Here is a 56636-nt window from a genome sequence, read left to right on the forward strand (position 1 = left end):
AGCGATAGCATCACCTCGGTCCTGTTGACTACCGAGGTGGCCGCATCGCTGGCAGGCCAGCTCCCACATTGGTTTCCAGGTGTTGCTGAAATCTGCGTGTTTATTGCGACAAATTGACCCGATAGACAAAAGGCTGACCTGCAACCGTGCCTTTTGCGTCGCGCTCTGAGAAAATGCCCGCACTTTTTTTCCGGATGCCGACATGACTGCCCTGAAGAACGACCGTTTCCTTCGCGCCCTGCTCAAGCAACCCGTAGACGTCACCCCTGTGTGGATGATGCGTCAGGCCGGTCGCTACCTGCCGGAATACCGCGCCAGCCGTGCCAAGGCCGGTGATTTCATGAGCCTGTGCATGAACCCGGAGTTCGCTTGCGAAGTCACGATGCAACCGCTCGACCGCTACCCGCAACTGGACGCGGCCATCCTCTTCTCCGACATCCTGACCATCCCGGACGCCATGGGCCAAGGCCTGTACTTCGAAACCGGTGAAGGTCCGCGCTTCAAGAAAGTCGTCAGCACCCTGGCCGACATCGAAGCCCTGCCGATCCCTGATCCGCACAAAGACCTCGGCTATGTGATGGACGCGGTCAGCACCATCCGCCGCGAACTGAATGGTCGTGTGCCGTTGATCGGTTTCTCCGGCAGCCCGTGGACCCTGGCCACCTACATGGTCGAAGGCGGCTCGTCGAAAGACTACCGCAAGACCAAAACCATGCTCTACGACAACCCGCAAGCCCTGCACTTGTTGCTGGACAAGCTGGCTCAGTCGGTCACCAGCTACCTCAACGGCCAGATCATGGCCGGTGCCCAAGCGGTGCAGATCTTCGATAGCTGGGGCGGCAACCTCTCGGCGGCGGCGTACCAGGAATTCTCCCTGGCCTACATGCGCAAGATCGTCAGCGGCCTGATCCGCGAACACGAAGGCCGCAAGGTGCCGGTCATCCTGTTCACCAAGGGCGGGGGACTCTGGCTGGAAAGCATCGCCGACGCCGGCGCTGACGCGTTGGGCCTGGACTGGACCTGCGACATCGGCAATGCCCGCGACCGCGTCGGCAGCAAAGTCGCCTTGCAAGGCAACATGGACCCGACCGTGCTCTACGCCAAACCGGAAGCCATCCGCACCGAAGTCGGACGGATCCTCGCCAGTTATGGCAAGGGCAGTGGCCACGTGTTCAACCTCGGCCATGGCATCACCCCGGAAGTCGATCCGGAACATGCGGGTGCATTCCTGCGCGCGGTGCATGAGCTGTCGGCGCAGTATCACGAGTAATACTTGCCGGTTCCATCAAGCCTGTTCGGCCGACGCCGGGCAGGCTTTTTTTTGTCTGAAAAAACGCAGGCCTGGCAAATACGTTGCTCCTTGTAAGAATGTTTTCTTTCTTTGTCAGATAAGTGAAGAGAGAGATCAATCCTCACGTCAGCGGTGACTTGTCCTACATAGAATTCTCTTTCATCTCGGTAAGGTTTCAGACCTTCGTTCGGTGTAGTTCCGAACGAGATTACGAACAGCGGCGCCCTTACGGCGCCTTAATTTTCGATAAGTAGTCTGGAACACAATCATGAAAAGAACCTTCTTCAAGGGAAGTGCGCTCACCGCATGCTCCTCTTCAATGATCCTGTTATCGGCAATGTTGGCATCTCAAACCGTATCAGCCCATGGCTATATGGAAGTGCCGCCTTCGCGCGCGCTGCTGTGCCAGAAAGGTGTGAATACCAACTGTGGCGCCGCGCAATACGAACCTCAAAGTGTTGGCGAAACGTTCAAAGGCTTTCCGGCCGGTGTTGGCGGTGCTCCTTTGCAAGGGCCGATCGACGGCAAGATTCCGAGCGGCGGTCATCCATCGTTCTCCGCCATGGATGCCCAGTCTGCTTCCCGTTGGCAATTGACCGAAATCAAAGACCGCAATATCGATTTCCAGTGGCGCTACACCCAGTCCCACCCCGCGACCAAGCATGAATACTTCATCACTCGCAACGGCTGGAACGTTAACGAGTCCCTCAAGCGCGCTTCGTTCGAAAGCACGCCGTTCTGCGTCGTCGACGGTGGGCATCAACTGCCGGTGTCCGGCGCCAAGCACAATTGCAACATTCCTGAAGACAAATCCGGCCAGCACGTCATCCTCGGGATCTGGACTGTCGGCGATACCGACGCGGCCTTCTACAACGCCGTCGATGTGAATATCCTCGGCGAACCGTCGTTGCCAGGTGGCTGGACTTCGGTAGGCGGCATCGCGCCATCGGCCCAATTGCTGGTCGGCGACAAGGTCAAGGCCCGTGCATTCTCTGCCAACGGTGTCAGCCCGGATTACGACGTCGAAATCTCCATCGACACGGCCGAGGAAGGCTCGCCGAATAACTGGGCGTTCAAACTGGCAGAAAAAATCAACAGCACTCACTCGCTGATCCGCGCCGGTATTCGTCATGAGAACGGCAACATCGAACCGGTCCGGGGTAACAACACCCTCTACGCCCAGAAAGAAAGCGGCGTAACTCGTTACGAAGTCCAACTGGACATGAAGGAAGACACTGCAGCGCGCATGTCGGTGGCCTCCCAGCAAGCCGAATACGTTCTGGAAAAAGGCCTGGCCAGCGTCCAGTTCAGCATGATCTCCAATCGCCCGATGAACGTCGAAGCGACCTTGTTCGACGAGAACAACAAGCCGGTCGGTTCCGTTGCGAAGCAGGTGGAGAGCGGTTCGACCTCGCTGACCATGGATGTTCGCAGTAATCCTGGCCAACACACCCTGACGCTGGTCGGCACCACGCTGGATGGCCGCACCACTCGCCAGGACACCCAACCCACCCAGATGACCGGTGAAGGCGCGGGCGTCGAGCATGACTTCGTATTCCCCGAAGGCATCAGCGATTACACCGCCGGTACCAAAGTGCTGCAACCCAAGACCAATGAAGTCTTCGAATGCAAGCCATTCCCCGAGTCCGGTTACTGCAAGCAATACAGCCCGACGGCCAACGGCTTTGAGCCCGGTGTAGGGGCGCACTGGCACATGGCGTGGGACAAAATCTAAGTCTCTCGTAACACTTCAGGCAATCCGGAACCGGGTTGCCTGAAGGCTCATCTTCCTGTTGAAAGTCGAGTTGAAAAATGACGGTTTTGGGTTACTCCACCCAACGCGTATGGCTGCACTGGTTGTCGGCGGCGGTGATCATCTGGACGCTGGCGTCGGGATTCTATGTGGCCTATGTGGACGTGCCAGCCCGTGTCGGTGAACGGGTTGCCTTTATCAATGTGTCGCTGACCACGCTGTTCATCCCGTTTTTTGTCTGGCGGCTGTTTATTTTTTTTGTTCACGCCCGGCAGACGAGCGTGAACACGTTGTCGTCCATGGAAAAACTGGCGCTGTTTGCCCACACGCTGATCTACCTGATGGTGGCTGTCGTGCTGGTGACCGGTGTGTTGATGATGGACCGCCCGATCGATGTATTCGGGTGGTTCGATATTGCGCAGCCGTTGAGTGATCCAGCGCTTATCACGCGGTTCTCCACGGTACACATTGGGGCGTGCCTGGTGCTTGCACTGCTGATCGCGATGCATGTCGGTGCGGTGATTTTCCATGAGCTGTGCGGTCACCGCGTACTGCGACGTATGTCCTTGTGCCGCCGTGTTCGCAGTGACAGCGCCAAGTGAGCGGACGACTCTGCACCCTCTGCCTGCTGCTGGTGACAGTCGGGTACGGATCGTTTCTGGTGTGGCAAGAGTGGGGGTTTCGCCAAAGCCGTGTCGTCCCGGTGCCCGTCGTTTCAACGATGGCGACCTCACCGTCCCGTGCACCCCTGGATACCACTGCGGTGGCGACGGTGCTCGGCCTGACCGCTGGAACCCCATTGCTTCCCAGTGCCGAACCGCTGACCCTGCAGGCCAGTTTTGTCCTTGCCACAGGGTTGTCCAGAGCGCTGCTGGCAGACGCTCGAGGCTCGCGGATTTATCAGGTGGGCGAACCGTTGCCGGGCGGCAGCGTCCTGCGCCGCGTCGAGGCGAATCGGGCAGTGTTGTGGAACAAGGGGCGAGAAGAAGTGCTGACGCTGCAGACGTCTGCCACGCACCTCTTGCGTCGATTCGACCCGCAAGCCGAGGTGTCGGCCCCCGCGACTTCTGCGCCTTTTCTAAGCCCGCTCTCCGGGCCGTCAGAGTGATCAACCCATGAACCGTCCCATCAGTGCGCAGGCGTTGCGCACGCTGCTTATTCTCGCCGCGTTGGCGCTGTCACTCTTTCCGGGCGCGACGCAGGCCGAGGAAGAAAAATGGCAACTGGCGATGAACAATGCCGAGCTGCGCGACATCGTCGAGGAAATCTCGACCATTCTCGGGACCACGGTGGTGCTTGATCCCAGAGTCTCCGGGCGCATCACCGTCATGTCCCGTCAGGCCCTCGACCGCGAAGGTGTTCGCCGATTGTTTTATTCGGTGCTGGATGCCCACAACTTCACGGTGATCGACGAGGGGGAGCGGATCCTGATTACGCCGGTCACTGAGGCGAAAACCCGCGCTGGCCAAGGTATTGCAAACAATGCCACGGCTTCGCAATTCATCACCCGGGTCGTCGAGCTGAATACCAGCAGCGCTTCCGACATCGCCGGCCTGGTTCGGCCGCTGGTGTCGGCCGCCGGTTATGTCGGCCCGTCGGTGTCGGCCAATGCGCTGGTGGTTACCGATACCACGGCCAATGTGAACCGTATCTCGCAGGTGGTCCGGCAACTGGATTCCGGGCAGAACAACCAGCATGCCGTGGTGCAAATGCAGCACGCACAGGCTGCTGATGTGGCGACTGTCATGGAGTCCTCGCTGGGCAAACGCAGCGCTGATACGGCGATCCAGGTACTGGCCGACAGCAGAACCAATCGGCTGATCCTCATTGGTCCACCGTCGGTTCGCCAGCGCCTGATCGACCTCGCACGCCGTCTCGATACCCCCGCTACCGCCACACTCGACAATGCGCGGGTGATTCGCCTGCGTTACAGCGATGCCAGGCAATTGGCCGAAGTCCTCGAATCGATGGGGCAGGGCCGAAAGCCGGCAACGGTCGTCGGTGGCACCCGGGATAACTCATCCGGCAACACCTTCATGATCAAGGCCGACGAGAGCCAGAATGCGCTGGTGTTGATCGCCGAGCCGGCGCAAATCCGCACCATCGAGAACATCGTGCGTCAGTTGGACCAGCCCAGGGCTCAGGTGCTGATCCATGCCGCCATCGTGGAGATTTCCGGGGACATTGCCGAGGCCGTGGGTGTTCAGTGGAGCGTCAGCGGGGGCGATGCCAAAGGCTTCATCAACTTCCCCGGCACCGACATCCCGATCATCGGCGGGCTGAACTTTGACGAGAAAAAATCCGCACCGGAAGGGGCCATCCTGCAACTGGGCAATGACCGCTTCGGCGCGTTGATTTCGGCGCTGGCCAGCAACACCCGCAGCAACCTGCTGTCCACGCCGAGCCTGTTGACCCTGGACAATCAGGAGGCAGAAATCATCGTCGGCCAGAACGTCCCGTTCAAGACCGGCTCCTACGCCACCAACAGCAACGGCGCGGACAATCCGTTTACCACCGTCGAGCGCAAGGACGTGGGCATCAGCCTGAAGATCAAGCCGTACATCAACGAAGGCTCGACGCTGCGTCTGGAGGTCGCACAGGAAGTGTCGGACATCGCGCCTTCGGTATCGGGCATCGATTCTTCGGACCTGATCACCAACAAACGTGCGCTCAAGAGCACTATCCTGGCTGACGATGGCGAAATCATCGTGATCGGCGGGCTGATCAGAGACAGCGTCCGCACCCAGCAGAGCGGGGTGCCGTTGTTGCGCGATATTCCCTACCTCGGTGCGTTGTTTCGCTGGACTCGCGACACCCAGACCAAAAGCAACCTCATGGTGTTTTTGCGACCGACCATCGTGCGCAGCAAGGAAGACCTGTCTGACGTCAGCCTGCAGCGTTACAACGCGCTGCGTGAATTGAGCAAGCCCGGCGCGCGAGGGAACAACTCCTTGCTGTTGCCAGCCGAGTCGCGTCAGTTGTTCGACCCTGTGCCCGACGCCCCTGTGTTCGATTTGCGTAAGCCAGCGGCGGAATCGCCATGAGCGTATTGCGCGAAACCCACCCACCATTGCCCTTCGGTTTCGCCCGGCGTTTCGGCCTACTGCTGGAGCACGACGGGCCAGGCTCAAGCCTTGTCCTGCGCGCCAATACGCCGCTCACGGCCCTGTCGGAAGCCCGACGGGCAAGCGCTCTGGATCTGCCGATGCAGGTGCTGGACGCCGATGCGTTCGCCGCCCGCCTGGCCGCCGCCTATCGCGAAGGTCAGAGCGCCGCCGAGCAAGTTGCCCAAGGGCTGGACGAAGAACTGGACTTGCTCAGCCTGGTCGACCAAGTCCCGCAAACCGCCGACCTGCTGGAGCAGCAGGGCGACGCGCCGATCATCCGGCTGATCAACGCACTGCTCAGCGAAGCGGTGCGCGAGCACGCATCGGACGTGCACCTGGAAACCTTCGAGCAGTACCTCTCGGTGCGCATGCGCGTCGACGGGCAATTACGCGAAATGCTCAGGCCCCGCCGTGAACTCGCCACCTTGCTGGTGTCGCGGATCAAGGTCATGGCGCGCCTGGACATTGCTGAAAAACGGGTCCCGCAGGATGGTCGAATGGCCCTGCGACTGGCCGGGCACGAAGTCGATGTGCGGGTTTCCACGCTGCCTTCGGCCCACGGCGAACGAGTGGTACTGCGCCTGCTCGACAAGCAGGCCGGGCGCCTGGAATTGCCGCGACTCGGCATGCCTGCCGATACCCTCGCTGCGCTGCGCGAGTTGCTCGGAAAACCTCACGGCATTCTTCTGGTGACCGGCCCTACCGGTTCCGGCAAAACCACCAGCCTGTACGCCGCGCTGAGCAGCCTGAACGATCAGACACGCAACATTCTCACGGTCGAAGACCCCATCGAATATCACCTGCCGGGTGTCGGTCAGATGCCGGTCAATCCGAAAGTGGACATGACATTTGCCCGTGGCTTGCGGGCGATTTTGCGGCAGGACCCGGACGTGGTGATGGTCGGCGAAATCCGTGATCGCGAGACGGCGGAAATCGCCGTCCAGGCATCGCTGACCGGTCACCTGGTGCTCTCGACGTTGCACACCAACAGTGCGGTCGGTGCCGTGACGCGGCTGGTGGACATGGGCGTTGATGCCTACCTGCTGGCGTCGTCGCTGGTGGGCATTCTGGCTCAGCGTCTACTGCGCACGTTGTGCCCCCATTGCAAGGCGGCATACCGCGCCGATGAGGCCACAAGTGAGCGCCTCGGGCTCGATTCCGCAGCGTCACCGCAACTGTTCAGGGCGGTGGGGTGTGACCAGTGTCAGCACGGTTATCGCGGACGGATCGGGATCTACGAGTTAGTCAGCGTGACGCCCGCTGTCTCGGCTCTGATTCATCAAGGTGCAAGTGAACAGGCGTTGATAGAGGAGACGCGCAAGGTCTCCCGCAGCCTGTTTCAGGACGGTCGCCAGCGGGTGCTGGAGGGCGCGACCAGCCTCGACGAATTATTGCGCGTCACGCAGGAGGACTAGCGAGTGCCGACGTTCGATTACCGCGCTGACGACGCCCAAGGCCGACGCTGCAAAGGCCGACTGGAAGCCGACGGCCCGCGTCATGCCCGGCAACTGATGCGTGAACGCGGCTTGTGGCCGCGTGAGTTGAATGAGGTCAGGGCAGGTGGCGACACGGGGACGCATCCTCGTAGCGCACGTCTGAGCGCGGCGGATCTGGCGCTGTTGACCTTGCAGCTGTCCACCCTCGTTCAGGCGGGGCTGCCACTGGAGGAAGCCCTTGAAGCGGTGACGAAGCAGAGTGCGAAGCGCAAGGTTGCCGGTCTGCTGTCGGTGGTCAGAAGTCGGGTGATGGAAGGTCATGCCCTGTCGACGGCGTTGGCGCAGTTTCCCAAGGCATTCCCCGAATTATTCCGCGCTACCGTCGCGGCCGGTGAACGTTCCGGTCACTTGGGTCATGTGCTGGAACAACTGGCGGCTTACACCCAGGCCCGCCAGGCGTCGCGGCAGAAAATTCAGATGGCCCTGGTGTACCCGTTGATCCTGATGGTGGCCAGCGTCGCGATTGTTGGTTTTCTGCTCGGCTTCGTGGTGCCCGATGTGGTGAAGATCTTCGTCGACAGCGGCCAGCCGTTGCCCTGGCTGACGCAGGCACTGATCGGCCTGAGCAATGGGCTGCGCAATAACTTTTTGCTGTTGATGGGCGTGCTGGCGACGTTGCTGGGCCTCTGGCGCTGGAGTTTGCGTCAATCGGTCTGGCGCCTGCGCTGGCACCGTCTTGCGTTGAAATTACCGGTCATGGGCGAGGTGTTGCGGGCGATGGAAGCTGCGCGGTTCGCCAGCACACTGGCGATCCTCGGCAAAAGTGCGGTGCCATTGGTGGACGCGCTGGAGATCGCAGCGGCTGTCATCGGCAACCTGACCATCCGCGCTCGCATGGCCGATGTCGCGCGCTCGGTCCGTGAGGGTGGAACGCTGACCCACGGTCTGGAATTGAGCGGCGACATTCCGCCGATGATGCTGCACATGATCGCCAGCGGCGAACGCGCCGGTGAGCTCGATCACATGCTGGTACGGGCCGCCGAGCAACAGGAAAGCAGCCTGGCGGCGCGTATCGCATTGGTCGTGAGCCTTTTCGAACCGGCCATGCTGGTGCTGATGGGCGGCGTGGTGCTGCTGATCGTCATGGCCATCCTCCTACCGATTCTCAGCCTCAACCAATTGGTGAATTGACCCATGAATGCTGCACAAAAAAACAGCCCTCGCGCTCAACGCGGTTTTACCCTGATCGAAATCATGGTGGTGGTGGTCATCATCGGTGTGCTGGGGGCCATCGTGGTGCCGCAGTTCATGAGTCGTCCCGATCAGGCCAAAGTCACCGCCAGCAAAATTGATCTCCAGGCCATCGCCACCGCCCTCGAAATGTATCGCCTCGACAACTTCAACTACCCCTCGACGCAGCAGGGGCTGGAAGCCTTGAGTAAACAACCTTCTGGCCTGCCGGCGGCGAAGAACTGGAACCCTCAGGGTTATCTGAAAAGCTTGCCGGTCGATCCGTGGAACACGCCCTATCAGTACGTCAATCCCGGAGTGCAATCGGTGGACGGCAGCTATGACTTGTATTCCCTCGGTTCCGATGGCGTGAAGGGCGGCGAAGGGCATGCAGCCGATATCGGTAACTGGGGCGACTGAAACATGCGCCAGCGTTGTCGGGGATTCACCTTGCTCGAACTTATGATCGTGATCGTTTTGATCGGCGTGCTGTTGGGCATGGTGAGTTTTGCCGCCGGGCCGAATCCGGCGCGGCAGGCCCGGCAGGAGGCGCACGGGATCGTGGGCGTTATTCAACAGTTGCGTGAACGTGCAGTGCTCGATGGTCAGGAGTTCGGCCTGCGGCTGAGTGTGGAGGGTTACCGGGTGATGAGGCTCGATGTTCAGGGTTGGAAACCGATGGCGGCTCTTTATCGATGGCCCGAAAACGTACGGCTACGACTTGAACAGGAGGGTCATTGGGTCACCCTTGGCGCCGACGAAGGCGCTCCGCAGTTGTTGATGTTCAGCAACGATGAAACCAGTGTTTTTACCCTGATGTTTGGCAGTGACAAAAAGACTTGGCTCAGCCTGTCCAGCGATGGCCTTGGCCAGGTGGTGATCGATGGCTAGCCGGCCGTTTGTTTCGCGCATGGGGGGCTTCACCTTGCTGGAAATCATGGTGGCCCTGGCGGTCTTTTCGACGCTGGCGGCCGCCGTGCTGTCGGCGAGCCAATATGTGGTCAGGCAAACCGGCGCGGTCGAAGAGCGACTGTTCGCCGCGTGGCTGGCAGACAACCATCTGAATGAACTACGCCTGCAAACCGGATTGACCCTCGGCCAGCTACAACGGGTCGTGCCGATGGATCGCCGCAACTGGCTGCTGCGCCAACACGTCAGCGCTTCGCCTGACCCGCGGCTGCTCAAGGTCGATGTTCACGTCAGCCTTTCCGGGCGCGAGCAAACCGTCCACCGCGCCAGTGGCTGGATACTTCATCGTGATGAATAAGCAGCTCGGTTTCACCTTGCTGGAACTGGTCATCGCCATGGCAATTTTCGCGTTGCTGGGCCTTGCCAGTTGGGGGCTGTTCGATGGCGTGGTGCGGGTGCAACGAGGGACGACGGAGCATGAGCGTGAGTTCAGAAGCCTGCAACGGGCGGTGGCGGTGATCGAGCGGGATGTGTTGCACGTCACCGATCAACCGGTGGTGCTCCAGCAATCGGTGTTGCAGTTGCAACGCAGCCATTGGCGCAACCCTTTGGATCAACCGCGCAGCGAGCTTCAGGCGCTGACCTATCGACTCGATAACGGCACGCTGTGGCGTGAAAGTCAGGGGGAGGGCACGCCGTTCGTGCAACGGCAAAAACTGCTGGGCGATGTTCGAGACTTGAGCTGGCGGTTGTTCGACGCACGTCCTGGTTGGCGCAGCGACTGGCCATCCGGGCGGGACGTGAAACCGCCGTTGGCGGTGGAAGTGCAATTCTCTACGGGCCGTTTCGAGGCGATTCGTCGAGTATTGCTGTTGCCCGGCGCGTTTCCATGAAGGCTGATCAACGCGGCATTGCGTTGATCAGCGTGTTGCTGGTCATGAGTCTGGCGCTGTTGATCACCAGCGGCTTACTGCGCAGCCATCGCCTGTCGCTGCACAGTAGCGGCCAGACCCTGCAGCACATTCAAATGCGCCAACTCGCAGTCGCCGGGGAACACTGGGCACTTTTGCGCTTGCAGGAAGCGGCGCAGCTCTCGCCGAAAACCGTCGACCTGACCCAGGACTGGGCGCGGATGACACCTGACTTCGACCTTGAAGACGCGCAGATCCGCGTTGATATCGAGGACCTCGCCGGGCGGTTCAATCTCAACTCATTGTTGAGCCAGGGGCAGATCGATCAGGTCACCCTTAAGCGTTGGGCGCGCTTGCTCGACGTGCTGGATCTTGCACCGCTGCAACTTGATCAGGTGGGGGCTTTACGAGAGCTGAGCCAACTGCGCCTGCTGCCGGGGGTTGACGCTCAGGTGCTGCGTCAACTTGAACCTTGGGTGGCAATGTTGCCCGGCCATGCAACGTTGAACGTCAACACCGCACCGTCGCTGGTGCTGAGGACGCTCGATGGCGTGGACGCGACCACGGCTGCGGCATTGGCCCGTCAGGCCTCCACGGCTGGATGGGCCAGCGTCCAGGCCTTTACGCAAGACCCGCTGCTCTCCGGTGTGGGCCTGAGCAGTCATGGCCTTGGCACCGCCAGCCGCTGGTTCCGTATCACCGTGCAGGTCACTCAGGGACAGCGCCGTTTGCGGCTGGCCACGGAGGTCGAACGTGACGCCGCCACGCACCAATTCAACGTCCTGCAACGACGTCTTCTTCCTTCGAGTGCCCACGAGATGCCGCGATGAATACCTGGCTTTACCTGACCGCCGAAGGCCTGGACGAACCGTCGACAGACTGGCCTTGCTACGTCTGGTCCCCGACTCGGCAGCGTCAGCCCATGCCCATGAATCAAGCGGCGCAGGTGCTGAACGGGCAGGCGGTCGACCTGCTGTTGCCCATGGAATTGTGCAGTTGGGTGCGCAGTGATCCATGGCCTTCCAAGCGCCAACCCAACGCGCAAGCCATCGCGTTTGCCGTGGAGGATCAGTTGAGCGAAGCGCTGGACAAGCTGCACCTGAGCATCGGCGCTTGCGATAAGGATGGGCGTTATCCGGTCATGGTGATCGACCGCCAGCGGTTTACCGCCATGCTCACGTTACTGGCAGAAGAAGGAATCGAGGTGCGCTCGGTGTTCGTCGATGCCGATGTTTTACCCTTGGATCAGGCACTCGGTGTGTGGTGGTTCGGTCGATGGTTGCTCGGCGGAGGGCTACCGGCCCGCCTGGCATTGACGGACGACGGATTGACGTTGCTGAGACCGGCCTTGCCTTCGGGTATTCAATGGATCGACGGGCGTCAGGGCGCGACCGATGTCGATCAATACCTGACCCACCGCCCCGCGCAGGCCATCAATCTGCTGCAAGGCGAATTCGCCCTGCGCAACAAACGACTGCCCTGGCGCCGCGGCGGTTTGACGATCCTGGCGCTGCTGTTGCTGACCTGGGGCGCGAGTGCCGCGCGAATCCATTTTATCGAGCGTGAAACACGTATGCTCTACAGCCAGAACGAGCAGCGGTTCAAGACGCTTTACCCTGAGCAGAGCCGCATCGTCGACCTGGCAGCGCAGCTCGACGCACTTCAAAAGCACACCGCCGAGCCTCAGCGCACGCGCGTCGCCGATCTGGTGAAGCTCGTCGAGCAGGTGATCGGCGCAAGCAATGTCGAGGTCCGGCGCATCGAGTTTCGCGCCGGCGATGGCTGGAGAATCCAGCTGAGCGCCAACAGCTTTGCCGAGCTGGAGCAGCTGCGCGAACGCGGGCGAGAACAAGGCGTGCCGCTCAGAATCGACAGTGCGAGTAAAGAGCGCAACCGCGTGCAGGCGACCCTGACAGTGGAGGATCGAGCATGAAAGCTGCCTGGCAACGGCTGTCCATTCGAGAGCAACGACTGTTGCTGGCCATGGGCGCATTTTTATTGGCTGTCATCGTGTTCAGCCTGATCTGGCAACCGACGCGTCAGCGCCTGCAAACCATGGAGCGCCAGTACCAACAGCAACTGGCCGTGTCAGCGCAGCTGCAACGAGCACAGCCGCGACCCTCCACGCCCGTCGTCACCCATCAGCCGTTGTCGCTGCGCGTCAGCGAAAGCGCCACAGCGGCGGGGCTTGAAATCCAGCAGATGGAAACCGACAGCGACGTATTGCGCCTGACCCTCAGCGGCGACGCGAAGACGTTGCTGCAATGGCTGGACCGCGCCGAACGTGACGACGTCGCCTTGCAATCGCTGACGTTGGAAAAGCGCGATGCGGTGCTTGAGGCGCGGGTGGTGCTCAAGTAATCGAGCCATTCCCCGGCAGCAGCGGCAAGCGGGCCAGTTTCAACGCAATCAGCAAGGCGACCACCAGCAGCGCACCAATGAACAAGCCAATCCCGTTCCATCCGCCGAGGTGCCAGAACACACCGCCCGCCGTACCGGCAATGCTCGATCCGGCGTAGTAACTGAACAAGTACAACGAAGATGCCTGACCCTTGGCCTTGGTGGCGCGACGACCGATCCAGCTACTCGCCACCGAGTGCGCGCCGAAGAAGCCGAAGGTGAAAATCAGCATGCCGATGATCACGACGGGCAGCGCGGTGAGCATGGTCAGGGCGAGGCCGGCGAGCATCAACACGATGGTCGACCAGAGCACTTTGCGCCGACCGAGCTTGTCGGCCAGAGAACCGATTTTCGCCGAGCTGTAGATGCCCGACAGGTACACCACCGAGAGCAGCCCGACGAACGCCTGGTCCATGTGGTACGGCTCGGCCAGCAGGCGATAACCGATGTAGTTGAACAGCGTGACGAACGCGCCCATCAGCACAAAGGCTTCGAGAAACAACAACGGCAGGCCGGCGTCGCGAAAGTGCATGGTGAAGCCGTCGAGCAGGCTGCGCGGGTGCAGCGAGCGGGCGCGGAAGTTGCGCGATTCGGGGAGGATTTTCCAGAACACCGCTGCCGCGATCAGCGCCAGGCCGCCGATCACCAACATCGCCGTGTGCCAGCTGACGAAGTCGATCAACACCCCGGTAATCAGGCGCCCGCACATCCCGCCAATCGCGTTGCCGCCGATGTACAGGCCCATCGCCAGGCCAATGTGTTGTGGGTGGATCTCTTCGCTCAGGTACGTCATCGCGACCGCCGCCAGGCCGCTCAACGACAACCCGATCAACGCACGCATCACCAGTACGCCGTGCCAGCTCGGCATCATCGAACTGGCGATGGTGCACAGCGCCGCGGCAAACAGCGCCGCCACCATCACCGGTTTGCGCCCTACACGGTCGGAGATCGGCCCCGTGATCAGCAGACCGATGGCAAGCATGCCCGTGGCCACCGACAGAATCAGGCTGCTCTGCGCCGCGTTGATCGAATACTCGTGTGACAGCAGCGGCATCATCGGTTGCACGCAGTACAGCAGCGCGAAGGTGGCGAAGCCGCCGGAGAACAGCGCCAACACCGTGCGCATGAACATCGGCGTGCCTTTTTCGATGTAGATTTCCTTCAGCTCGGCGACGGCATCGTCCAGCGCGGCGGGCGGAACTTCATGGGCGAGTGCGGCGACAGCAGTTTTCACTTCAGACCTCGGGGCAGCGCAGCCGGTCAGGCAATGAAAAAAGCATATAGCTGCCTAATGATTCAATCCAATATATTATTCGACCTGTTTAAGAGGTTTTGCGACCTAATGGGGTTTTCATGGAATTGCGTCACCTGCGCTACTTCATCGCCGTCGCCGAAGAACTGCACTTCGGCCGCGCCGCCCAAGTGCTGGGCATCTCGCAACCGCCGCTGAGCCAACAGATTCAAGCGCTGGAACAGGAAGTCGGCGCACGATTGTTCGAGCGAACCAATCGTCGGGTGGAACTGAGTGAAGCCGGGCGATTGTTTCTGGAAGAGGCGCGGTTGGTGCTGGCGCAGGTCGACAAAGCCGCGGATGTGGCGCGGCGGGCGCAGCTCGGTGAGTTGGGTGAACTCAAAATCGGTTTCACCTCGTCGGCACCGTTCAACTCGACCATCCCCCAGGCGATCTTTTCGTTTCGCCAGCGTTTTCCGGCGGTGCACCTGAACCTGCGGGAAATGAGCAGCACCCAAGTGGCCGAGGCACTGGTGGATGAGTCGATCGAAGTCGGGATCATGCGGCCGTTGGGTTTGCCGGACTCGCTCAGCGTGGTGGAGCTGATGCGTGAGCCGCTGGTGGCGGTGCTCAGTTCCAAGCATCCGTTGGTGCAGGACAGCGAAGAGGGATTGTTCCTGTCGGCATTGGCGCTCGAACCATTCGTATTTTTCCCACGCAGTTATGGCAGTGGTCTGTATGCGCAGTTGCTCAGCCTGGCGCGGGACGCCGGTTTCAGCCCGCACTTTGCGCAAGAGGCGGGGGAGGCGATGACCATCATTGGCCTGGTGGCGGCGGGGCTCGGCGTGTCGGTGCTGCCGGCGTCTTATCAGCGGATGCGGATTGATGGCGTGGTCTATCGGCCGCTGCTCGACCCGGAAGCGGTGTCGGCGGTGTGGCTGGTGCAGCGCAAGGATCAGAAGTCGCCGATGGCCAAGGCGTTTGTGGAGTTGTTGACGCGCAAGGTCGAACCACAGAAAGCGTGACTGCTTCGCAGTCAATCGCGGGCAAGCCCGCTCCCACAGTTTCTGCGGTGTTAGCACAATCTCCAGCAGACTACCGACCTCTGTGGGAGCGGGCTTGCCCGCGAAAGCGTCCGCAAGTTCACCAAAAAGGTGTGCAGCTACCGATGCCATAGCGGGCGCCTCGGTGAAGGGTGTAGGACATTTCTGAACTGTCTCGGAAAGACCACAGCGCCTTGCGGCAATGCCTACAACTACTCCAGAATCCGCCGGCTTGTGCGCTTTGGGGGGCATCGGTAACTTGGTTCGCATCACTGATTTCCAGTGATCGGGTTTAGTAGCCCGTGTTCACACGATGCGCATTTGCATGCCGAACAGTCAGGTAATTTCATGCCTGCACTTTGATGGTAGCTGTGCGTAGGGCGCTCTCGGGCGCGCCGGTTCGTGTTTCCCGGTCTACTAACCTGCGTACGGCTGCCACCCTTTTGATTAGTAGCGACTCGGTGGCTCCACTTTGTAGGTAGCCGAAACATGACGAATACAACAGCAACTCCTCCGGACGTCGATCCGGACGCCCCACGCCAACCAAGCAAAATATTCCTCATCGCCCCCGACATCGACAACCAGACCCTGCTCGAATACGCCTGTGAATCCCTGGCATCAGCCAACGTCATGGCGAGTGATTTCGCGAGGTATCTGGAAGGATCGCAAAGCAACACACTGCTGGGCATTCAACAGTCGATCATGCTCGGGGAGCTGGCGGTGAACCGGGTACTGGATAACCTTGATCCGCCCTAGCTCAGCACTCGATTGATCGTTCCGAAAGGTGATTGTGAGGAGGCCATCGCCGAAAACTCAAGGTTGCTCACTGAGTGCTTCACACTCGGGGATCGGCGATGGCTTGGGACTGCCAAGGCACAGCGAGTACACCTGCTCCCAGTCGGCTTCAATTTCATCGAAGGGTACCCACGGCTTAGCCACCGAAAGAGTAATGAGATAGCGTTCTTCGGCCGGATTTCTGGAATCTTTGAAACGGCCTAGTAGCAGCATTGCCTGATACTTTTCGCCTGCCTGCCAAAAAGATCGTCCATGCCGGATCCCTTTCCGAAGCCAGGCCCGCCATTCGGGTGTATCGGCAATGGTGGGGTTGTTCCGCAGGCCCCTCGCCACCCAGCCTTTTTCGCGCCATTGGTCCTGTAAGTCGAGAACGACCTTGAGGGCATCATCAATCAGCAACGGTTCTATTTGTGGTGACATGCGGATGTCGTCAATGACGTTGTCGTCGAATCCAACCGTGAAAAAGCGAGCCAGAGGCGTGACGAACCCGAACTGCGGGTCGATGAATCGCATTCGTGCATCCACCATAGGAACTCCGAGCCACAGGTGCCCACGGATTAACGGGCTAAAAGAGGCGGAAGAGCGATTACGCATCTCTTCATACGTTCCGCCTATCTCCACGGCGACTTCCGGTTCATCCCACAAAGGCTGTCTCAGTTGGTGTATGGCGGCCAGCGCCAAAACAGCCAGAAGCAACCAGCCTGCTCCTCGGCGCCAGCTGCGTAAGTTCATGCCTCGCCACCGGAGGCGATTTCTCGAATCGACTGCTCCAATGCCCCTCGGTTGCTGTCGTTTAGCATCTCATCGAACCTCGCCGCCGCCCGGAGTACGAAAGGCATGCGCTGCTTGATGTTCGACAAGTCCGCCAGCGGGTTGGAACTAAAGCCGATGGTGCGTTCGTCCTTAACGCTTTGGCATTGGCTCGTGAGGGTCAACTCGATAGCCTGAGCCACGCCAGAGGGAAAACCGGTCACGTAGGCAGCATGATTGGTACGCAGCAAGGCCACCAATTGCTGGTCCTCGTAAATGGCTGGCTGGAGGATATTGCGCTGCTCATGCCATGCTAGAAACTCCACGCTTTGGGCAGTATCCCCTTCATCAATCAATTCGAAAGCACGAATGATTTCCTGATGAAATTGTCCGAAAGCAAGCGTTTCCTGCCCTGCCGGCCAAAGCACTGGAAACTTTGGATGACCATAAATCCTCCCTCGCACTTCCAGGCACTTCTTCAACTCCTTCAAGCCTCGCTTCGCATAGAACTCGTGCAGCGGGAAAATATCCAGAAACAGCGTGGTGTTCCCCAGTGCCATCATGTCGTGGACATGCCGGAACTGTTGCTGCACCAACGACAAGTCATTTCCCTTGAAGCGGAGATCTACGGACGGAACCGGGTTACGCGCATCGGCTTCTTTGTAGTCACGCAGCGCTTCGGCCTGTTCGGCCATCCTGTCAGGTGTAAACAACCCGAATTCACTACGGCTATCTCGCACGCGCTGTCGGGATTGATGTTCCGCGCCAATACGTCCAATGCTGTCCGCCGCATGCAGCAGTCCGCAGCCAACCTGCTTGGAAGCAAATGCAGCAAGCCCGGCCCACTGAAACCGCGAATCATGCAACCACAGCCGGGCATAGGCTGCGTTGATCACTCGGTTGCGTTCCACCGGATCAGCAATCAGCACGCCGCCAGGGGCAACGATGTCTTCGGCTTGGCGTTGGTAGATGCGCCAAAGGCATTCGCACGTGAGGATGGGGACCTTGGTCACCATGGTCTTGACGCCGTAAAGCAGTTGTTCTTTGCATTCACAGTCAGCAACGGGCGTGCTGTTGTGGTTCAGGCGCTGATTATCGCTGGGGTGTTCTTTGAAGCATTGGGTCATGGCTGGAGGGTCGCTTGTCAGGAAATGCCTGAACCCTAACAGCCATAAATCCTGCCCAGATCACGCGGACTCAAAATCAGACGTCACTGGCAGGCGAGATGCGCAAAGTGCGAGGAAATTACGATGAAGCGGGTAGGAAATATCCTCAAGTGCCTCGTTCATCGTAGGAAATCCATGTTTCTTGCTGTGGTGAATCAAACGATCGCTGCAGGCGGCGATCGTTTGATTTTGCTTAGGCCCACCGCCGAAAAATCAACGACGTATTAACCCCGCCAAACGCAAAATTATTGTTCATCACATACTGATGACTCATCTGCCGAAACTCGCCACGCAGGTAATCGAGCTTGCCGCAATTCGGATCAACTTCATCAAGGTTGAAGGTGTGCACGTACAAATCGCGGTTCATCATTTCGATGCTGAACCAGGATTCCAACGCACCGCAGGCGCCGAGGGTGTGGCCGAGGAAACTCTTCTGCGAACTGATCGGCATGTGTTCGCCGAACAGGCTGCTGGTGGCGAGTGTTTCGGCAATGTCGCCCTGTTCGGTCGCGGTGCCGTGACCATTGACGTAGCCGATGTCCGATGGCTGCAAACCGGCGTCTTCCAGGGCCAGTTCCATGGCGCGGCGCATGGTGGACTGCTCTGGACGCGTGGTGTGCTGGCCGTCGGCGTTGCTGCCGAAACCGACCAGTTCGGCATGGATGTGCGCGCCGCGCGCCAACGCATGTTCGAGCTCTTCAAGCACCAGCATGCCGCCGCCTTCACCGATCACCAGGCCATCGCGACCGCTGTCGTAAGGGCGTGGGGAGGTCTGCGGCGCATCGTTTTTCAGGCTGGTGGCGTACAGCGCGTCGAAGACCATGGCTTCGGTGGGGCACAGTTCTTCGGCGCCGCCGGCAAGCATCAGCGGCAAGCGGCCGAACTTGATCGATTCGTACGCATAACCGATGCCCTGGCTGCCGCTGGTGCAGGCGCTGGAGGTCGGGATCAATCGACCGGTGAGGCCGAAGAAGATGCTGATGTTCGCCGCCGTGGTGTGCGGCATCATGCGCACGTAAGAGTTGGCGTTCAGGCCTTCGGCCACGGAGTTGAGGAGCATGTTGCCAAACGCCTTGATCTCGTCGGTGCTGCCCGTTGAGGAGCCGCACGCCACACCCATGCGTCCGTCCTTGATGATCGGGTTACCCAACAGTCCGGCGTCGGCCAGCGCCTGTTCCGACGCACCGACTGCCAGGCGCGAAACCCGGCCCATGCTGCGCAGTTGCTTGCGGGTCCAGTGGCTCGGCACTTTGAAGTCGTCGATAGGCCCGGCCAGGCGCGTGTTGAGTTCGGTAAAGCGATCCCACTCGTCCATCCGGCGGATGCCGCTGCGGTTGGCTGCGAAGTTGGCGGCGATGGTTGCCCAATCGCTGCCCAGTGAGGTGATGCCGGCCATGCCGGTGACGACGACGCGCTTCATCAGCACAGGCCTCCGTTGACGGCCAGAACCTGCCGGGTGATGTACGACGCTTCCGCCGACATCAGGAAATTCACCGCGCCGGCCACCTCTTCCGGGGTGCCCATGCGTTGTGCGGGGATCATTTTCATCAGTTCTTCCACGGGCACGTTTTCGTCGAGCATGGCGGTGTCGATCAGGCCGGGTGCGACGCAATTGACGGTGATTTTGCGCTTGCCCAGTTCAATCGCCAACGCTTTTGCCGCGCCGATCAAACCGGCCTTGGAGGCACTGTAATTGACCTGCCCGCGATTGCCGATCAAACCGGAAACCGAGGTGATGCAAACAATTCGCCCGGCGGCGCGACGACGGATCATCGGCATCATCACCGGGTGCAGCACGTTGTAGAAACCGTCGAGGTTGGTGCGCATCACCACATCCCAATCATCCTCGCTCAGCGCTGGAAAAGCACCGTCGCGTGTCAGGCCAGCGTTGAGCACCACGCCGTAATAGGCGCCGTGGCTTTCCACGTCGGCTTCGAGAATGGCTTTGCAGCTGGCGCGGTCGGACACGTCGAATTGCAGGACGCGGGCGTTGCGGCCCAAGGCTTCGACTTCGATTTTCACGGCCTCGGCGTCCGCAAGCCCGCTGCGGCAATGCAGCACGATGTCATGCCCGGCCTGGGCCAGACGCAAGGCGATGGCGCGGCCGATGCCACGGCTGGAGCCGGTGACCAGTACGGATTCAGTCATGACCGGACTCCTGGGGTTTCATTAAGGTATTGGGCGGCTTGCGGTGGACGAAACACGTTCAGACGGGCGGTTGCGTGAATGCCGGGGGCGTTGATGTGGCATTCGAACACGCCCATGCCGTTGTCGTCTTCCAGCGAACGCACGCCGTGGATGGTCAGCTCGGTGCCGGCGGGAAAGTGATCGACATTGCATTCGAATTTGCGGGTGCCGAGCAGGAAGCCCAGCTCCACCGCATCGCCTCGCTGGCGCGCATGGCAACCGGCGTAGGCCGCCACGCTCTGGGCCATCAGTTCGATGCCGACCCAGGCCGGCAGGCTGCCGTCGGGCCGGTTGAACAGGCCATCGGGTTTGACGGTGAGGCGGGTGTGGATCTGCTCGTCATCGAACGCGAGGATCTGATCGATGAGGATCATGTCGCCAGCGTGCGGCAGCAGTTCGGCGAGCGGCCAGTCAATCATGGGGCGTCTCCGATAATCAGGCTGACGTTATTGCCACCGAAGGCAAAGGAATTGCTCATCAAGTAGCGAGGTGCAATGGACGTCAGGCGATCGGCTGGGGTCACCCAGTCCAGGGCTGGCAGTTCGGGGTCAGGCTGGCCGTCCCAGACATGCGGTGGCAGCGCAAAGTGTTGATTGTCCGCGCTCAGGCTCAGCCAGCAGAACGCGGCCTCCAGCGCACCGGCCGCGCCGAGGGTATGGCCGGTCATCGGTTTGGTCGAGGAACACGGCACACCGGCCGGGAACAACGTCTTCACGGCCAGGCTTTCCATGGCGTCATTGTGTTGGGTGGCGGTGCCGTGCAGGTTCAGATAAGCAATCTGCCCGGGCTGCAGATGCGCTCGGCTCAAGGCTTTGCGCATCGCTTGCAGGGCGCCACGGCCGGTCGGTTCCGGCGCCGAAATGTGGTGCGCATCGGAACTGGCGCCGCTGCCGAGCAGGGCAATCGACGGCTTGTTGTCCGCACTTTTTGTCATCAGAAACAGCACCGCCGCTTCGCCGATGTTGATGCCGTTGCGGTTCACCGAAAACGGGTTGCAACGCTCTTCGGACACCGCTTCCAGCGCCGAGAACCCGTTTAGAGTCAGTTTGCACAAACTATCGACACCGCCGCACAACACCGCGTCGCACAGGCCCAGATCCAGCAGGCGCTGGGCACTCATCAACGCTCGGGCGCTGGAGGTGCAGGCGGTGGAAATCACATACGCCGGGCCGCTGAGTTGCAGCCAGTCGGCAAGGAAATTCGCCGGCGCCCCCAGTTCCTGTTGCTGATAGTCGTAAGCGTCCGGGAACTGATGTTCGCGGATGTAATGGGCCAGGCCGCGACTGGCTTCATCGATGCCGGACGTGCTGGTGCCGAGGATCACGCCGATGCGGTCGCGGCCGTAGGTCTGGATCGCTTGATCGATGTCGTCGCGGATTTGCAGCGCAGCTTCCAGCAACAACTGATTGTTGCGGCTGCTCTGCTTCGCAAGTTCCCTCGGGATCGGCGCCAGTGCACCACGCACCGCGGCCACCGGCAACGAACGTTCCGGCACCCAGCCAGACTCGCTGCGCATGCCGGAGCAATCGCCGGCAAACAGGTTGCGCGCGACTTCGCGCTTGTCGCGGCCCAGGGCGCAGATCACTCCGAGGGCGTTGAGGTAAGCCGTCATGGCGTCTCACCGCTCAGGGGCGTGACTTGATACATCGGACCTTTAGGCAGTTTCAATTCAAAGCTCAGCGGTTGTGAATAACGGACTTCCCAGTGTTCCGGCAAGGATCGCTGTGCGCCATGCTGCCAGGCGTCAGGATAGTTGCCGTGCAATTCATCCTTGGGCGTCAGCGCAAACAGCAGCGCGGCGAAGAGTTCTCGGGCTTCCGGATTGGGCGGCAACAGGCCGTCCGCTTGCCATTGACCGTCGATCAGTTTCTGACGGGCCTGTGGAATGCCCAGCAAGTCCATCATCGACCAGCGAATGCCCGGGCCTTCACGGGCAATCACCAGCACCCAGTCCTGACGCTGGCCGTCCAGCAGACGCTGAATGTGCAATTGCTGCGGCAACGGCAGGTTCGGGGTTTGCTCGGGCAGCGGCGCGTGGCTGGTGCAGGCGGTCAGCAGCAGGACCGCGCCGAGTAGCAGAAACTTCAGAGTTTTCACTACCCCTGTGGGAGCGGGCTTGCCCGCGATAGCGATAGAACATTCAACATCTATGTTGACTGACCCACCGCTATCGCGGGCAAGCCCGCTCCCACAGGGTATGTCTTTTGAGCGACTGACAATGAACATCACACAGCACCTTCAAGCGGTTTGCGCGCCACCACGTTGACCAGGGTTTCTTCCCGTTGGCCGAAGGGTTTTGGCCGGCGCAGACCCCAGCGTTCAAGCAGGCCGAAATCCTTGGCGCGGCTCCACCACAAATACGGATAAGACACGTTGTGCGGGCCGAATTCGAAGCCCTGGCGACGAAGCATGTCGAGGTATTGCGCGGCGCTTTTTTGCACGTGCATTGGATGGCGGAACAACCAGCGAATCACCCAGGTATCAATGTAAGCCTCGGTGGATTCGGCGAACAGCAGATAACCGCCGGGCTTGAGCACGCGGTAGAACTCGGCGAGCGCTTTGTCCTGTTCCACCAGATGATGGAAGGTCTGGTGACAGAGCAGCAGATCGACGCTGGCATCCGGCACGGCCAGCGTGGCGCAGTCGCTGCCGATCAACTCCACGTCCATGCCCTGACGGGTGGCTTCTTCGCCGCTCAAGTCGAGGCTGTGCGGGTCGGCGTCCACACCGATCAGGCGCTGTGGGGCAAAGGTCTGGCGCAGGTACTGGAACGACTTGCCCTGACCGCAGCCGGCATCCAGCAACACCGGAGTGGCTGGCAAAGGTTCGCTGAACAGGCTGCGCAGGTCATTGATCGCGACACGCAGCACATGGTGCTGCCAGGTGTGGCTGCGCAGGAACCAGAACCCGAAGCGGGTTTCCTCGACGTAGTTGTCGCTCAAGTAGCTCAAGAGGCATCACTCGCGCAAATTTCCGACAGCATGCGCAACCGGCGCTTGGCTTCGCTGACGAACGGATTACGCTCGTCCCACGCATAACCGGCCAGGATCGAGCTAATCATGCGGTGAATATCCGCCGAGCCGCCCTCGTGATAAATCACATCCTGGAACGTCCCGGCGTACCAGCCTTCGACATAGCAACGGAAGGTGTCGACGCCGCGCTTGAGCGGTTCGGCGAACTCGGTCTGCCAGTCAACGCTTTCCCCTTGCAACTGACGATGCAGAACCGCGGCGGCCATGCTCGCCGAGCGCATGGCGATGGTCACGCCGGAGGAGAACACCGGGTCGAGGAATTCCGCCGCGTTACCGAGCAGTGCAAAGCCAGGACCGTGCAGGGTTTTGACGTTGGCCGAATACCCGCCGATGGTGCGCGCCGGCGTATCCCACACGGCGTTGCTTAGCACGCCGGAGAGGCTCGGGGTTTCAGCGATGAACCCGCGCAGGCACTCGTCCAGATTGTCCATGCGGCCTTCATAGTGTTCGGCTGCCGCGACAACACCCACCGAGCAACGGCCGTTACTGAACGGAATGGTCCAGAACCAGATATCACGCTGCGTCGGGTGGGTGGTGATGAGGATCTTTTCCCGTTCGAAGGTCGGGCTGTCGATATGGTCTTCGATGTGCGTGAACACGGCTTGTCGCACTGGAAAATTCGACGGTGCTTCAAGGTCGAGCAAGCGCGGCAGGACGCGACCGTAACCGCTGGCGTCGAGCATGAAGTCAGCTTCGATAGCGTACTCGCTGCCGTCTTCACGACGCACGCCAAGCTGCGGTTTCGCCCGATCGACATCGACGCTGACGATGGCTTCGCCGTAACGGATTTCGACGCCCTGCAGCGCGGCCTGATCGGCCAGCAGTTTGTCGAAGTCGGCACGCTGGACCTGGAAGGTGGTCGGCTTGCCGTGGCTGAACGTGTCGCCGAAATCGAAAGCGCTATAGCGCTCGCCCCAGGCAAATGCTGCACCGTTTTTCAACTGGAAGCCGGCGGCGTTGACGGCATCGAGCATGCCGGCTTCTTCGACGAAATCCAGGCAGTGCGACAGCAGGCTTTCGCCGATGGAAAACCGTGGGAAATGCTGGCGTTCGATCACCAGCACGTCATGCCCCTTGCGCTTGAGTAGCGCGGCGGCGATGGCGCCCGATGGGCCGGCGCCGATGATCACTACCTGACGACGTTCCATTTCAACGATTGGCATGGGGGCTCCTTGCCGGGACGGCAGCTTTCAAAGGGATTCGGTGCATGCCGGCCAATGCTGGCAGCAGTGTTGCGATCAGGCCCATCAGCATCAGCGCAAAGTACAGCGGCGGGCTGATGAGGTGTTGTTGCAGCAGCAGGTTGAGAAAGACAATCTCGCTCAAGCCGCGAATATTCAGCAGGACACTTTCGCGCCAGCGGCTGGCGCCGGCAAACGAAGCGCCGGCCCAGCCAAGTCCCAGCCAGTTGCCCAGCAGTTTGCTGGCAATCGGCAACAGCAGCAGTGCGGCCAGTTGTGCCCAGCTCAGGCTGTCCATGGCGCTGTGGACGTTGATCTGCACGATGCCGAACGTCAGGATCAGCGGGATCGCGATGTAGGTCTGCAGGCGATTCATCCACACCGCCGGCATGGGCAGCACCAGCGGCACTTTCAGCGCGGCCATGCACAACAAGTAACCGATGCCGAAAATCAGCGCATTGAGTTTGTAGTGCTCGGCCACCACCAGCAGCGCAAAGAAACACCCGCTGTACAGTCGTGGTTGGCGCAAGCCGAGAACTCGCAGCAGCACGGGCAGGCACGCGCCGGCCAGTGGCAGCAGCAGACTGCTCAAGTGCAGACTGCCCTGGGCAATGGCGAACACGGTCCAGCACGTGAGGTCGATGAGGATCGCGGTTTGTACCAGTCGCCGGGTGGCGGCGACCGGGTAATCGATATGCCGAAGGTACAGGTACAACACCGGAATCGCGGTAATGGCGAACAGCAGGCCGACCGCCAAAGAACTGATCCACGGCTGTGGCGGCAGCCACCAGATCGCCGTGGCCAGGCCGCAGGCAAACGGAAAGCAGAAGCTCGGCAGGGCGATTTTCAGGCTCTGGCGATCAAGGCGCAGATCAATCACGTCGCTGAGGATGTAGCCCAGCAACAGCGCGAAACTCAGGCTGTAGAGGTTTTTCAGCCAGATCGGTGCGACCAGCGTCGCGCCGCTCAAGTGCCACTGAGGTTCGATCCAGAAGTACATCAGCAGCGGCAAACCGACGGTGGCCAGCAACAACTGGCTGACGATCGGGATCAAACCGAAGTGACGCCCGACACGGGTGGCCACGGCGAACAGCGCCAGGGCCATTGCCCAGAACAGCACGACCATCACGCTGCCGACTCCGCGACGGTGGTCGCATGTATCTGCCGTCCGGCCCACGGCGCAAGGATGAAGCTGAACGCCAGGCCGAGGCTCACCGACAACCCGAAATTGCTCACCGCGGGGGTGCTGGACACAGCCAGCAATCCGAACGACAGCCACGTGGTCAACGCCGCCAGCAAGGTGCCCAGCAGGCTGACGGCGGCGCCGCCGACCTGTTCGCGCATGAGGATCGCGTAGTCGACGCTGATCGCCGTCACCAGCAGCAGGCCGAACAGGCTGAACAACGTCAGCGGCTGACCCAGCCAGCCGAGACTGGCGAGGCTGCACAATGCTGCCAACAGCGGCAGGGCGACGATGCGCAGCGCGCCGCCGAGGCCGAACGGCAGAATTAGCACCAGCACGATCAACACGCACGAGGCGAGTTTCAGTTCGGCGGCGCTGATCTGGGTTTTGGCGAAAACGTTGTTCAATTCGCCCAGACGATCCACCAGTTCCACCCCCGGCAGATCCAGCGCCTGCACCCGCAGCAGCGCCGGGTTGTTCAGGCCTTGCAGGCTGACCATCGCCGCTACGCCGTCTTCGGTCGGGCCCAGCCACAAGGCGCGATACGGTTCAGCCAACGGACCGGTCAGTGCGCTGTCGATGTCTTCGACTGGCAACGCCTGCAACTTCGCCAACTCGGTTTTCAGTGCTTCAAGCGGCACGCCGACATCGAGCAACGGTTGCCAGAATTGCGGCAACTTGTTCAGCGCTTCGCGCACTTGCAGTTGCACGTTGGGCTGGCTGACCAGTTGGTTCAGTGACAGATAGCCCTGAAGTTTTTCCAGATTGATCAACTGATCCAGCCGCTCGCTCAACGCGGTTTGGCGTTCGAGCAATTCTTGTTGATTGGACGCTCGCACCAGGAAGAACTGGCTGGTGGGTTGGTAACCGGTGATGCGCGCGATGGTCTGGGCTTCGTCCGTCAATTGCTGCGGTGCGCCGACCCATTGGCGAATATCGTTTTTGCTGTCGAGCTGCAACAGACCGCCCACGCAGAAGGCAATTAGCAGCGTCAGCAGCACGGGTGTACGGACGAATTTCAACAGCTTTTCGCGCAGTGCCAGCAAATAGTCGGCGACGCGCAATGGCCATTGCGCCGGACGCAAATCCGAGCCCTTGAGCAGCGCGGGCAACAGACACACCGCCGACAGGTACGCGCCGAGCAGCCCGGCAGCGGAGAACACGGCGATCTGGGTCAGGGCCGGGAACGGCGTCCAGGCCAGTGCGAGGTAACCGATGCAACTGGTGATCAGGCTCAGCGTCAGCCCCGGCAACGTCAGGCGCAACGCAGGCCAGGCGTGCCAGGGTTTCAGGCTCCAGCTCTTGGACAAATAGTGCAGCGGGTAATCGACCGCGACGCCGATCAGGCTGGAGCCGAGCACCAGCGTCATCACATGCATGCGGCCGAACAGCGCCACACACGCCACCGCGCCGAACAGCATGCCCACCAGTACCGGAACGAACGCCAGCAGCACCCGCCAGCGGCGGAAGGCCAGCAGCAACAGCAACAGAATGCCGACGGTGGCGCCGCCGCCGACCCAGGTCATTTCCCGGGTGGCTTGTTGTTGACCGGCTGCTGCGTAGAGCAAACCGCTGGCCGCCAGCAGTTGCACGTCGCTCTGAGCCGCTTCTTCGCGGCTGTGCTTGAGCAGGTCAGCTACTTGCAGCGGCAGGTTCATGTCGAAGGCATTGCCGGTGGTGCGGGCCCGCAGCATCACCCAGCTCTTGCCATCGGCATCGGCAACCAGTGCGCCGCTGCCGATGTCCAGTTGCACTGAACCGTGTTGCGGCTGGCTGTTCTGGATGCGCCCGGTCAGGCCCAGCCAGTCATCCTGGCTCGGCACCAGGCTGAAACCGGTGAACGGGTCGAACAGCGCCTGCACCCGTTGCTGGATAAAGGCGTCGGGGTGTTCGATCAGTTGCTGGCGATCCATCGCCGAGAGCATCGCCAACCGGCCTTGCAGCAGTTGCGTGCGCAACGCGGGCAAGTCGGCTTGCAGAGTCCACTGGACCTTTTCGAACAGGCCGCTGGCCTGCCACTGCTCGCCCAATTTCTGCGCCATGGTCACGGCCTGCTGGCGATCGGTGTGACCGACCAGCACCAGCATTTCGCGGTTCAGCGGTTCTTGCATGCGTTGTTCGGCGCGCAGCTCCAGTGCGTCCGGCGCGGTGCCCGGCACCAATTCCATCAGGTTGGCCGACAGCGGAGCACCGTCGCGCCATTGCCAGCCGGCGAGCGCGAGCACCGCCAGCAGCAGGATCAGAAACAGCCGTGGAAGCGTACGTTCACTCGGCAAAGTCATGTTGCTCCGCGTCGCTCAACGGTTGGGCGCTGTTGCTGTCCTGCATGCGCAGCAAAGTGCTGTCGCCCTGGGTTTCCAGCAGCTCGATGGTGCTCACCAATTCGCCGCCGGTGATGTTGATCTGATTGAACACCTGCTTGAGCAGCAGCGAGCGCGGGGTCAGCGTCAATTTCCAGTTCTGCGCCTCACCACTCAGCGACAGTTCGAAGTCTCGTTGCAGCCCGCTGCTGTCACCTTGCAGCACGGCGAGGAACAAGCGGTTCTGCTCGGCACCGGCACTCTTGCCCGGCAGCATCTGCCAACCGCTGGCGTCACGTCGCGCGATGCCTTTGTCGGTGATGCGGTAATCCTGTTGCAGCGGGGTTTTCAGCAGCCAGAGCAGGCCGTGGTTTTTCGCGAGGACGAAGGTGCCCTTGCTGGTCAACGGCTGGGGCAGGGCGCGCAGGTGTTTTTCCTGGATGAAGTGGCCGTGGATCACATCGGGTCTGGCCAGTTGATCGCTGAGTTGTTGCAGGTCGAAGGCGTGAGCCAGCCCTGGAATGCCCAGCAACACGCACAATACTGCAGGAGCGAGCTTGCTCGCGAAAAGCTTGAGAGCGCCACGGAGTGTCAGGTGCCCAGCGTTATCGTTAACTACCATCGCGGGCAAGCCCGCTCCCACAGGGGAACGGGGGGGAGAGAAAATCATGGCAGGGCCCTCTCGACGGCGTCGGTGAAGATCTTGGGCGAAGCCATCTGCATTTCGCGGCTGCTCATGTCCACCGCAACCTGCACGGAACTGGCGCGGGTCAAACGTTCACCGGTTTGCAGATCGCTGATCAGGTAATTGATCTTCAGACGGTTTTCCCACTCCACCAGATTCGCCCGCACGTTCAGCTTCTGACCAAACACCGCGCCGCGCACATAGCGCAATTGCAGGTCGATCACTGGCCAGGCGTAACCCGACTCGACCATCGCCGTGTAGTTGTGGCCGATCTTGTCCAGCAGCGCGCAACGAGCGACTTCCAGGTATTTGACGTAGTGGCCGTGCCAGACGACGTTCATGGTGTCGACGTCAAAGAACGGCACGAGGATTTCCGTATCGGTGTGAAGCACTCCTTTGCTACGCATGCAGCCTCCAGTGTTGCTCGGCAATCCGTTTCAGGCACAGGCGCAATTCGCCTTCCAGCGCGCGGTCTTCGATGACCGGCGGGAAGTCCTTGGCCAGCGCTTCGTGCATGGCGGCGAGGGCGGGTGGCAATGGGCGGGCATCTTCAGCTTTGCTGCGTAGCCACACACCTTGATTGGCGGCGAGCAGAGTAGCGGCGGCGACCTGTTCGGTCAGCTCCAGCACACGAATGGCATCGCGGGCGGCGATGGTGCCCATGCTCACCTTGTCCTGGTTGTGGCATTCGGTGGAACGCGAAAACACGCTGGCCGGCATGGTGTTTTTCAGCGCTTCGGCAGTCCAGGCGCTGGTGCCGATCTGCACGGCTTTGAAGCCATGGTTGAGCATCGCGCGATCCGCCGAGGCGCCGGACAAATTGCTCGGCAAACCATGGTTGTAACGTTCGTCCACCAGCAACGCGAGTTGACGGTCGAGCAAGTCGGCAACGTTGGCCACCAGGTTTTTCAGGCTGTCCATGGCAAACGCGATATGGCCGCCGTAGAAGTGCCCACCGTGCAGCACGCGCTCGGCTTCGGCGTCGATGATCGGGTTGTCGTTGGCGCTGTTGAGTTCGATCTCGATGAACGAGCGCAGCCAGTTCAGGCTGTCGGCCAGGACGCCGAGCACGTGGGGCGCGCAGCGCAGGGAATAACGGTCTTGCAGGCGATGCAGCGGCGCGGTCGGCGCGTCGATCGCCAGATCCTTGCGCAGCCACGCGGCGACTTGCATCTGCCCCGGATGCGGTTTGGCGGCGAACAGGCGCTCGTCGAAGTGCTCCGGATTGCCTTGCAGCGCGACCACGTTCAGCGCGGTGATGCGCGTCGCCAGTTGCAGCAGGTAATCGGCGCGGGCGTAGGCCAGGCAGGCGAGGCCGGTCATCACGGCGGTGCCGTTCATCAGCGCGAGGGCTTCTTTGGGGCGCAAAACCAGCGGCTCCCAGCCGAGTTCGCGGTGTACGTCCGAGGCCTGGCGGCGTTCGCCACGGAACATGACTTCGCGTTCGCCGGACAAGGTCGCGGCCACATACGAAAGTGGCGTCAGATCACCGCTGGCGCCCACCGAACCTTCTTCCGGGATCAGCGGCAAAATGTCGTGTTCGAGGAACGCTTGCAGGCGTTCCAACAGTTCCACGCGCACCCCGGACACGCCGTGGCACAGCGACTGCAAACGCGCCGCAAGCACCGCGCGGGTGGCTTGGGCGTCGAGCAGTTTGCCCAGCCCGCAACCGTGGAACGTGTACAGATGACGGGGCAACGCCTCGACGTGATGCAACGGCACCGCGACCACGCAGGAATCGCCGTAACCGGTGGTCACGCCATAGATCACGCCTTCCTTGTCCAGCAGGGAATCGAGGAATCGCGCGCCCTTGGCAATGCGCTCGCGGTACGCAGGATCGTCCTGCAACTGCGTCGGCACCTGACGGTTGGCGAGGGCCAGCACGTCTTCGATGCGCAAAGGGAGTTCGCCGAAGGTTACCGGCTCAAGCGTTGGCGTCGTCATCGGTCTTCCAGAAAGGGTAAAAGTTGAACCATTGTTGAGGCGCTTCAAGGCAATAGTGACCCAGACGCTCGGCGTAGCGGGTCGCCCACTGATGAATGACCTGTTCGCGGTCGCTGCGCTTCCAGGTGATCGCGTCGGCGAACGGTTCCAGGGTCAGCCGGTAATCGCCGTCGGGTTTCTTCAGGCACAGCAGCAGGTTGACCGGGCATTTCAACAGCCCGGCCAGCAGCCACGGCCCTTGCGGAAACTTTGCCGGATGGCCAAGGAAATCCACGGTCACGCTGCGCCCGCCGTGCAACGGCACGCGATCACCGGCAATCGCCAACCACTCGCCGCGCTCCAGGCGCTCGTGCAGTTGCAGCATGATCACCGGGTCCAGTTCGCTGACCTGGATCAGCCGCAGATTGGTCGCCCCGGCTTCGCCCAGCAAACGGTTGAACTGCTCGGCGTGCTTGGTGTGCACCAGCACGTTCATCGTGACCTTTTCGCCGATCTCCGCCAGCGCGCGGCACACCTCGAGATTGCCCAGGTGTGCGCCCACCAGCAGTTGCCCGCGGCTGCCGCGCAGCTGATTGCGCAGCAATGCCGGATCGATGATTTCGATCTGCTCGATGCTCAGCTTGCCGTTCCACACGTCGAGCTTGTCGAGCATCGAATCGGCGAAGGCCATGAACTGACCGAATACGCGCCAGTGGCTGGGGCGCAGTTCGCTGCGACCACTCCAGTCGGCGAGGCGTTGTTGATATTGCCAGGCGCTGTGGCGGGCACTGCGGCCGAACAGGAAAAAGTACAGGACGATACCGTACAACAGCGGGCTCAGCAGTCGGCGGCCGAGTACCTTGGCGCCGAACGCGGTGAGCTTCATCAGCCAGAAACTGCCGCGCTCCTGGCGGTCGGCCCAGTGTTCTTTATCTGCGTTGATGCTCATGCCCGCCACCGTCGCCAAAGGATCACCGGCGCCCGCAGCAACATGCCGAAGAACAGCCGGGTGTGCATGCTCGAAATCAGCACATTGTCGTGGAACATACGGAAATGCGAGACGCCGTCCAGCGGGTAATGCACCTTGGTCGGCAGCCACTGCATCGGCTGATTGCGCCAGGCCAGGCGCACCAGAATGTCCGAGTCGAAGTCCATGCGCTTGCCGATCTTCGCTGACTCGATCACTGCCAGGGTGGCTGGCAACGGATAGACGCGGAAGCCGCACATGGAGTCGCGAATCTGCAGCGACAGGGTGTTGATCCAGACCATCACATGCGTCAGGTAGCGGGCGTACAGACGACCTTTCGGCACGCTGGCATCGTATTGCGGATAGCCGCAGATCACCGCGCGAGGGTGGGCGCGCGACTGTTCGATGAAGGTTGCGACGTCTTGCAGGTCGTGCTGTCCGTCGGCGTCGACCTGCAAGGCGTGGCTGAAGCCCAGGCGCGAGGCTTCGCGCAGACCGGTCATGACCGCGCCGCCCTTGCCTTGATTCGCGGCGAGGCGGATCAGGTAAATCATTTCGCGTTGGGCCAGTTGATCGAGCACCGCCGCGCAGGACGGGTCGCTGGCATCGTCTACCAAAATGCATGGCAAGTTGCTTGCGATCACTGCGTCGACCACGGTAGTGATCGCGGTTTCGTGGTTGTAGACCGGGATGATTGCGCAAGGGTTATGCATTTTGGGTTTCGCCTGTAAGACCGAGGCGCCTGCATCGCGAGCAGGCTCGCGCCCACATAGGATTTGTGCACGACGCCGCCCTCCTGTGGGCGCGAGTCTGCTCGCGATTGAGTGCGCAGCACTCACCCGACTTACTCATCACAAGAAGCCTCCAGCAAAATCCGCCCGCTGGAGCACGTGGCGGTCTCGTTGCGATAGGCGAAATACAACTTGCTGCGTACCGGATCGAAGCGCAGGTGCAACTGGACTTCATCGCCGGGGCGCACCAGTTGCTGGAATTTCAGCACTTCCATGCCGGCGAATTTTTCCGGCAGGTTCATCAGTTGCTGGCCGAGGCTCAGGGCCCAATCCACTTGCACCACGCCCGGCAATACCGGCGCCTGGGGGAAATGGCCGCTGAAGTACGCGAGGTCGGGTGGCACCGCCAGTTGCAGGCTCCACTCACCATCGACTTCGACCTGCTCCAGCACTTGCGGCGTCTTCGGGCGCGGGGCCAGCAGCAAGGCTTCCACGTCGGCCTGAGGCAGTTTGCCTTGAGCGTTGAGCGGCAGTTGTCGCAGCAGGCGCCAGCGTCGCGGCAGTGCAAGGGCTTCACAATGCTGGCTGAGGTGTTGGCGCAGTTCCTGAGTGAGGGTGCGGCGCCCCTGATTGCGCAAGGCATGCAAACCCGATTCGCTCAGCACCAGCAGCGCACCCAGTGAAGCGCGATTTTCCTGAACCACGCCCAGGCGTGCTTCGCAGACCCAGTCGTGGGCCATCAGCGCGTGTTCCAGCATCGGCAGCGAGATGCGTTTTTCTTCCAGTTTGACGATCCGGTCCAGCCGCCCGAGCAATTCGAAGCGGCCGTCGGCGGCGATTCGCGCGGCATCCGCGGTGTGTTCGACGTGACCCGGCGGCAGATACGGCGACGCAATGAGCAGCGCACCGTCACTGTCCTGGCTCAATTCGATGCCGGCAAAGGCTTGCCAGAGGTCGTTGCCCTGACGCCAGGCGATGCCACCGGTTTCCGAACTGCCGAGGATTTCCGTTGGCCACTGGTGCAGGCGTTGCTGCAGGCTTAGCGCCGCTTCGGCCGGCAACGCACCGCCAGAGGAAAACACCCGGCGAACCGCGCTCAGCGCCGGCCAGTCGAGGTTGTCGCCCATGCGCTTGAGCAGTGCCGGGCTGGCGACCCAGGCAAAGGCCGGGTGTTCGCGGCTGGCGCGCTGCAAATCTTCCGGAAAGGCCAGTTGCTTGCGCACGAACGAGCGCCCGGCACACAGCGGCCACAACACCCGAAACAGCAGGCCGTAGATGTGCTGGGTGGCAACGCTGCCGATGATGCAGGCTTCAGCCAGATCGACGCCCCAGAGCTGCTCCAGTGCCTGGACTTCATTGGCCAGTTGGCGCAGGTTTTTGTCGATGCGCTTGGGTTCGCCACTGGAGCCGGAAGTGCACAGGCTCAGTGTGCAGCGGTCCAGGTCCAGCGCTGTGGCACTGAGTGGCGCATGGCGATAGTCGCTCAGTTGCGCATCATCGGCCTGATCCGTCAGCCACAGATCCACTTCGCTCGACCAACGCTGACGCGTTTGTGGTTGCAGATCGGCAGGCAACAGCACGCTGACCCCGGCGCGCCAGCCACCCAGCAACGCAATGGCCAGGTCGGCGGCGTCCTCAAGGTGCACGGCAATGCGCTGCACGCCCTGGGCTTGCAGGCCGGCGGCCAGGCTCAGGGCCTGTTCGCACAACTGTGCGTGATTCAGCGCCGGATCGGCCGTCACGGCGCGCTCCGGTTGAGCCTTGAGCAACAATTGCTCAAGTTTTATCCAATTCATGGGTGGCCTCGTACCCGTTGTCGTATGAGCCATTCAATGGCAAACATCAGGCCGATCAACCCATAGGAGATCAGGCCGGTGTACAACATCCACCAACTCAGCGGCGCCCAGAGAGTCAGGGCGGCGGCGCACAAACCGTTGCAGAGAAAAAACACACACCAGGCAATGGTGACCTGGCGCGTATAGCGAATCGCCTTGGCCGGCAAGCGTGGTTCACGCAAGCGGGCCAGGCGTTCGATCATTGGCGGGCCGTATTTCAGGCTCAACCCGAACAGCACCAGCATGAAGCCGCTGATCAGCACGGGGTACCAGCGCAGCATGGCGGGGCTGTCAAACAGGGCCAGCAACAGGCAAAACACGATGGCGACGATGGCCATCCACAGGCTTCCCGGTCGACGCACCCCCGTCACCGCTCGCGCCAGCCACAGGCTGCCCAGCAGCAGACCGAACTGCCACGGGGCGAAATGCTCCATGCCGAAATACACCGCGAAAGGGTACAGCAGCCCCGCGAGCAGCAGGCCGAGGCCGATCAGTCGACTCATGCGGCCGGCTGAACCAGACGGTAGACCGCCTCGACGACGTCGCTGACGGTACGCACCGTTTTGAATTCTTCAGCAGCGATTTTCTTGCCGGTCTGGCGCTTGATGTGGTCGATCAGGTCGACCGCGTCAATGCTGTCGATTTCCAGGTCCTGGTACAGGTTGGAATCGAGCCTCACACGCTCGGGGTCCAGCTCGAAGAGTTCGACCAAGGCATCGCGCAGGGTGTTGAAAATGTCATCACGAGTTTGCATGGTCCGGTCTCAAGCTGCCTGTTTTGCAGTGACGAACGCCGCAAGGCTCGCCACGTTGCTGAAGTGATTACGGGTGTCCTTGGCGTCGGCATCGATTTTGATACCGTACTTTTTCTGGATCGCCAGGCCCAGCTCCAGGGCGTCGACCGAGTCCAGGCCCAGGCCTTCGCCGAACAGCGTCTGGTCATCGCCGATGTCTTGCGCACTGATGTCTTCGAGGCCCAGGGCTTCGATGATCAGTTCTTTGATTTCGTGCATGAGACTAAGAGTGTGCAGATCGCTCATCTTCGGCGAGCTCCTTAATAAAGTAGTGATGCAGGTAGTCATTGAGCTTGCGCGAGGCTTGAGGCGCGGGCCCTTGCGCGGCGAAGGCCTGTGGGTCTATATCGGCCCCCACACGGAAACTGAAGTGCACGCGGCGTTTGGGGATCCGATACCAGGGTTCGGCCTTGGTCAAGGTGGTCGGGCTGACCTTGATGACCACCGGCGTGAGGATTTTCGCACCGCGCAGTGCGATCGACGCCGCACCCCGATGAAAGGAGGGCGCTTCGCCAGGCCGCGTACGCGTGCCCTCGGGGAAAATGATCAGGGTCTGGCCGCTTTTCAGCGCGTCGGCCGCCGCGTCGAGCATGTCCATGCTGCCGTCGTTGCTGATGTATTCGGTGCGGCGCAGCGGGCCCCGGGTGAAGGGGTTTTCCCAGAGGCTGCTTTTGACCACGCAGTTGGAATGGCGCACCAGACCGATCAGGAACACCACGTCGATCAGCGACGGGTGATTGGCGATGATCATCTGCCCGGGGCGGCCGAGTTTTTCCGCGCCCTCAATGTCGTAGGTCAGCACGCCGGTACGGGCCATGAACCGGACGAAAAACCAGAAGCAGCGACTGACGGTTTGCCGCGCACGCAAGCGGTGCGTCTGCGCATCGCCAGGCAGGCAGCTCAGTACCGGGAAAATCACCAGGCGCAGACACAGTCCGCCCAACCCGAAGAGAGTGAAGCTTGCGGCGGTGGCCAGCAAACGCCAGTAATAGGCGTCGCGGCTTTTTTCGGTTACAGGTTGCGTTGCCAGGTCCATACACGATTTTTCCAGGCATGTTGGCAGGTGGTTTGCTGGCCGAGCAGGGTACGCAAGAGATTCAGGGCATGGGGCCAGTGGGCTTTGGACAACTCATCCGAAGTGCTGTTCAAGGACAGTTGCCAGTCGTTGCCCGGCGTCAGTAACAAACCCACCGCATAGGGAAATGGCACATCATCGATCCAGGCCGAATAGACTTCGGGAGGCTGTTCTTCTGTCACCACCAGCAGAACCGCGGGCGCGCCTTCGGCAAGCAGCGCCGCCGCCTCTAGCATGCCGTGTTCGAGTCCATCGCCGGCCGCAGCGAGGGCGGTCATTTCGCTGGTTTCACCGCGCATGATCGACCACAGGCCGATGACCGCGTTATGCACAGACAGGCTGAACTGGGTCGGCGACAGTGGCTGGTCGGCGGCCAGATCGCTGAGGATATCGAAGGTGCGCGGGGTTTCACCGTGGCGGGAAATAAAGACCAACGGTAGGTCAGTGCGACCATCGGCCAACGGCCAGCCGACACTGAACGCCATCCGCGCAAGACGGCTGAGCCGCCGCCGCTGCATGGCCGGCAGAAACGAGACGTCGGGGGCGGCATCGCTGCTCTGTAGCGCGACCGGTTGTCGGCTCCAGGCCTGCCAATCGTCCACGCTTTCGAGCCCAGGGGCCCACGCGCGCCATTGGGCGATGTTGAAATTGATCACAGGCATTCATCCCGCCCCTGCGGGCTTTCTTGACGCGGCAAGTCGCAGAATCAGCGATTCACCTGACGTGACGCTGAGCGTCGAGTGGCGCGCATTATCCCGGTGCGGCGAGCGCGTAGCAAATGCTGGTTACATTTTGCCCAACGAAATGGACCGATTGGTACGTGAGTGGATGTCGTTTGGCCATTGTCCACATCGAGCCATGGATGTCTGTCGGCTCCGAGAGCATTTTTCTGGACGAGATGGCGGCTTTTCCAGTGAGCCTTCGCACCTGACTGTGTAGTCCCTTTGCCGGCGAGGTAGCTAAGCGACGCCATGGACTACTACACTCGGTCATTCTTTGATACACGGAGGTTTTGACATGCGGCGCGTGGTATTCAATCAGAAAGGCGGCGTAGGTAAATCCAGTATTGCCTGCAATCTGGCGGCGGTCAGTGCCAGCGAGGGCTATCGAACCCTTCTGGTGGATCTCGACGCTCAGGCCAATTCCACCCAGTACCTCACCGGGCTCACCGGTAATGACATTCCGATGGGGATTGCCGACTTCTTCAAGCAGACGCTGTCTTCAGGCCCGTTTTCGAAGAAAAACCAGGTCGATATCTACGAAACCCCGTTCGACAACCTCCACGTCATCACCGCCACTGCCGAGCTGGCCGACTTGCAGCCCAAGCTTGAGGCGAAACACAAGATCAACAAGCTGCGCAAACTGCTCGACGAGTTGGCCGAAGACTACGACCGGATCTACCTCGATACGCCGCCAGCCCTGAACTTTTATGCTGTATCGGCTTTAATTGCCGCCGATCGTGTGTTGATTCCCTTCGACTGCGACAGCTTCTCGCGTCAGGCGCTGTACGGCTTGCTGGCGGAAATCGAAGAATTGAAGGACGACCATAACGAAGGGCTGGAGGTCGAGGGCATCGTCGTCAACCAGTTCCAGGCCCGTGCCAGTCTGCCGCAGCAAATCCTCGACGAATTGATTGCCGAGGGCTTGCCGGTGTTGCCGGTGTATTTGGGTAGTTCAGTACGCATGCGCGAATCGCACCAGGCCAATACGCCGCTGATCCACCTCGATCCACGGCACAAACTGACCCAGCAATTCGTCGAACTGCATAACCTTCTCGAAAGCGCCTGATCCGCCGAAACAACATCGGCCATTGTGGTGGTATTAAATCCCCTGGCTACGCAACCAGCTCATCAACTGCGGTAACGGGAAGGCGCCGCTCTGGCGCGCCACTTCCCGGCCGTTCTTGAACAGAATCAGGCTCGGAATCGAGCGAATCCCCAACTGGGCGGACAGCTGCTGATTAGCCTCGCTGTCCAGCTTGGCCAGCCTGCATTTCCCAGCCAACTGACTCGCCGCCTGCTCGAACACCGGGGCAAAGGACTTGCACGGCCCGCACCAGTCCGCCCATACGTCCACCAGCAAGGGCAGATCACCCTTGATCTGACTGGCGTAATCGCCTTGTTTCAATTCGAAAGGCTTGCTCAGCAAGACCTCGGCTTTGCAGCGACCGCATTTCGGCTGGTCGTTGAGGCGCTCGGCAGGGATGCGGTTGAGGCCGTTGCAGTAGGGGCAGGGGATGAGGAGTGGTTCGGTCATGAGGGTGGTCCTTTTAGGCGGCGTCCTCCTGATTTGGAGACGTTTGTTCATATTTTCAACCGTTCGAACAAGCGCAGCGAATCTACGCTAGGAGAATGCTGGCGCGCCGCTGGTCGGCCTATGATTATCGCAACTTGCGATATTTACCTCCTGTGGTTAACTCATCCATAGCCAATGCGATAAGGAAATTGCATGCGTGTGTTTTCTGAAAAACGAATATGGGACTCAAAGGAAAAATGGCCAAATGCAGCAACTGCGCTTGACCATTGGTATCGAATGGTCAAGCGCAATAGTCCTTGTGATTTTGCCGCCATGAAATCGTTGTTTTCTGCGACGGACAAAGTTGGTGAGTTACATGTATTCGATATTGGGGGGAATAAGCTGCGTTTGATTGCATATGTCAGGTACCGGAGCCAGAAGCTGTACATCAAACACGTGCTGGATCATCGCGAATATGACCGAGGAAAATGGAAGGAGGGAAAAGAATGAGTGCATTGATCAAACAGGCGGCTGAGCACTGGGCGTTCGTTTCGCCATTGTTGCGCAAGCCGAAAAACGAAGACGACTACGACAGGCTGGTTCTTGCGCTTGATGAGTTGCTCGAAATAACCGGTGATGACGAGTCTCATCCACTTATGAGTCTTGTCGACATCATTGGTGACTGGATAGAGGAATGGGATCACAAACATCGCCCTATGCCCGAAGCAAGCGGGGCTGATGTTCTTGGTTACATGATGCGGGAGCACGGTTTGACTCAGAGCGATCTGCCTGGTGTTGGCACTCAATCGGTGGTGTCCGAAATCCTGAGCGGCAAGCGTCAGCTCAACCTGCGGCAGATCCGTTGGTTGGCAGAGCGCTTCGGTACGTCAGTGGAAACCTTTATCTAGCCGGGTTCAGGAAGAACAACTGATCTCCAAATGCTTCCCCCACTCCGGCGGCCGCTCGGCATAGCTCTCCATCCCTGGCTGCTCCTCAAACGGCTTGCTCAACACCGCATGCAAGCGGCGAACCTCTGAGTAGTCGCCGCTTTCCGCTGCATCGATCGCTTTCTGCGCCAGGTAGTTGCGCAGGATGTAGAGCGGATTGACCGCATGCATCCGTTGGCGGCGTTGTTCCTGATCGACCGCGCCTTCGCGAGCAACCCGCGCGACATACAGCTCGGCCCAGGCATCGAAGCCCTTGATGTCGACAAAGTCGTCGCGCAATCGGGCAACGGCCAGCTCCGGCGATTCATCGCCCAGGCGGCGGAAAAACAGGCTGTAATCGACGCCGCTGTTCTGCATCAGTTGCAGCAATTGCTCCAGCAGTTTCTGGTCCTCGTCTTCAGCGGTGGTGAGCCCGAGGCGGCGGCGCATCAGGTCCAGATAGTGAGCCTGGAACAGCGGCAGGTACAGACCCAGGGTTTCACGCAGGGCCTCGACGCTGATGAACGGCGTCAGCGCCTGGGCGAGCGCGCTAAGGTTCCATTGACCGATCGGCACCTGGTTGCTGAAGGAATAACGGCCCTGATCGTCGGAGTGGTTGCAGATGAAGTTGGCGTCAAAGTCATCGAGGAACGCGAACGGGCCAAAGTCGAAGGTGATGCCGAGGATCGACATGTTGTCGGTGTTCATCACGCCGTGGCAGAAACCATAGGCCTGCCATTTGGCGATGAGCTCGGCATTGCGCTCGACGATTTCGCGGAACATCGCCAGATAAGGTTCGGACTGTTCGAGGCATTCGGGGAAGTGCATGGCCAGCACGTGCTCGCCGAGTTCTTTCTGTTTCTCTGGGCGTTTGGTGTAGTAGAAAAATTCGAAATGCCCGAAGCGCACATGGCTCGGCGCCAGGCGCAGAACCATGGCCGCGCGCTCCTGTTTTTCGCGCCACACCGGCGTGTCGGAGCCGATCACGCACAACGCGCGGGTGGTCGGGATGTTCAGGGCGTGCAGCGCTTCGGACGCAAGAAACTCGCGGATCGACGATCGCAGCACCGCGCGGCCATCGCCCATGCGCGAAAAAGGTGTCTGGCCGGCGCCCTTGAGGTGCAAGTCCCAATGCTCGCCGGCCTCGTTGTAGACCTCGCCCAGCAACAGGCCGCGACCATCGCCCAACTGAGGGTTGTACGAACCGAACTGATGCCCGGAATAGACCATCGCTCGTGGCATCGCGTCGGCCCAGAGCTTGTGCCCGCTGAACAGCTCGGCGAACTCCGGAGTTTCAGCGACGGCCGGATCAAGGTCGAGCAACGCCATGGCGGCGGGGCTCGCAACGACCAGACGCGGATTGTCGATGGGTTCGGGTAGTACGTGAGTGGAAAACGTATCGCCCAGGCGATCGAAGCGATTATCGAAGGTCAGTTCGTCGAGGGCTTTCACCGGCCATCTCCAGCAGAATGTCCGAGCATTCTGCTAGGAATAGGGCGGTTAGTCGAGTTTGGCGGGCGGCGGCTCTTGCGGTGGTTTGCCATCGACCAGCGGCACGATGGTTTTGGTTTCCGGTTCGATTGGCACCATTTTGTATTCCTGACCGTGCAGGTTCTTCAGGTAAACCTCCATCTGCCGGAACGAGATATTGATGTGCTGCTTCTTGAACTCGCGGTTGATGAAGCGGTTGACCTCATCGAGCACCGGGTTGCGGTCGCCGAGATCGCGCACATGCATGCGCAGCTCGTGGTCGAGGGTGCTTTCGCCGAAGTTCAGGAAGTACACGTGCGGTTCCGGATCCTTCAGCACGCGCGGGTTGTCCCGGGCGGCTTTGAGCAACAGCTCTTTCACCAGGTCCAGGTCCGAACCGTAATCGACGCCGAGCTTCAAGGTCACCCGGGTAATGGTGTCAGTCAGCGACCAGTTGATCAGTTGCCCGGTGATAAACGTCTTGTTCGGGACGATGATGTCCTTGCGGTCAAAATCGGTGATGGTCGTGGCGCGGATACGGATCTTGCTGACCGTGCCCGACAGGTTGCCGATGGTGATCGTGTCGCCGATCCGCACCGGGCGTTCAAACAGGATCATGATCCCGGAGATGAAGTTCGCAAAAATCTCCTGCATCCCGAAACCAAGGCCCACCGACAGCGCCGCCACCAGCCACTGCAACTTGTCCCAGCTCACGCCGAGCGTGGACAGGGTCGAGACGAAACCGACGCCGGCGATCACGTAAGACAGCAACGTCGTCGTGGCGTAGGCGCTGCCCTGCGCCAGGTTCAGCTTCGACAACACCAACACTTCCAGCAGCCCCGGCAAGTTTCGCGCGAGGGCAAAGGTGATGCCGATGATGATCAGCGCGCCGAGCATGTCGCCGATGCTGATCGGCACCATGCTCATGTTGGCGCCGGTGCCGCTGGTGTATTCGTAGAGGGTGATGTTGTCGAGGTACGAGAACACCGAAATCAGATCGGACCAGACCCAGTACAGCGCAGCGATGAAGCCGCCGAGCAGCGCCAGGCGAATCAGGCGCAGCGATTGCTCGTTGACCTTCTCGATGTCCAGGGTCGGCTCTTCGATCACCGCTTCGCCATCGCCGGCCTCCTTTGCCGCCTGCCGTTTGGCCAGGGCGCGCTGGTACGCGAGACGGCGTGCCGCAACGCTCAGGCCACGGACGAAGGTGGCTTCGATCACCAGCCAGAACATCAGCAGGTAAAGTGTGTTGATCAAACGGTCGCTGAGCTTCAGCGCGGTGTAGTAGTAGCCGAAGCACACCGCTACGAACAACGCGACAGGCAGGACAGTGAACATGACCCCGACCGCTTTGCGGAACAGTGAGGCGTTTTCGTGCGTCGGGCTACTGATCAGCAATCGGCTGAGCAGCCAGGCCATCAAGGCGTAGCAGATCAATACGACCGGCATGCCCAGCACATCATCGGCCAGCGCCGCCGGTTGCAGCTCGGCAACCGCCACCACCGCGACCAACGCCATGACAACCAGCCCGAGACGACGGACCCAGCCCTGAAGGAATTCGACCTGAGGCTTTTCCCAGCGGAAATGCAGTTCGGCGACGCCGCCCGGCGCGAGGATCCGGTAAGCGGTATAGAACACCAGCCAGGCCTGCGCCATTTGCAACAAGGCCGAGCCCATGTTGGCGTTCTGCCCTCGAGCATCGATTTGCAGGGCCAGGCCACACAAGGCCAGGCCCAGCGCAACCGGTAATGCCAGCAGAATATTGATCAGAATCGCCTGCGGCGTGTGCAACTGGCTGTCACGCTTGAAGTGGCCGATGTCCTGGTGAACCTTGTTCAGTCGGGCATACAGGCTTTTGCGCCGCCACAGCAGGGCGCCGATCACCAGCACCAACGGCAGAAACAGCAGCGGTCGTTGAGTCAGGCCGTCAATCAGTTCGCTCACGCTCGACGCCAGCGGCAGGGTTGCCACCTGGCGTTGCAGACGCTCTGGCACGCCGCGCATCCATTCCAGATCGAGCGGCTTGTTGCTCGGAATCCAGAACATCTGTTCGTCGAGGGTCGCCCGCAGGCTTTGCGCGGTGCTGAGCAGTTGCTTCTGATTGAGTTGCAGTGTGATCGATTCGTTGAGCACCGCGCTCAGTTCGCGGTTCAGCCGCTCCAGCAGGTCGGCGCGGGTGGTCGCGATTTCCAGCAGGTTCTTGCGCAGTTGCGGGGTGACTTGCTCGGGGGGCTGAGTCGACAGCAGGTTGTCGACATAGGTCGCGGGGTTGCTGAGCAATTCCCGTTGTTGGCTGACTTCGAACTGATACAGGCGAATGTCGGCGATCTGGTCCGCCAGGTCGCGGTCGAGCTTGAGGCGCGGCAGCCCCTGTTTCTGTTTGTAGAGGATTTTCGACAGCAGCAGGCTGCCCTTGAGCACGTTGATTTGCTCGTCGAGGGCCGAATCGCTCTGGGTCACGTTGTCGAGCTGCTGCTTGGTCTGCAGGTTTTGCTGAGTGACGACGTTCAGGCGGTCGGTGCTTTTGAGCAGGTAGTCGGACAGCTTCAGATTCGCCGCGCTTTCGGTGGCCAGTAGCGCACTGCCGCCGGACTTTTGCGCCTCAATGGACTGCTGCGTCACCGTCTCCTGAGATTGAGCCAGGCGTTTCTGGTTGATCAGGTTTTGCAGCTCCTGGATTTCGCGATCCAGGCGGTCGGATTTTTCCGAGAGCAAGTCATGCTGGCTGTTGCCCAGGTCCTGCAACTGGCTGTTGCCGGCCAGTTCCTGGCGACGCAGGGGGATCAGCGCATTCAGCGCCGCGAGTTCGGCATTGAGCAGGTCGCGCTGTTCGCCGCTCAAGGTCTTGCCGTTGTCCTTGCCGTTCTTGAGGACGTTATTGATCTGCTGGATACGCGTCTGGCTGGTGGAAATTTCCGCCTGGGCGCGCTCGGGGCGGGTTTGGGCGGTAATGACCAGGCTGTTCGCATCGGCGAGGGCTTTTTGCAGATCGCTTTGCTGGGTCGAGCGCTCGGTCAGCATCTGCTCGAGCTGCTGCACGGATTCTTTGCCATAGCGTTGCGCCACCGGGACGGCGCTGGTGGCTTTCAGGCGCGTCAGTTCGCGCTGGTTCTCGATGTTCTGCTTGGGCGCGGTGGCGAGTTGCTGCTTGAGATCGGTCAGCTTCTGCTCGTAATCACGCTTGTTGTTGAGCTGGGTCAGCGTGTTTTGCAGCAGCGTCTGCAGGGCTTTCTGATCGGCTTCCGGCAGTTTGCGGTCGGCGATCTTGTTCAGGCTCGCCTGCACCGCTTCGCTGGACGGCGGTTCGGCCGCTTGCAACGTGCCGACAGAGAGACTCAAGCCCAGCAGGGCCATGATGAAAAAGGTGCGCAGGGTTGACATAGAGACCGATCGAGAACGAGACGAAGAGTGGAGTTTAGAGGAACAAGCCCGGGCCTGGGCGACTTCCTTCGGGGAATCTGACGCCCACTTTGCCGATCTTGTTCCCTTCCATGACCGCGACGGTCCAGATGGTGTTGTTCCATTCCACCTGGTCACCCACGACTGGCGCACCGCCCACTTTGTGGGCAATGAAACTGGCCAGCGTCATGTCCGGATCGATGCCCTCGACTTTCAACCCGTACAGGGCAGCAACCGCAGCCAACTGGGCATCTCCCTCGAGTACGAAGTCGCCGAAGAAGCGCAAATCGAGGCCTCGTTGCGGTGCCTGGCTAAAGAGTTTTCCAAGGGCCGGCAGGTTGTGTTCATGGCCGATAACACACAGCAAATCATCGACTTCAAGCACCGTACTACCCGACGGATGGAGCAGTTGCTGACCACGAAACAGGGCCGCGATGCGCGTGCCGTCGGGCATTTTCAGTTCGCGAAGGGGCGAACCGATGCACCATTTTTCGGCGCCGAGGCGATAAACGAACAGCTCCCACTCGCTGGTGACATGCACTTCCAGCGCGGCGCGGGAAATCGGCGCCGGCTCCGGCGGAACGGTCACCTTCAACAGTTTCGCCACCCAAGGCAGGCTGGTGCCCTGCACCAGCAACGAGACCAGCACAATAAAGAACGCGAGGTTGAAGTACAGCTGGGCGTTGGGCAGGCCGGCCATCAGCGGGAACACCGCCAGAATGATCGGGACCGCACCGCGCAGGCCGACCCAGGAAATGAAGGCTTTCTCTCGGCCGTGGAAGGCCTTGAACGGCAGTAGGCCGACCATCACCGACAGCGGCCGGGCAAACAGGATCATCCACAGCGCCAGGCCCAGCGCGGGCAGGGCGATGGGCAATAAATCATGCGGCGTAACCAGCAGACCCAGCACCAGGAACATGCCGATCTGCGCCAGCCACGCCATGCCGTCGAGCATGTGCAAGATGCCGTGGCGGCTGCGCACCGGACGGTTGCCGATCACCAGTCCGCACAGGTAAACCGCAAGGAAGCCGCTGCCGTGCAGGGCGTTGGTCAGGGCGAACACCACCAGACCACCGGCAATCACCAGGATTGGATAGAGGCCGGTGGCCAGGTTGATCCGGTTGACCAGTTGCAGCATCAGCCAGCCGCCACCGAGCCCGATCACGCCGCCGATACCGAACTCGCGCACCAGATGCCCCAGCAGGCTCCAGTGCAGGCCGGTTTCGCCACTGGCGAGCATGTCGATCAGGGTGACGGTGAGGAACACCGCCATCGGGTCGTTGCTGCCGGATTCGATCTCGAGGCTGGCCGTGACCCGTTCGTTCAGGCCTTTGCCGCCGAGCAGCGAGAACACTGCCGCGGCATCGGTGGAGCCGACGATGGCGCCGATCAGCAGGCCCTGAATCAGGTTCAGATTGAACAGCCACGCCGCGGCCATGCCGGTCAGCCCGGTGGTGATCAACACCCCGACCGTGGCCAGCGACAGCGCTGGCCATAACGCCACGCGGAAACTCGACACCCTGGTTCGCAAGCCGCCATCGAGCAGGATCACCGCCAGCGCGAGGTTGCCGACCAGATACGCCGTTGGGTAGTTATCGAAAATGATGCCGCCGCCGTCGACGCCGGCAGCCATGCCCACGGCCAGGATAATCACCAGAATCGGGATACCGAGGCGGGACGAAAGTGAACTCACCAGAATGCTCGCACCTACCAGCAACGCGCCGATCAAGAACAGGCTGTTGATGGTCGTCGCATTCAAAGGCAATACTCCAGAAAGCTGAAAAGGCGGGCACAAACTGACCATGCAGTCTGCGTGCCAGCGATTCTAACCTGTTGAAATGTGATGCTGTCAAAAAGCTTTTGCAGATCAAAAGCCAGATGCATGATCCGTCTACACACGATCCCCCTGTAGGAGTCGGCTTGCTGGCGATGGCGATTTCCCAGACACCATCGCCAGCAAGCCGGCTCCCACAGGGGGGCGTTAGCGGTTAGAGGCTGAACCGTCCGACCATTGTGTTCAGGTCCACTGCCAATCGCGACAGCTCGTTGCTCGCAGCGCTGGTCTGATTGGCGCCGGTGGCCGATTGCACCGACAGATCGCGAATGTTCACCAGGTTACGGTCCACTTCGCGGGCCACTTGGGCCTGTTCTTCGGCCGCGCTGGCGATCACCAGGTTGCGTTCGTTGATTTCGACGATGGCGCTGTTGATCGTGTCCAGCGACATCCCGGCGCCGCGAGCGATGTTCAAGGTCGACTCGGCACGCTCGGTGCTGTTGCGCATCGAATCCACTGCGTGTTCGGTGCCGGTCTGAATGCTGCCGATCATGCGTTCGATTTCGCTGGTCGATTGCTGAGTGCGGTGCGCCAGTGCACGCACTTCGTCCGCCACCACCGCAAAACCGCGCCCGGCTTCACCGGCGCGGGCCGCTTCAATGGCGGCGTTCAAGGCCAGCAGGTTGGTCTGATCAGCCAGACCCCGGATCACGTCCAGCACCTTGCCGATGTCGCGAGACTCATTGGCCAGATCGCCGATCAGCGTCGCCGTACTCTGCACATCGGCGCTCATGCGTTCGATGGCGCTGACGGTTTCCTGCACCAGATCACGACCGTCACCGGCCGACGTGGTGGCGTTTTTCGACGCTTCGGAGGTGCTCACCGCGTTGCGCGCGACTTCTTCCACGGCGCTGGTCATTTCATTGACGGCGGTAGCGGCCTGTTCGATTTCGTTGTTCTGCTGAGTCAAGCCACGGGCGCTTTCGTCGGTGACGCTGTTGAGCTCTTCAGCGGCGGAGGCCAGTTGTGTGGCCGAGCCGGAAATACGCTGCAGAGTGTCGCGCAGCTTGTCCTGCATCTTCGACATGGCCAGTAGCAAGCGACCGGCTTCGTCTTCGCCATCAACGGTGATCGGGCGAGTCAGGTTGCCTTCGGCGATCTCTTCGGCAGCGCTCAAGGCATTGGCGATGGGTTTGGTGATGCTGTTGGTCAGCAGCCAGGCAAACAGCATGGTCAGGCCGGTGGCGATGACCAGCAAGGTGATCACCAGATTGAAGGCCGAAGCGTACTGGTCGGCGGCGCGCTGATTGGTGTCGAGAGTTTGCTGGGTGTTGATCTCCAGCAAACGGTTGAGCACCGCGTTGACCGCTTCGGAGTTGGTCAACAGATCCGTGTTGAGCAGCGTGCGCAGCTCATCGACCTGATTGTTGCGCGACAGGGTTTTCATCCGGTCTTCGATCTGGCGATATTGTCCCAGCAACTGCACGTATTGATCGTAGGCTGCACGTTCCTGCGGGCTGGCGATCAGTTTTTCGTAGGAGGCCTGAGCCGCACGAATCTGTTGGTTGCGTGTTTCCAGCAGCTCCATGGTTTTCTGCTGAACGTCGGGCTCGCGGTTCACCAGCAAACGGTAGGACAGCACCCGCAGGCGCAAGGTGAGTTGAGTGAACTCGTCGAGGCTTTTGATACTCGGCACGCTGCTCAAGGTGATCTCCTCGGCAGCACCGCGAATCTTGCTCATCTGGTTCAAGGCAAATACCCCCAGAACCAGCATCAAACCGCCAATCAAAGCGAAGCCGAGGAACGCTCGCGGCGCGATATTCATATTACGAAGGGACATGGTGTTTACCGAAAAGAGCGCACCTGTGCGGCGCTGAGACTGACGTATGGATGACTTATCGGTCATACGACTAAAGTCTTGAGGGCCTACGTGTATTTGTCACAGCCAAGTCCCGGCGACGAAGTGCAGGAACCAGATCCGCCAATCGCAGTCTTTAAAGATCGCGAGAAAGGTCGCCCGCCAGGAAAATCAAGGCATTGCGCCCCATTAACCCTGGCATCCGTGGTGACTTTTCTTTATCGTACGCGCCCCTTGAAAATGCTTGGAAATTCAAAATGTTGGAAGCATCCCTAAGCCAATTGGAACAGCTGGTCAGCGACCTTGTTCAACAGAACCAGAGCCTGCTCGGCACTAACCAAACCCTGAGCGCAGAACTGGCCCAGGCCAAGGATGAAAACGAAAGCCTGCAACTGAGCCTGATGGAACAGGAAGAGAAACAAGGCGCCACCGCCGCCCGCATTCAGGCCCTGGTTGAGCGCGTCAGCGCTGGTCCGGTCAGCGCATGAGTGTCGGCGCCGCAGGGGTAAAAGTCGTCTCGATCCTGGGGGAGGACTATTCGATCAAGGCGCCAGCCGGGGAAGAGCAAACCCTGCTGGACGCCGCAATGATGTTGAAGGCCGCTTTGGCCGACACCAAACGAAAGTACCCGACACTGATCGGTGACCGCCTGTTGGTGCTGGCCGCCATGAATCTGTGTTCTCAGCAGATCGAAATGAAAAAGCAGCACACGCTCGAACTCGACCGTTACCAAGAGCAAGTCAGCGCCACGGTTGAAGTGATCTCCAAGACGATCAATCAGGCCTGATCGGCTTTGCGCACAACCAAAGAATAAATTGTCGCTTGTGTTGTATACAATCGGCATGGCTGTTGCAGTGTTTCAGCCTCTTATTCTTTGGGGGTGCTCCATGCAGTTTTGGCGTCGCAGTATTCAATGGCAGTTGATCCTCAGTATGGGCACCGCCCTGCTGGTCAGTATTCTGATCGTGGTTGGCATTTATACCCTCGTGGTCAACCGTCTCGCCCAGCGCTACCTGGTCGAACAAGCGCTGCCGTCGAGCATCGAAGCGACGCGCAACGACATCGAACGCATCCTCGTTCAACCCCTCACTGCCGCCAAGGACATCGCCAGCAACCGCATGGTGCGAGACTGGCTCGCCGGGGGCGAAAACAGTGCCCAGACTGCTGCGTTTGTGGAGTATCTGGAAGGCATCCGCGCCGAACACAAAGCGTTTACCGCACTGATCGTCGGCACGGCTTCAAGCCACTATTTCAATGAGAAAGGCCTGGACCGGACCCTCAGCCGTTCCAACCCCAAAGACGCCTGGTTCTACTCGTTCCTCGACAGCAATCAGCCGCGCACCCTCAATATTGACAATGACGCCGCAACCGGAGAATTGGCGCTGTTTATCGACCTCAAAGTCGAACAGGCCGGCAAAGTCGTGGGCGTTGCCGGACTCGGCCTGAGCATGAAAGAGCTGTCAGAGTTGATTCACAACTTCAACTTCGGTGAGCGCGGCAAGGTCTATCTCGTGCGTTCCGACGGTTTGATCCAGGTTCACCCCGAAGCGCAATTGAGCGGTAAACGCACCTTGGCCGAGCAAATTGGCGCGCCGGCAGCGCAAGCGGTGATGGGGCAACTCTCTACTTCCAAAGCGTCCGCCACGAACAGCAGCTTCGTGCGCGATGGCGAAGACTATCTGGCGTTGAGCCTGCCACTGCGGGATCTGGGCTGGACCCTGGTGGCCGAAGTGCCGCAGTCGCAGATCTACGCCGAAGCCCGTCGCGCCATGTGGATGAGCAGCGGCATTGGTCTGGCGGTGGCGCTGGTGTGCCTGTTGCTGGTGGTGTTGCTGGCCCGTGGCCTGGTGCGGCCGATTCGTCAGGTAACAGCGGCGCTGGTAGCCATCGGTAGCGGTGGTGGAGATTTGACCCAACGGTTAGATTCCAGCCGCGCTGATGAGCTGGGTGACCTGGCGCGTGGCTTCAATCGATTCCTCGACAGTCAGCGCGAGATGATCGGCGAAGTGCTGACCACCAGCGAGCATTTGCGCACCGCTGTCAGTCAGGTGGCGAAGGTTGTGGACAACACCGCCGAACGGTCCGGGCGTCAGCAGGAAATGACCGACATGGTCGCCACCGCCGTCCACGAAATGGGCCTGACCGTGCAGGAAATCGCGCAGAACGCCGGCAACGCGGCGGTTGCGTCGCAGAGTGCTCGTGATGAGGCGATGCAGGCGCGGGAAGTGGTGGGCGGTTCGATCCGGCATATTGAAAGCATGTCCGATGAAATTGGCATCGCAGCGGGTGCCGTTGGCGAATTGGCCAATCAGGTCGCGTCCATCGATCAGGTGCTGGCAGTGATTCGCGGGATTTCCGAGCAGACCAACCTTTTGGCGTTGAACGCGGCCATCGAAGCGGCGCGTGCCGGGGATATGGGGCGCGGGTTTGCCGTCGTAGCGGATGAAGTGCGGACGCTGGCGCGACGGACGCAATCATCCACCGATGAAATTCAGCAGATGATCGGCAGCCTCAAGCAAGGCGCGGAGAATGCGGTGTCATCAATGCATACCGGCCAAGCAGCGACCGGCACCGGGGTTGAATCGAGTCAGCGCACCGGGGCGTCATTGACGGCGATTACCGGGCAGGTCGAGCGCATCAGCGATATGAACCATCAGGTGGCGACCGCGACGGAAGAGCAGTCGGCGGTGACGGAAGAGATCAACCGCAATGTGCAGGGGATTTCTGATCTGGCCCGAGCGACGGCGGGGGAGGTCAGGGCTTGCCGAGAGGATTGTCAGACGTTGCAGCGGTTGGCGGATGATCTGGCGCGGCAGATGGGCAGTTTCAAGCTGAAGTAATGTGTTGGTTGTGCTGACGCCATCGCGAGCAGGCTCGCTCCCACAGGATTTGGGTGTTGATCACATTATCTGTGACTTACAGAGATCCCTGTGGGAGCGAGCTTGCTCGCGATTGGATTTCAGCAGCATTGCAAGGCTTTAGTTAAAACCACTCATCCTGCATCCCAAGACACACATCATCCCGAGTCTCAAGAATCGCCAGTTCATGGTGGCAACCCGGCACCTCCCACGTCAGGAAATACCGCGCCGCTTGCAGCTTGCCCTTATAGAAGCCCACATCCGCCGCATTCCCTTTGGCCAACCCTTCCTCGGCGCGAATCGCCTGTTCCAGCCAGCGCCAGCCAATCACCGTGTGCCCGAACACTTTCAGGTACAGCGCCGAGTTCGCCAGGCTGCTGTTGACCTTGCCCTGGCCCAAATCGGTCAGCAGGCCAATGGTCACGGTTTGCAGGCGCGCCACCAGTTTCTCCAGTGGTTCACGCAACGGCGTTAACGATTCGTATGCATGAGCGCGCTCGGCAGTATTGGCGATCAGACGGATCAATTGCTTGAGCCCGGCACCACCGTTTTGCGCCAGTTTGCGACCCAGCAAGTCCAGCGACTGAATGCCATGAGTCCCTTCATGAATCGGGTTCAAACGGTTGTCGCGGTAATACTGTTCCACCGGATACTCACGGGTGTAACCGTGACCACCGAGAATCTGGATCGCCAGTTCGTTGGCCTTCAGGCAAAACTCCGATGGCCAGGATTTGACGATCGGGGTCAGCAAATCCAGCAGCTCATGCGCCTGTTTGCGCTCGGCTTCAGTCTCAAGCGTCGTGGTGTCATCGAACAGTCGCGCCGCGTACAGCCCGAGGTCGAACGAGCCTTCGACGTAGGCTTTTTGCGTGAGCAACATGCGTTTGACGTCGGCGTGCTGAATGATCGCCACCGGCGCGGTGTTCGGGTCTTTGCTGTCCGGCACGCGGCCTTGCGGACGCTCGCGGGCGTACTCCAGCGAATACAGGTAACCGGCATAGCCGAGCATCACCGCGCCCATGCCGACACCGATCCGCGCCTCGTTCATCATCTGGAACATGTAGCTCAAACCGTGGTGTGGCTTGCCCACCAGGTAACCGACACACTCACCGTTATCACCGAAGTTCAGCGCGGTGGAGGTGGTGCCGCGCCAGCCCATCTTGTGGAACAATCCGGCCAGCAGCACGTCGTTGCGCTTGCCGAGGCTGCCGTCATCGTTGACCAGGAACTTGGGCACGATAAACAACGAAATACCCTTCACCCCGGCCGGTGCGTCCGGCAGTTTGGCCAGCACCATGTGCACGATGTTTTCCGACAGTGGGTGATCGCCGCCGGAGATGAAGATCTTGTTGCCCTTCAGGCGATAAGTACCGTCAGACGCAGGCTCCGCGCGGGTACGAATATCCGACAGCGACGAACCGGCATGCGGCTCGGTCAGGGCCATGGTGCCGAAAAAACGGCCGTCGATCATCGGTTGCAGGAAGCGCTGCTTCTGTTCCTCGGTACCGAAGCTTTCGATCAGGTTCGCCGCGCCCATTGTCAGGAACGGGTACGAAGTCGAGGCCGCGTTGGCTGACTGGAAGTGGGCGAAACAAGCCTGGGACAACAGCGTGGGAAGTTGCATGCCGCCGGCGTCGAAACTGCGCGCGGCGTTGAGGAAACCGGCTTCGAGGAAGGCGTCCACCGCCGGTTTCACTTCCGGTATCAGAATCGCCTGACCGTCCTCGTAGCGCGGTTCGTTCTCGTCACCCTTGCGGTTGTGCGGGGCGAAGAATTTCTCGGCAATGCTGCGGGCGGTGCCGATGGCGGCATCGAAGGTCTCGCGATTGTGCTCGGCGAAACGCTCACGCTGAGTCAGGCCTTCGGCATCGAGGACTTCATACAGCTCGAAAGCCAGATTGCGGGAACTGAGCAACGTCTCGGACATGGCGGCCTACCTTTTTTTGGAATGGACCGAGTCTAGGCGTGGGAATAGAGGCTGAACAGGATGATTGATGAGCGTGATGGTGTGGTGCGGGCACCGCTAATCAAATGTGGGAGCGAGCCTGCTCGCGATGAGGCCATAACATTCAACATATTTGTTGACTGCTATACCGCTATCGCTAGCAGGCTAGCTCCCACAGGGGGGTTGCATTCCAGGCGCCCATTGCGAGCGCCTGGTTTTAAAGCGATTTAGCCGATCGTCATCAAGCTCGCATTACCACCCGCCGCAGCAGTGTTAACACTCAACGCCCGCTCAATCACCAAGCGCTCCAGCGCAATGTTGGTCTCGCCCTGGGACAACCCATGAACCCCGACAATCGCCCCGGCACGCTTGGCCACTTGCTGGCAAACCGCGCGCAGTTGATCGGAATGGCCGTGATGCAGAACCGCGTCAAACACCACTTCGTCCTTGTTCCAGTCGGAAACCAGTTTGATGCGTGCCTGAACTTCCTTCGGCAGACGTGCGAACAGTGCCTTGGTCAAGTCAGCTTCCGGCCACACCGCCGAACCACCCACGGCCAAAACAGCGGCCAGTTGAGCCAGCAGATCGCCCTCGACTTCCGCCAGGCACAGCACGTGCTCGCGCGGCAGAATGGCGTAGCTGTTGCGTTCGCCAGTCGGGCCTGCCAACACGCGAGTGATCCCGCTTTGCGATTGCGCCGCGAACTGCACGCACAGGGTGCTCAGGTCAGCAAACTTGTTGCTGTCGGCCCAGGCTTTCAGGGCGGTGAGCGGTTTGCTCATGGCATCGCGCAAGCGAACATCCGGTGCCGTGACGGCATCGCCACGAGCGAAGGATTGTTCGATCGCATCGGTAGGACGGGTCGACAGCAGGCGGTACAGGTACAACGGGCCACCGGCTTTCGGGCCAGTGCCCGACAGGCCTTCGCCACCAAACGGTTGCACGCCAACCACAGCGCCAACGATGTTGCGGTTCACGTAGACGTTACCGGCGTTGACGTTGTCGATCACCTTGGCGATGGTCTCGTCGATGCGCGTATGCACGCCCAGCGTCAGACCGTAGCCGGAAGCGTTGATCTGACCGATCAACTGGTCGATTTCTTTGCGCTTGTAGCGCACTACGTGCAACACCGGACCGAAGATCTCGCGTTGCAGCTCATCGAAGCTTTCCAGCTCGATCAGCGTCGGCATCACGAAGGTGCCGCGTTTGACTTCTTCGCTGTTGGCGATGGCCACCTGATAGACGTTGCGACCTTTGTCGCGCATGGCCTGGATGTGCTTCTCGATGCCCGCCTTGGCTTCGGCGTCGATCACCGGGCCGATGTCCACGGACAGGCGCTCAGGGTTGCCGAGACGGCATTCAGCCATGGCGCCCTTGAGCATTTCGATGACGCGGTCAGCGGAATCTTCCTGCAAGCAAAGGACACGCAGGGCCGAGCAACGTTGACCGGCGCTGTCGAAGGCCGACGACACCACGTCGATCACGACCTGTTCGGTCAGTGCCGAGGAGTCGACGATCATCGCGTTCTGGCCGCCAGTCTCAGCGATCAGCGGAATCGGACGGCCCTGTGCATCCAGGCGACCGGCGACGTTGCGTTGCAGCAAACGAGCGACTTCGGTGGAACCGGTGAACATCACACCTTTGACCCGATCGTCACCGACCAGGCGGGCGCCAACGGTTTCGCCACGACCCGGCAGCAGTTGCAGCACGCCTTCCGGAATCCCGGCTTCGAGCAGCAAACGCACGGCTTGAGCGGCGACCAGCGGGGTTTGTTCCGCCGGTTTGGCCAGTACCGGGTTACCGGCGGCCAGCGCCGCAGCGACCTGGCCACTGAAGATCGCCAGCGGGAAGTTCCACGGGCTGATGCAGACCACCGGACCCAGTGGGCGGTGGGCGTCGTTGGTGAAATCGTTGCGTGCCTGCACGGCGTAGTACCGCAGGAAGTCCACGGCTTCACGCACTTCGGCGATGGCGTTGGCGAAGGTCTTGCCGGCTTCGCGAGCCAACAGGCCCATCAGCGGCTGGATCTCGCCTTCCATCAGGTCAGCGGCACGTTCCAGAATCGCGGCGCGTTCGGCGGGCGGAGTGGCCTGCCAGATCGGCGCAGCATTCAAGGCGCACTGGATCGCGTTGTCGACGTCTTCGACGGTCGCTTCCTGCACATGGCCGACCACGTCGCGCAGATCCGACGGGTTGAGGACTGGCGCAGGGGTTTCGGTGCTGGAAACGCAACCGAGCATCGGCGCGGCTTTCCAGTGGTTATGAGCGGTGGCCAGCAGGGCGCAGGACAGGGAAGCCAGACGATGTTCGTTGGCCATGTCGATGCCGCTGGAGTTGGCGCGCTCGGCACCATAAAGATCACGCGGCAGCGGGATACGCGGGTGCGGCAGGCCGAAGCCGCCTTCCAGCGTCGCCATCTGCTCGATGCTGGCCACTGGATCGGCCACCAGCTCCTGAATCGAAATGGATTGGTCGGCGATGCGGTTGACGAACGAAGTGTTCGCGCCGTTTTCCAGCAGACGACGTACCAGGTACGCCAACAGCGTTTCGTGAGTGCCGACCGGTGCGTACACGCGGCACGGACGATTCAGCTTGCCTTCGGAAACTTTGCCTACAACCTGTTCGTACAGCGGTTCACCCATGCCGTGCAGGCACTGGAACTCGTACTGACCGGGGTAATAGTTCTGACCGGCGATGTGGTAAATGGCCGACAACGTGTGGGCGTTGTGCGTGGCGAACTGCGGATAGATGACTTCCGGTACCGACAACAACTTGCGGGCGCACGCGATGTAGGAAACGTCGGTGTACACCTTGCGGGTGTAGACCGGGTAGCCTTCCAGGCCTTCGACCTGGGCGCGCTTGATTTCGCTGTCCCAGTACGCGCCTTTTACCAGACGGATCATCAGGCGATGACGGCTGCGGCGAGCCAGGTCGATCACGTAGTCGATCACATACGGGCAACGCTTCTGATAGGCCTGGATCACGAAACCGATGCCGTTCCAGCCGGTCAGTTGCGGCTCGAAGCACAGGCGCTCCAGCAGATCCAGCGACAGCTCGAGGCGGTCGGCTTCTTCGGCGTCGATGTTCAGGCCGATGTCGTATTGCTTGGCCAGCAGGGTCAGCGACAGCAGGCGCGGGTACAACTCGTCCATCACACGCTCGTACTGCGCACGGCTGTAACGCGGGTGCAGTGCCGACAGCTTGATGGAAATGCCCGGGCCTTCATAAATCCCACGGCCGTGGGACGCTTTGCCGATCGAGTGGATGGCTTGTTCGTACGAAGCGAGGTACTTCTGGGCGTCGTGTTCGGTGAGTGCGGCTTCACCCAGCATGTCGTAGGAATAGCGGAAGCCCTTGGCTTCGAACTTGCTGGCGTTGGCCAGAGCCTCGGCGATGGTCTCGCCGGTGACGAACTGCTCGCCCATCAGGCGCATGGCCATGTCGACGCCCTTGCGGATCATCGGCTCGCCGCTCTTGCCGATGATGCGGCTCAAGGACGAAGTCAGGCCGGCTTCATTGTGAGTGGCGACCAGTTTGCCGGTCAGCAGCAGGCCCCAGGTCGCGGCGTTGACGAACAGCGACGGGCTGTTGCCCAGGTGCGGGTGCCAGTTGCCGGTGCTGATCTTGTCGCGAATCAGTGCGTCGCGAGTGCCTTTGTCCGGGATGCGCAGCAGCGCTTCGGCCAGGCACATCAGCGCCACGCCTTCCTGGGACGACAGGGAAAATTCCTGCAGCAGGCCCTGAACAATCCCGGCACGGCCGCCGGCGCTCTTCTGATTGCGCAGTTTCTCGGCAATCGAGGCCGCCAGCTTGTTGGTGGCTTCAGCCATGGCGACTGGCAAGCGAGCCTGTTCGATCAGCATCGGCACCACTTCCGGCTCAGGGCGACGGTAAGCGGCGGTAATCGAAGCGCGTAGCACCGATTGCGGCAGGATGCTTTCGGCGAACTCGAGGAAGCACTGGTGCGCGTGGTCGACATGGACTTCGCCACTGTCGTCAGCCTCTTTGGCGGTCAGGCCGTTCAGCTCGGTCAGGGTTGCACCACCCTCGAGTTTTTCCAGGTAATTGAAAATTGCCTGCTTGATCAGCCAGTGCGGTGTGCGATCAATCGAGGTCGCGGCCGCCTTGAGGCGCTCGCGGGTCGGGTCATCAAGTTTGACCCCAAGGGTGGTGGTAGCCATATTTTTATCCTCATGTTTGCCACGACCGCGTGGCATCAGCTGGCCGCAAGATTAGCTGGGCAACCTTTGAGGTGCA

General features: G+C 60.7%; 52 protein-coding genes and 2 pseudogenes. 23 read left to right on the plus strand and 31 right to left on the minus strand.

The annotated features are described in order from the left end of the window. Positions 1–202 precede the first annotated feature (202 nt). From hemE to gspM, 14 genes are all read left to right on the plus strand, one after another. Complete coding sequence (gene hemE, locus Q7W83_RS01960; RefSeq protein ID WP_150632715.1) at positions 203–1270, plus strand: uroporphyrinogen decarboxylase; 1068 nt, start codon at positions 203–205, stop codon at positions 1268–1270. Positions 1271–1559: 289 nt separating this feature from the next. After that, entirely contained in the window at positions 1560–3026 is a 1467-nt protein-coding gene (gbpA, locus tag Q7W83_RS01965) for an N-acetylglucosamine-binding protein GbpA (protein WP_473655608.1), read from the plus strand. 77 nt (positions 3027–3103) lie between these two features. Then, the gene (locus Q7W83_RS01970; protein ID WP_150632713.1) at positions 3104–3646 is read left to right on the plus strand and encodes a cytochrome b; all 543 of its coding nucleotides are present in this window, start codon (positions 3104–3106) and stop codon (positions 3644–3646) included. Further along, complete coding sequence (locus Q7W83_RS01975; RefSeq protein ID WP_473655609.1) at positions 3643–4152, plus strand: hypothetical protein; 510 nt, start codon at positions 3643–3645, stop codon at positions 4150–4152. The genes Q7W83_RS01970 and Q7W83_RS01975 overlap by 4 nt, the downstream gene beginning before the upstream one ends. Positions 4153–4159: 7 nt before the next feature. Further along, positions 4160–6088: a type II secretion system secretin GspD gene (gene gspD, locus Q7W83_RS01980; protein WP_473655610.1), complete on the plus strand. Its 1929-nt coding sequence runs from the start codon at positions 4160–4162 to the stop codon at positions 6086–6088. Then, the gene (gspE, locus tag Q7W83_RS01985) at positions 6085–7566 is read left to right on the plus strand and encodes a type II secretion system ATPase GspE (RefSeq protein ID WP_150639703.1); all 1482 of its coding nucleotides are present in this window, start codon (positions 6085–6087) and stop codon (positions 7564–7566) included. Before gspD ends, gspE begins: the two co-directional genes overlap by 4 nt. 3 nt (positions 7567–7569) lie before the next feature. Next, positions 7570–8778, plus strand: coding sequence for a type II secretion system inner membrane protein GspF (gspF, locus tag Q7W83_RS01990; protein WP_150639702.1), 1209 nt, complete (start codon positions 7570–7572; stop codon positions 8776–8778). A gap of 3 nt (positions 8779–8781) precedes the next feature. Continuing rightward, positions 8782–9237 (plus strand): type II secretion system major pseudopilin GspG, encoded by a 456-nt coding sequence (gene gspG, locus Q7W83_RS01995; RefSeq protein WP_150632708.1) that lies wholly within the window; start codon positions 8782–8784, stop codon positions 9235–9237. Between the two features lie 3 nt (positions 9238–9240). Then, positions 9241–9708 (plus strand): type II secretion system minor pseudopilin GspH, encoded by a 468-nt coding sequence (gene gspH, locus Q7W83_RS02000; RefSeq protein ID WP_150632707.1) that lies wholly within the window; start codon positions 9241–9243, stop codon positions 9706–9708. After that, positions 9701–10084: a type II secretion system minor pseudopilin GspI gene (gene gspI, locus Q7W83_RS02005; RefSeq protein ID WP_150654272.1), complete on the plus strand. Its 384-nt coding sequence runs from the start codon at positions 9701–9703 to the stop codon at positions 10082–10084. The genes gspH and gspI overlap by 8 nt, the downstream gene beginning before the upstream one ends. Next, positions 10077–10619: a type II secretion system protein GspJ gene (locus Q7W83_RS02010; RefSeq protein ID WP_473655611.1), complete on the plus strand. Its 543-nt coding sequence runs from the start codon at positions 10077–10079 to the stop codon at positions 10617–10619. The genes gspI and Q7W83_RS02010 overlap by 8 nt, the downstream gene beginning before the upstream one ends. Then, entirely contained in the window at positions 10616–11467 is an 852-nt protein-coding gene (locus Q7W83_RS02015) for a type II secretion system protein GspK (RefSeq protein ID WP_473655612.1), read from the plus strand. Before Q7W83_RS02010 ends, Q7W83_RS02015 begins: the two co-directional genes overlap by 4 nt. After that, positions 11464–12570 carry a type II secretion system protein GspL gene (gene gspL / locus Q7W83_RS02020; protein ID WP_150632703.1) on the plus strand — a complete coding sequence of 369 codons (1107 nt, stop codon included), beginning with the start codon at positions 11464–11466 and terminating at the stop codon, positions 12568–12570. Before Q7W83_RS02015 ends, gspL begins: the two co-directional genes overlap by 4 nt. Beyond that, entirely contained in the window at positions 12567–12998 is a 432-nt protein-coding gene (gene gspM / locus Q7W83_RS02025) for a type II secretion system protein GspM (protein WP_150632702.1), read from the plus strand. The genes gspL and gspM overlap by 4 nt, the downstream gene beginning before the upstream one ends. On the opposite strand, the gene Q7W83_RS02030 is transcribed toward gspM, so the two are convergent. Then, positions 12991–14223: an MFS transporter gene (locus tag Q7W83_RS02030; protein WP_412071041.1), complete on the minus strand. Its 1233-nt coding sequence runs from the start codon at positions 14221–14223 to the stop codon at positions 12991–12993. The two genes, gspM and Q7W83_RS02030, sit on opposite strands and share 8 nt — an antisense overlap. A gap of 167 nt (positions 14224–14390) precedes the next feature. Between Q7W83_RS02030 and Q7W83_RS02035 the strand changes: the two genes are divergently transcribed. Together Q7W83_RS02035 and Q7W83_RS02040 are read left to right on the plus strand one after the other, a co-directional pair. Further along, on the plus strand, positions 14391–15293 hold the full coding sequence (locus Q7W83_RS02035) for a LysR family transcriptional regulator (RefSeq protein WP_150632700.1): 903 nt from the start codon (positions 14391–14393) through the stop codon (positions 15291–15293). Between the two features lie 507 nt (positions 15294–15800). Continuing rightward, entirely contained in the window at positions 15801–16067 is a 267-nt protein-coding gene (locus Q7W83_RS02040; protein ID WP_150632699.1) for a DUF6124 family protein, read from the plus strand. A gap of 57 nt (positions 16068–16124) precedes the next feature. Here the strand turns inward: Q7W83_RS02040 and Q7W83_RS02045 are convergent, their stop codons facing one another. The 22 genes from Q7W83_RS02045 to Q7W83_RS02150 form a co-directional block, all read right to left on the minus strand. Next, positions 16125–16838 carry a hypothetical protein gene (locus Q7W83_RS02045; protein ID WP_150632698.1) on the minus strand — a complete coding sequence of 238 codons (714 nt, stop codon included), beginning with the start codon at positions 16836–16838 and terminating at the stop codon, positions 16125–16127. Then, positions 16835–17983: a DUF2515 family protein gene (locus Q7W83_RS02050; protein ID WP_150632697.1), complete on the minus strand. Its 1149-nt coding sequence runs from the start codon at positions 17981–17983 to the stop codon at positions 16835–16837. The genes Q7W83_RS02045 and Q7W83_RS02050 overlap by 4 nt, the downstream gene beginning before the upstream one ends. Before the next feature lie 232 nt (positions 17984–18215). Continuing rightward, a complete protein-coding gene (locus Q7W83_RS02055; RefSeq protein ID WP_150639697.1) occupies positions 18216–19442 on the minus strand; it encodes a beta-ketoacyl-ACP synthase in 1227 nt (408 codons plus the stop codon). Continuing rightward, positions 19442–20170, minus strand: coding sequence for a 3-oxoacyl-ACP reductase FabG (gene fabG / locus Q7W83_RS02060; RefSeq protein ID WP_150632695.1), 729 nt, complete (start codon positions 20168–20170; stop codon positions 19442–19444). Before fabG ends, Q7W83_RS02055 begins: the two co-directional genes overlap by 1 nt. Next, a complete protein-coding gene (locus tag Q7W83_RS02065; RefSeq protein WP_150632694.1) occupies positions 20167–20628 on the minus strand; it encodes a hotdog family protein in 462 nt (153 codons plus the stop codon). Before Q7W83_RS02065 ends, fabG begins: the two co-directional genes overlap by 4 nt. Further along, positions 20625–21821 carry a beta-ketoacyl-[acyl-carrier-protein] synthase family protein gene (locus Q7W83_RS02070; RefSeq protein WP_150639696.1) on the minus strand — a complete coding sequence of 399 codons (1197 nt, stop codon included), beginning with the start codon at positions 21819–21821 and terminating at the stop codon, positions 20625–20627. Before Q7W83_RS02070 ends, Q7W83_RS02065 begins: the two co-directional genes overlap by 4 nt. Next, complete coding sequence (locus Q7W83_RS02075; RefSeq protein ID WP_473655613.1) at positions 21818–22435, minus strand: hypothetical protein; 618 nt, start codon at positions 22433–22435, stop codon at positions 21818–21820. The genes Q7W83_RS02070 and Q7W83_RS02075 overlap by 4 nt, the downstream gene beginning before the upstream one ends. Beyond that, positions 22435–23160: a class I SAM-dependent methyltransferase gene (locus tag Q7W83_RS02080; protein ID WP_473655614.1), complete on the minus strand. Its 726-nt coding sequence runs from the start codon at positions 23158–23160 to the stop codon at positions 22435–22437. Before Q7W83_RS02080 ends, Q7W83_RS02075 begins: the two co-directional genes overlap by 1 nt. After that, positions 23157–24404 carry an NAD(P)/FAD-dependent oxidoreductase gene (locus Q7W83_RS02085; RefSeq protein ID WP_150654264.1) on the minus strand — a complete coding sequence of 416 codons (1248 nt, stop codon included), beginning with the start codon at positions 24402–24404 and terminating at the stop codon, positions 23157–23159. Before Q7W83_RS02085 ends, Q7W83_RS02080 begins: the two co-directional genes overlap by 4 nt. Further along, complete coding sequence (locus Q7W83_RS02090; protein ID WP_150639725.1) at positions 24391–25548, minus strand: cation:proton antiporter; 1158 nt, start codon at positions 25546–25548, stop codon at positions 24391–24393. The genes Q7W83_RS02085 and Q7W83_RS02090 overlap by 14 nt, the downstream gene beginning before the upstream one ends. Then, a complete protein-coding gene (locus tag Q7W83_RS02095) occupies positions 25548–27887 on the minus strand; it encodes an MMPL family transporter (protein ID WP_473655615.1) in 2340 nt (779 codons plus the stop codon). The genes Q7W83_RS02090 and Q7W83_RS02095 overlap by 1 nt, the downstream gene beginning before the upstream one ends. Then, positions 27871–28575, minus strand: a complete 705-nt coding sequence (locus tag Q7W83_RS02100) for an outer membrane lipoprotein carrier protein LolA (protein ID WP_150632688.1) — start codon at positions 28573–28575, stop codon at positions 27871–27873. Before Q7W83_RS02100 ends, Q7W83_RS02095 begins: the two co-directional genes overlap by 17 nt. Beyond that, the gene (locus Q7W83_RS02105) at positions 28572–28997 is read right to left on the minus strand and encodes an acyl-CoA thioesterase (RefSeq protein WP_150632687.1); all 426 of its coding nucleotides are present in this window, start codon (positions 28995–28997) and stop codon (positions 28572–28574) included. Before Q7W83_RS02105 ends, Q7W83_RS02100 begins: the two co-directional genes overlap by 4 nt. Continuing rightward, positions 28990–30534, minus strand: coding sequence for an HAL/PAL/TAL family ammonia-lyase (locus Q7W83_RS02110; protein WP_150640028.1), 1545 nt, complete (start codon positions 30532–30534; stop codon positions 28990–28992). Before Q7W83_RS02110 ends, Q7W83_RS02105 begins: the two co-directional genes overlap by 8 nt. Further along, a complete protein-coding gene (locus Q7W83_RS02115; protein ID WP_150632686.1) occupies positions 30515–31462 on the minus strand; it encodes an LpxL/LpxP family acyltransferase in 948 nt (315 codons plus the stop codon). The genes Q7W83_RS02110 and Q7W83_RS02115 overlap by 20 nt, the downstream gene beginning before the upstream one ends. After that, positions 31459–32193, minus strand: a complete 735-nt coding sequence (locus Q7W83_RS02120; protein ID WP_473655616.1) for a glycosyltransferase family 2 protein — start codon at positions 32191–32193, stop codon at positions 31459–31461. Before Q7W83_RS02120 ends, Q7W83_RS02115 begins: the two co-directional genes overlap by 4 nt. A gap of 131 nt (positions 32194–32324) precedes the next feature. After that, the gene (locus Q7W83_RS02125) at positions 32325–34007 is read right to left on the minus strand and encodes an ApeI family dehydratase (protein WP_473655617.1); all 1683 of its coding nucleotides are present in this window, start codon (positions 34005–34007) and stop codon (positions 32325–32327) included. Beyond that, positions 34004–34549 (minus strand): COG4648 family protein, encoded by a 546-nt coding sequence (locus Q7W83_RS02130; protein WP_150632683.1) that lies wholly within the window; start codon positions 34547–34549, stop codon positions 34004–34006. Before Q7W83_RS02130 ends, Q7W83_RS02125 begins: the two co-directional genes overlap by 4 nt. Next, the gene (locus tag Q7W83_RS02135; protein WP_150632682.1) at positions 34546–34800 is read right to left on the minus strand and encodes an acyl carrier protein; all 255 of its coding nucleotides are present in this window, start codon (positions 34798–34800) and stop codon (positions 34546–34548) included. Before Q7W83_RS02135 ends, Q7W83_RS02130 begins: the two co-directional genes overlap by 4 nt. A 9-nt stretch (positions 34801–34809) precedes the next feature. Beyond that, positions 34810–35085, minus strand: a complete 276-nt coding sequence (locus Q7W83_RS02140; protein WP_150632681.1) for a phosphopantetheine-binding protein — start codon at positions 35083–35085, stop codon at positions 34810–34812. Next, the gene (locus Q7W83_RS02145; protein ID WP_150632680.1) at positions 35063–35875 is read right to left on the minus strand and encodes a lysophospholipid acyltransferase family protein; all 813 of its coding nucleotides are present in this window, start codon (positions 35873–35875) and stop codon (positions 35063–35065) included. The genes Q7W83_RS02140 and Q7W83_RS02145 overlap by 23 nt, the downstream gene beginning before the upstream one ends. Next, positions 35851–36576: a beta-ketoacyl synthase chain length factor gene (locus Q7W83_RS02150; RefSeq protein ID WP_150632679.1), complete on the minus strand. Its 726-nt coding sequence runs from the start codon at positions 36574–36576 to the stop codon at positions 35851–35853. The genes Q7W83_RS02145 and Q7W83_RS02150 overlap by 25 nt, the downstream gene beginning before the upstream one ends. 355 nt (positions 36577–36931) lie before the next feature. On the opposite strand from Q7W83_RS02150, the gene Q7W83_RS02155 reads away from it, so the two are divergent. After that, positions 36932–37702: a ParA family protein gene (locus Q7W83_RS02155; RefSeq protein WP_150632678.1), complete on the plus strand. Its 771-nt coding sequence runs from the start codon at positions 36932–36934 to the stop codon at positions 37700–37702. Between the two features lie 33 nt (positions 37703–37735). Here Q7W83_RS02155 and trxC read toward each other — a convergent pair whose 3' ends face one another. Beyond that, complete coding sequence (trxC, locus tag Q7W83_RS02160) at positions 37736–38170, minus strand: thioredoxin TrxC (protein WP_150640025.1); 435 nt, start codon at positions 38168–38170, stop codon at positions 37736–37738. Positions 38171–38362: 192 nt separating this feature from the next. Here trxC and Q7W83_RS02165 point away from each other — a divergent pair, with 192 nt between their 5' ends. Together Q7W83_RS02165 and Q7W83_RS02170 are read left to right on the plus strand one after the other, a co-directional pair. Next, positions 38363–38659: a type II toxin-antitoxin system HigB family toxin gene (locus Q7W83_RS02165; RefSeq protein WP_150640024.1), complete on the plus strand. Its 297-nt coding sequence runs from the start codon at positions 38363–38365 to the stop codon at positions 38657–38659. Then, positions 38656–39057, plus strand: a complete 402-nt coding sequence (locus Q7W83_RS02170; protein ID WP_150632675.1) for a helix-turn-helix domain-containing protein — start codon at positions 38656–38658, stop codon at positions 39055–39057. The genes Q7W83_RS02165 and Q7W83_RS02170 overlap by 4 nt, the downstream gene beginning before the upstream one ends. 6 nt (positions 39058–39063) lie before the next feature. On the opposite strand, the gene selO is transcribed toward Q7W83_RS02170, so the two are convergent. From selO to Q7W83_RS02195, 5 genes and pseudogenes are all read right to left on the minus strand, one after another. After that, entirely contained in the window at positions 39064–40527 is a 1464-nt protein-coding gene (gene selO / locus Q7W83_RS02175; protein WP_150640023.1) for a protein adenylyltransferase SelO, read from the minus strand. A 48-nt stretch (positions 40528–40575) separates the two neighbouring features. Next, on the minus strand, positions 40576–43926 hold the full coding sequence (gene mscK / locus Q7W83_RS02180; protein WP_150632673.1) for a mechanosensitive channel MscK: 3351 nt from the start codon (positions 43924–43926) through the stop codon (positions 40576–40578). A 34-nt stretch (positions 43927–43960) separates the two neighbouring features. Further along, positions 43961–45703, minus strand: a complete 1743-nt coding sequence (locus tag Q7W83_RS02185; protein ID WP_150654260.1) for a potassium/proton antiporter — start codon at positions 45701–45703, stop codon at positions 43961–43963. Positions 45704–45932: 229 nt separating this feature from the next. Beyond that, positions 45933–46805: a methyl-accepting chemotaxis protein gene (locus tag Q7W83_RS02190; RefSeq protein ID WP_404943242.1), complete on the minus strand. Its 873-nt coding sequence runs from the start codon at positions 46803–46805 to the stop codon at positions 45933–45935. Beyond that, a pseudogene (locus tag Q7W83_RS02195) lies at positions 46788–47624 on the minus strand (MCP four helix bundle domain-containing protein); the annotation flags it as partial. The pseudogene Q7W83_RS02195 and the gene Q7W83_RS02190, both read right to left, overlap by 18 nt. Positions 47625–47833: 209 nt before the next feature. Between Q7W83_RS02195 and Q7W83_RS02200 the strand changes: the two are divergent. The 4 genes and pseudogenes from Q7W83_RS02200 to Q7W83_RS02215 all read left to right on the plus strand — a co-directional run bounded on the left by Q7W83_RS02200 (position 47834) and on the right by Q7W83_RS02215 (position 50416). Then, on the plus strand, positions 47834–48064 hold the full coding sequence (locus tag Q7W83_RS02200) for a hypothetical protein (protein WP_054053207.1): 231 nt from the start codon (positions 47834–47836) through the stop codon (positions 48062–48064). After that, positions 48061–48363 (plus strand): cell division protein ZapA, encoded by a 303-nt coding sequence (locus Q7W83_RS02205; protein ID WP_150632670.1) that lies wholly within the window; start codon positions 48061–48063, stop codon positions 48361–48363. The genes Q7W83_RS02200 and Q7W83_RS02205 overlap by 4 nt, the downstream gene beginning before the upstream one ends. A gap of 145 nt (positions 48364–48508) precedes the next feature. Then, positions 48509–49552, plus strand: a pseudogene (locus tag Q7W83_RS02210) (HAMP domain-containing protein); the annotation flags it as partial. Between the two features lie 132 nt (positions 49553–49684). After that, positions 49685–50416, plus strand: coding sequence for a methyl-accepting chemotaxis protein (locus Q7W83_RS02215; protein ID WP_458722095.1), 732 nt, complete (start codon positions 49685–49687; stop codon positions 50414–50416). Positions 50417–50558: 142 nt separating this feature from the next. On the opposite strand, the gene Q7W83_RS02220 is transcribed toward Q7W83_RS02215, so the two are convergent. Together Q7W83_RS02220 and putA are read right to left on the minus strand one after the other, a co-directional pair. After that, positions 50559–52361, minus strand: coding sequence for an acyl-CoA dehydrogenase (locus tag Q7W83_RS02220; RefSeq protein ID WP_473655618.1), 1803 nt, complete (start codon positions 52359–52361; stop codon positions 50559–50561). Positions 52362–52606: 245 nt separating this feature from the next. Then, entirely contained in the window at positions 52607–56560 is a 3954-nt protein-coding gene (gene putA, locus Q7W83_RS02225; RefSeq protein ID WP_150640017.1) for a trifunctional transcriptional regulator/proline dehydrogenase/L-glutamate gamma-semialdehyde dehydrogenase, read from the minus strand. Positions 56561–56636 lie beyond the last annotated feature (76 nt).

Source organism: Pseudomonas sp. 300, assembly GCF_055803035.1.

What these genes read in the sequence shown, in the direction of transcription:
- hemE (WP_150632715.1), top strand. Translation starts at nt 203, where the DNA reads ATGACTGCCCTGAAGAACGACCGTTTCCTTCGCGCCCTGCTCAAGCAA.
- gbpA (WP_473655608.1), top strand. Translation starts at nt 1,560, where the DNA reads ATGAAAAGAACCTTCTTCAAGGGAAGTGCGCTCACCGCATGCTCCTCT.
- Q7W83_RS01970 (WP_150632713.1), top strand. Translation starts at nt 3,104, where the DNA reads ATGACGGTTTTGGGTTACTCCACCCAACGCGTATGGCTGCACTGGTTG.
- gspD (WP_473655610.1), top strand. Translation starts at nt 4,160, where the DNA reads ATGAACCGTCCCATCAGTGCGCAGGCGTTGCGCACGCTGCTTATTCTC.
- gspE (WP_150639703.1), top strand. Translation starts at nt 6,085, where the DNA reads ATGAGCGTATTGCGCGAAACCCACCCACCATTGCCCTTCGGTTTCGCC.
- gspG (WP_150632708.1), top strand. Translation starts at nt 8,782, where the DNA reads ATGAATGCTGCACAAAAAAACAGCCCTCGCGCTCAACGCGGTTTTACC.
- gspH (WP_150632707.1), top strand. Translation starts at nt 9,241, where the DNA reads ATGCGCCAGCGTTGTCGGGGATTCACCTTGCTCGAACTTATGATCGTG.
- gspI (WP_150654272.1), top strand. Translation starts at nt 9,701, where the DNA reads ATGGCTAGCCGGCCGTTTGTTTCGCGCATGGGGGGCTTCACCTTGCTG.
- Q7W83_RS02010 (WP_473655611.1), top strand. Translation starts at nt 10,077, where the DNA reads ATGAATAAGCAGCTCGGTTTCACCTTGCTGGAACTGGTCATCGCCATG.
- Q7W83_RS02015 (WP_473655612.1), top strand. Translation starts at nt 10,616, where the DNA reads ATGAAGGCTGATCAACGCGGCATTGCGTTGATCAGCGTGTTGCTGGTC.
- gspL (WP_150632703.1), top strand. Translation starts at nt 11,464, where the DNA reads ATGAATACCTGGCTTTACCTGACCGCCGAAGGCCTGGACGAACCGTCG.
- gspM (WP_150632702.1), top strand. Translation starts at nt 12,567, where the DNA reads ATGAAAGCTGCCTGGCAACGGCTGTCCATTCGAGAGCAACGACTGTTG.
- Q7W83_RS02035 (WP_150632700.1), top strand. Translation starts at nt 14,391, where the DNA reads ATGGAATTGCGTCACCTGCGCTACTTCATCGCCGTCGCCGAAGAACTG.
- Q7W83_RS02040 (WP_150632699.1), top strand. Translation starts at nt 15,801, where the DNA reads ATGACGAATACAACAGCAACTCCTCCGGACGTCGATCCGGACGCCCCA.
- Q7W83_RS02045 (WP_150632698.1), bottom strand. Translation starts at nt 16,838, where the DNA reads ATGAACTTACGCAGCTGGCGCCGAGGAGCAGGCTGGTTGCTTCTGGCT.
- Q7W83_RS02050 (WP_150632697.1), bottom strand. Translation starts at nt 17,983, where the DNA reads ATGACCCAATGCTTCAAAGAACACCCCAGCGATAATCAGCGCCTGAAC.
- Q7W83_RS02055 (WP_150639697.1), bottom strand. Translation starts at nt 19,442, where the DNA reads ATGAAGCGCGTCGTCGTCACCGGCATGGCCGGCATCACCTCACTGGGC.
- fabG (WP_150632695.1), bottom strand. Translation starts at nt 20,170, where the DNA reads ATGACTGAATCCGTACTGGTCACCGGCTCCAGCCGTGGCATCGGCCGC.
- Q7W83_RS02065 (WP_150632694.1), bottom strand. Translation starts at nt 20,628, where the DNA reads ATGATTGACTGGCCGCTCGCCGAACTGCTGCCGCACGCTGGCGACATG.
- Q7W83_RS02070 (WP_150639696.1), bottom strand. Translation starts at nt 21,821, where the DNA reads ATGACGGCTTACCTCAACGCCCTCGGAGTGATCTGCGCCCTGGGCCGC.
- Q7W83_RS02075 (WP_473655613.1), bottom strand. Translation starts at nt 22,435, where the DNA reads ATGTTCATTGTCAGTCGCTCAAAAGACATACCCTGTGGGAGCGGGCTT.
- Q7W83_RS02085 (WP_150654264.1), bottom strand. Translation starts at nt 24,404, where the DNA reads ATGCCAATCGTTGAAATGGAACGTCGTCAGGTAGTGATCATCGGCGCC.
- Q7W83_RS02090 (WP_150639725.1), bottom strand. Translation starts at nt 25,548, where the DNA reads ATGGTCGTGCTGTTCTGGGCAATGGCCCTGGCGCTGTTCGCCGTGGCC.
- Q7W83_RS02095 (WP_473655615.1), bottom strand. Translation starts at nt 27,887, where the DNA reads ATGACTTTGCCGAGTGAACGTACGCTTCCACGGCTGTTTCTGATCCTG.
- Q7W83_RS02100 (WP_150632688.1), bottom strand. Translation starts at nt 28,575, where the DNA reads ATGATTTTCTCTCCCCCCCGTTCCCCTGTGGGAGCGGGCTTGCCCGCG.
- Q7W83_RS02105 (WP_150632687.1), bottom strand. Translation starts at nt 28,997, where the DNA reads ATGCGTAGCAAAGGAGTGCTTCACACCGATACGGAAATCCTCGTGCCG.
- Q7W83_RS02110 (WP_150640028.1), bottom strand. Translation starts at nt 30,534, where the DNA reads ATGACGACGCCAACGCTTGAGCCGGTAACCTTCGGCGAACTCCCTTTG.
- Q7W83_RS02115 (WP_150632686.1), bottom strand. Translation starts at nt 31,462, where the DNA reads ATGAGCATCAACGCAGATAAAGAACACTGGGCCGACCGCCAGGAGCGC.
- Q7W83_RS02120 (WP_473655616.1), bottom strand. Translation starts at nt 32,193, where the DNA reads ATGCATAACCCTTGCGCAATCATCCCGGTCTACAACCACGAAACCGCG.
- Q7W83_RS02125 (WP_473655617.1), bottom strand. Translation starts at nt 34,007, where the DNA reads ATGAATTGGATAAAACTTGAGCAATTGTTGCTCAAGGCTCAACCGGAG.
- Q7W83_RS02130 (WP_150632683.1), bottom strand. Translation starts at nt 34,549, where the DNA reads ATGAGTCGACTGATCGGCCTCGGCCTGCTGCTCGCGGGGCTGCTGTAC.
- Q7W83_RS02135 (WP_150632682.1), bottom strand. Translation starts at nt 34,800, where the DNA reads ATGCAAACTCGTGATGACATTTTCAACACCCTGCGCGATGCCTTGGTC.
- Q7W83_RS02140 (WP_150632681.1), bottom strand. Translation starts at nt 35,085, where the DNA reads ATGAGCGATCTGCACACTCTTAGTCTCATGCACGAAATCAAAGAACTG.
- Q7W83_RS02145 (WP_150632680.1), bottom strand. Translation starts at nt 35,875, where the DNA reads ATGGACCTGGCAACGCAACCTGTAACCGAAAAAAGCCGCGACGCCTAT.
- Q7W83_RS02150 (WP_150632679.1), bottom strand. Translation starts at nt 36,576, where the DNA reads ATGCCTGTGATCAATTTCAACATCGCCCAATGGCGCGCGTGGGCCCCT.
- Q7W83_RS02155 (WP_150632678.1), top strand. Translation starts at nt 36,932, where the DNA reads ATGCGGCGCGTGGTATTCAATCAGAAAGGCGGCGTAGGTAAATCCAGT.
- trxC (WP_150640025.1), bottom strand. Translation starts at nt 38,170, where the DNA reads ATGACCGAACCACTCCTCATCCCCTGCCCCTACTGCAACGGCCTCAAC.
- Q7W83_RS02165 (WP_150640024.1), top strand. Translation starts at nt 38,363, where the DNA reads ATGCGTGTGTTTTCTGAAAAACGAATATGGGACTCAAAGGAAAAATGG.
- Q7W83_RS02170 (WP_150632675.1), top strand. Translation starts at nt 38,656, where the DNA reads ATGAGTGCATTGATCAAACAGGCGGCTGAGCACTGGGCGTTCGTTTCG.
- mscK (WP_150632673.1), bottom strand. Translation starts at nt 43,926, where the DNA reads ATGTCAACCCTGCGCACCTTTTTCATCATGGCCCTGCTGGGCTTGAGT.
- Q7W83_RS02190 (WP_404943242.1), bottom strand. Translation starts at nt 46,805, where the DNA reads ATGTCGAAGATGCAGGACAAGCTGCGCGACACTCTGCAGCGTATTTCC.
- Q7W83_RS02200 (WP_054053207.1), top strand. Translation starts at nt 47,834, where the DNA reads ATGTTGGAAGCATCCCTAAGCCAATTGGAACAGCTGGTCAGCGACCTT.
- Q7W83_RS02205 (WP_150632670.1), top strand. Translation starts at nt 48,061, where the DNA reads ATGAGTGTCGGCGCCGCAGGGGTAAAAGTCGTCTCGATCCTGGGGGAG.
- Q7W83_RS02215 (WP_458722095.1), top strand. Translation starts at nt 49,685, where the DNA reads ATGGTCGCCACCGCCGTCCACGAAATGGGCCTGACCGTGCAGGAAATC.
- Q7W83_RS02220 (WP_473655618.1), bottom strand. Translation starts at nt 52,361, where the DNA reads ATGTCCGAGACGTTGCTCAGTTCCCGCAATCTGGCTTTCGAGCTGTAT.
- putA (WP_150640017.1), bottom strand. Translation starts at nt 56,560, where the DNA reads ATGGCTACCACCACCCTTGGGGTCAAACTTGATGACCCGACCCGCGAG.